General features: G+C 67.7%; 55 protein-coding genes and 1 pseudogene (1 of these 56 running past the window's edge). 30 read left to right on the top strand and 26 right to left on the bottom strand.

The features are described from left to right. Positions 1-622, top strand: the 3' portion of a protein-coding gene (locus JWQ81_RS16510) for an AMP-binding protein (protein WP_297542366.1). 923 nt of this gene lie to the left of the window's left edge; only the last 622 of its 1,545 coding nucleotides appear in the window; the start codon falls outside the window, past its left edge; its stop codon occupies positions 620-622. A 367-nt stretch (positions 623-989) separates the two neighbouring features. Here JWQ81_RS16510 and JWQ81_RS16505 read toward each other — a convergent pair whose 3' ends face one another. Then, complete coding sequence (locus tag JWQ81_RS16505) at positions 990-1,412, bottom strand: ArsI/CadI family heavy metal resistance metalloenzyme (protein ID WP_297542364.1); 423 nt, start codon at positions 1,410-1,412, stop codon at positions 990-992. Between the two features lie 85 nt (positions 1,413-1,497). Here JWQ81_RS16505 and JWQ81_RS16500 point away from each other — a divergent pair, with 85 nt between their 5' ends. The 6 genes from JWQ81_RS16500 to JWQ81_RS16475 are packed head-to-tail and all read left to right on the top strand — an operon-like array spanning position 1,498 to position 5,493. Next, positions 1,498-1,863 carry a metalloregulator ArsR/SmtB family transcription factor gene (locus JWQ81_RS16500; protein WP_297542362.1) on the top strand — a complete coding sequence of 122 codons (366 nt, stop codon included), beginning with the start codon at positions 1,498-1,500 and terminating at the stop codon, positions 1,861-1,863. Further along, positions 1,860-2,930, top strand: coding sequence for an ACR3 family arsenite efflux transporter (gene arsB / locus JWQ81_RS16495; RefSeq protein ID WP_297542360.1), 1,071 nt, complete (start codon positions 1,860-1,862; stop codon positions 2,928-2,930). The genes JWQ81_RS16500 and arsB overlap by 4 nt, the downstream gene beginning before the upstream one ends. 9 nt (positions 2,931-2,939) lie before the next feature. Then, positions 2,940-3,350, top strand: a complete 411-nt coding sequence (locus JWQ81_RS16490) for an arsenate reductase ArsC (RefSeq protein WP_297542358.1) — start codon at positions 2,940-2,942, stop codon at positions 3,348-3,350. 59 nt (positions 3,351-3,409) lie between these two features. Beyond that, positions 3,410-3,739, top strand: coding sequence for a metalloregulator ArsR/SmtB family transcription factor (locus tag JWQ81_RS16485; RefSeq protein ID WP_297542356.1), 330 nt, complete (start codon positions 3,410-3,412; stop codon positions 3,737-3,739). Further along, complete coding sequence (locus tag JWQ81_RS16480) at positions 3,736-4,977, top strand: GNAT family N-acetyltransferase (RefSeq protein WP_297542354.1); 1,242 nt, start codon at positions 3,736-3,738, stop codon at positions 4,975-4,977. The genes JWQ81_RS16485 and JWQ81_RS16480 overlap by 4 nt, the downstream gene beginning before the upstream one ends. Before the next feature lie 24 nt (positions 4,978-5,001). Beyond that, a complete protein-coding gene (locus JWQ81_RS16475) occupies positions 5,002-5,493 on the top strand; it encodes a universal stress protein (RefSeq protein WP_297542352.1) in 492 nt (163 codons plus the stop codon). A 16-nt stretch (positions 5,494-5,509) separates the two neighbouring features. Here the strand turns inward: JWQ81_RS16475 and JWQ81_RS16470 are convergent, their stop codons facing one another. After that, positions 5,510-6,274: an antibiotic biosynthesis monooxygenase gene (locus JWQ81_RS16470; RefSeq protein WP_297542349.1), complete on the bottom strand. Its 765-nt coding sequence runs from the start codon at positions 6,272-6,274 to the stop codon at positions 5,510-5,512. A 73-nt stretch (positions 6,275-6,347) separates the two neighbouring features. Between JWQ81_RS16470 and JWQ81_RS16465 the strand changes: the two genes are divergently transcribed. After that, positions 6,348-6,680 (top strand): helix-turn-helix domain-containing protein, encoded by a 333-nt coding sequence (locus JWQ81_RS16465; protein ID WP_297542348.1) that lies wholly within the window; start codon positions 6,348-6,350, stop codon positions 6,678-6,680. Between the two features lie 17 nt (positions 6,681-6,697). Here the strand turns inward: JWQ81_RS16465 and JWQ81_RS16460 are convergent, their stop codons facing one another. Beyond that, complete coding sequence (locus tag JWQ81_RS16460; protein ID WP_297542347.1) at positions 6,698-7,735, bottom strand: aldo/keto reductase; 1,038 nt, start codon at positions 7,733-7,735, stop codon at positions 6,698-6,700. A gap of 133 nt (positions 7,736-7,868) precedes the next feature. Between JWQ81_RS16460 and JWQ81_RS16455 the strand changes: the two genes are divergently transcribed. Next, the gene (locus tag JWQ81_RS16455; RefSeq protein ID WP_297542345.1) at positions 7,869-8,447 is read left to right on the top strand and encodes a TetR/AcrR family transcriptional regulator; all 579 of its coding nucleotides are present in this window, start codon (positions 7,869-7,871) and stop codon (positions 8,445-8,447) included. A gap of 84 nt (positions 8,448-8,531) precedes the next feature. On the opposite strand, the gene JWQ81_RS16450 is transcribed toward JWQ81_RS16455, so the two are convergent. Next, the gene (locus JWQ81_RS16450; protein ID WP_297542343.1) at positions 8,532-9,269 is read right to left on the bottom strand and encodes an SDR family oxidoreductase; all 738 of its coding nucleotides are present in this window, start codon (positions 9,267-9,269) and stop codon (positions 8,532-8,534) included. Between the two features lie 101 nt (positions 9,270-9,370). On the opposite strand from JWQ81_RS16450, the gene JWQ81_RS16445 reads away from it, so the two are divergent. The 5 genes from JWQ81_RS16445 (at position 9,371) to JWQ81_RS16425 (ending at position 16,439) form a co-directional block, all read left to right on the top strand. Next, positions 9,371-9,973, top strand: a complete 603-nt coding sequence (locus JWQ81_RS16445; RefSeq protein ID WP_297542340.1) for a TetR/AcrR family transcriptional regulator — start codon at positions 9,371-9,373, stop codon at positions 9,971-9,973. Positions 9,974-9,977: 4 nt separating this feature from the next. Beyond that, on the top strand, positions 9,978-10,682 hold the full coding sequence (locus tag JWQ81_RS16440) for an HAD family hydrolase (RefSeq protein ID WP_297542338.1): 705 nt from the start codon (positions 9,978-9,980) through the stop codon (positions 10,680-10,682). A gap of 276 nt (positions 10,683-10,958) precedes the next feature. Continuing rightward, entirely contained in the window at positions 10,959-12,212 is a 1,254-nt protein-coding gene (locus tag JWQ81_RS16435; protein ID WP_297542336.1) for a glycosyl hydrolase family 8, read from the top strand. Further along, complete coding sequence (locus tag JWQ81_RS16430; RefSeq protein WP_297542334.1) at positions 12,209-15,016, top strand: beta-mannosidase; 2,808 nt, start codon at positions 12,209-12,211, stop codon at positions 15,014-15,016. The genes JWQ81_RS16435 and JWQ81_RS16430 overlap by 4 nt, the downstream gene beginning before the upstream one ends. Positions 15,017-15,209: 193 nt before the next feature. Continuing rightward, positions 15,210-16,439, top strand: coding sequence for a glycoside hydrolase family 18 protein (locus JWQ81_RS16425; RefSeq protein WP_297542332.1), 1,230 nt, complete (start codon positions 15,210-15,212; stop codon positions 16,437-16,439). A 59-nt stretch (positions 16,440-16,498) separates the two neighbouring features. Here the strand turns inward: JWQ81_RS16425 and JWQ81_RS16420 are convergent, their stop codons facing one another. Together JWQ81_RS16420 and JWQ81_RS16415 are read right to left on the bottom strand one after the other, a co-directional pair. Beyond that, positions 16,499-17,215 (bottom strand): hypothetical protein, encoded by a 717-nt coding sequence (locus JWQ81_RS16420; RefSeq protein ID WP_297542330.1) that lies wholly within the window; start codon positions 17,213-17,215, stop codon positions 16,499-16,501. A 570-nt stretch (positions 17,216-17,785) separates the two neighbouring features. Next, positions 17,786-18,475 carry an IclR family transcriptional regulator gene (locus tag JWQ81_RS16415; RefSeq protein ID WP_297542328.1) on the bottom strand — a complete coding sequence of 230 codons (690 nt, stop codon included), beginning with the start codon at positions 18,473-18,475 and terminating at the stop codon, positions 17,786-17,788. Between the two features lie 91 nt (positions 18,476-18,566). Between JWQ81_RS16415 and hmgA the strand changes: the two genes are divergently transcribed. The 4 genes from hmgA to pip all read left to right on the top strand — a co-directional run bounded on the left by hmgA (position 18,567) and on the right by pip (position 22,515). Further along, on the top strand, positions 18,567-19,865 hold the full coding sequence (gene hmgA / locus JWQ81_RS16410) for a homogentisate 1,2-dioxygenase (protein ID WP_297542326.1): 1,299 nt from the start codon (positions 18,567-18,569) through the stop codon (positions 19,863-19,865). A gap of 49 nt (positions 19,866-19,914) precedes the next feature. Further along, on the top strand, positions 19,915-20,670 hold the full coding sequence (locus tag JWQ81_RS16405) for a polysaccharide lyase family 7 protein (protein WP_297542324.1): 756 nt from the start codon (positions 19,915-19,917) through the stop codon (positions 20,668-20,670). A 96-nt stretch (positions 20,671-20,766) separates the two neighbouring features. After that, a complete protein-coding gene (locus JWQ81_RS16400) occupies positions 20,767-21,495 on the top strand; it encodes a glycoside hydrolase family 75 protein (protein WP_297542322.1) in 729 nt (242 codons plus the stop codon). Between the two features lie 81 nt (positions 21,496-21,576). Continuing rightward, complete coding sequence (gene pip, locus JWQ81_RS16395) at positions 21,577-22,515, top strand: prolyl aminopeptidase (RefSeq protein WP_297542321.1); 939 nt, start codon at positions 21,577-21,579, stop codon at positions 22,513-22,515. Positions 22,516-22,542: 27 nt separating this feature from the next. Here the strand turns inward: pip and JWQ81_RS16390 are convergent, their stop codons facing one another. The 4 genes from JWQ81_RS16390 to JWQ81_RS16375 all read right to left on the bottom strand — a co-directional run bounded on the left by JWQ81_RS16390 (position 22,543) and on the right by JWQ81_RS16375 (position 26,123). Further along, entirely contained in the window at positions 22,543-23,145 is a 603-nt protein-coding gene (locus tag JWQ81_RS16390; protein WP_297542404.1) for a CGNR zinc finger domain-containing protein, read from the bottom strand. Between the two features lie 26 nt (positions 23,146-23,171). After that, entirely contained in the window at positions 23,172-24,230 is a 1,059-nt protein-coding gene (locus JWQ81_RS16385) for an LLM class flavin-dependent oxidoreductase (RefSeq protein ID WP_297542319.1), read from the bottom strand. Between the two features lie 100 nt (positions 24,231-24,330). Beyond that, positions 24,331-24,486 (bottom strand): hypothetical protein, encoded by a 156-nt coding sequence (locus JWQ81_RS16380; RefSeq protein WP_297542317.1) that lies wholly within the window; start codon positions 24,484-24,486, stop codon positions 24,331-24,333. A gap of 452 nt (positions 24,487-24,938) precedes the next feature. Continuing rightward, positions 24,939-26,123 (bottom strand): YncE family protein, encoded by a 1,185-nt coding sequence (locus JWQ81_RS16375; protein WP_297542315.1) that lies wholly within the window; start codon positions 26,121-26,123, stop codon positions 24,939-24,941. A 234-nt stretch (positions 26,124-26,357) separates the two neighbouring features. On the opposite strand from JWQ81_RS16375, the gene JWQ81_RS16370 reads away from it, so the two are divergent. Next, positions 26,358-27,206 carry a DUF4436 family protein gene (locus tag JWQ81_RS16370; protein WP_297542313.1) on the top strand — a complete coding sequence of 283 codons (849 nt, stop codon included), beginning with the start codon at positions 26,358-26,360 and terminating at the stop codon, positions 27,204-27,206. A 12-nt stretch (positions 27,207-27,218) separates the two neighbouring features. Here JWQ81_RS16370 and JWQ81_RS16365 read toward each other — a convergent pair whose 3' ends face one another. Next, entirely contained in the window at positions 27,219-27,731 is a 513-nt protein-coding gene (locus JWQ81_RS16365) for a CGNR zinc finger domain-containing protein (RefSeq protein WP_297542311.1), read from the bottom strand. A 137-nt stretch (positions 27,732-27,868) separates the two neighbouring features. Between JWQ81_RS16365 and JWQ81_RS16360 the strand changes: the two genes are divergently transcribed. The 3 genes from JWQ81_RS16360 (at position 27,869) to JWQ81_RS16355 (ending at position 29,324) form a co-directional block, all read left to right on the top strand. Then, on the top strand, positions 27,869-28,225 hold the full coding sequence (locus JWQ81_RS16360) for an SDR family oxidoreductase (protein WP_297542402.1): 357 nt from the start codon (positions 27,869-27,871) through the stop codon (positions 28,223-28,225). Between the two features lie 202 nt (positions 28,226-28,427). Beyond that, positions 28,428-28,670, top strand: coding sequence for a helix-turn-helix domain-containing protein (locus JWQ81_RS44955; protein WP_366942298.1), 243 nt, complete (start codon positions 28,428-28,430; stop codon positions 28,668-28,670). A 15-nt stretch (positions 28,671-28,685) separates the two neighbouring features. Further along, positions 28,686-29,324: a hypothetical protein gene (locus tag JWQ81_RS16355; protein ID WP_297542309.1), complete on the top strand. Its 639-nt coding sequence runs from the start codon at positions 28,686-28,688 to the stop codon at positions 29,322-29,324. A gap of 42 nt (positions 29,325-29,366) precedes the next feature. Here the strand turns inward: JWQ81_RS16355 and JWQ81_RS16350 are convergent, their stop codons facing one another. The 5 genes from JWQ81_RS16350 to JWQ81_RS16330 all read right to left on the bottom strand — a co-directional run bounded on the left by JWQ81_RS16350 (position 29,367) and on the right by JWQ81_RS16330 (position 33,826). Continuing rightward, positions 29,367-29,825, bottom strand: coding sequence for a hypothetical protein (locus JWQ81_RS16350; protein ID WP_297542308.1), 459 nt, complete (start codon positions 29,823-29,825; stop codon positions 29,367-29,369). Between the two features lie 904 nt (positions 29,826-30,729). Then, on the bottom strand, positions 30,730-31,923 hold the full coding sequence (locus JWQ81_RS16345; RefSeq protein ID WP_297542306.1) for a protein-L-isoaspartate(D-aspartate) O-methyltransferase: 1,194 nt from the start codon (positions 31,921-31,923) through the stop codon (positions 30,730-30,732). Positions 31,924-32,477: 554 nt separating this feature from the next. Next, complete coding sequence (locus tag JWQ81_RS16340; RefSeq protein ID WP_297542304.1) at positions 32,478-32,807, bottom strand: hypothetical protein; 330 nt, start codon at positions 32,805-32,807, stop codon at positions 32,478-32,480. Then, positions 32,800-33,396: a hypothetical protein gene (locus JWQ81_RS16335; RefSeq protein ID WP_297542302.1), complete on the bottom strand. Its 597-nt coding sequence runs from the start codon at positions 33,394-33,396 to the stop codon at positions 32,800-32,802. The genes JWQ81_RS16340 and JWQ81_RS16335 overlap by 8 nt, the downstream gene beginning before the upstream one ends. 82 nt (positions 33,397-33,478) lie before the next feature. Beyond that, positions 33,479-33,826: a hypothetical protein gene (locus JWQ81_RS16330; protein WP_297542300.1), complete on the bottom strand. Its 348-nt coding sequence runs from the start codon at positions 33,824-33,826 to the stop codon at positions 33,479-33,481. A 76-nt stretch (positions 33,827-33,902) separates the two neighbouring features. Here JWQ81_RS16330 and JWQ81_RS16325 point away from each other — a divergent pair, with 76 nt between their 5' ends. The 3 genes and pseudogenes from JWQ81_RS16325 to JWQ81_RS16315 form a co-directional block, all read left to right on the top strand. Beyond that, entirely contained in the window at positions 33,903-34,739 is an 837-nt protein-coding gene (locus JWQ81_RS16325) for a helix-turn-helix transcriptional regulator (RefSeq protein WP_297542298.1), read from the top strand. 12 nt (positions 34,740-34,751) lie between these two features. After that, complete coding sequence (locus JWQ81_RS16320; RefSeq protein ID WP_297542296.1) at positions 34,752-35,339, top strand: class IV adenylate cyclase; 588 nt, start codon at positions 34,752-34,754, stop codon at positions 35,337-35,339. Positions 35,340-35,433: 94 nt separating this feature from the next. Beyond that, positions 35,434-35,583: pseudogene (locus JWQ81_RS16315) on the top strand (HNH endonuclease); the annotation flags it as partial. A gap of 552 nt (positions 35,584-36,135) precedes the next feature. On the opposite strand, the gene JWQ81_RS16310 reads toward JWQ81_RS16315, so the two are convergent. The 7 genes from JWQ81_RS16310 to JWQ81_RS16280 form a co-directional block, all read right to left on the bottom strand. Beyond that, complete coding sequence (locus JWQ81_RS16310; RefSeq protein WP_297542294.1) at positions 36,136-38,247, bottom strand: 3-hydroxyacyl-CoA dehydrogenase NAD-binding domain-containing protein; 2,112 nt, start codon at positions 38,245-38,247, stop codon at positions 36,136-36,138. After that, positions 38,247-39,437, bottom strand: a complete 1,191-nt coding sequence (locus JWQ81_RS16305; RefSeq protein ID WP_297542400.1) for a thiolase family protein — start codon at positions 39,435-39,437, stop codon at positions 38,247-38,249. Before JWQ81_RS16305 ends, JWQ81_RS16310 begins: the two co-directional genes overlap by 1 nt. Positions 39,438-39,626: 189 nt before the next feature. Continuing rightward, positions 39,627-41,273, bottom strand: coding sequence for an allophanate hydrolase (atzF, locus tag JWQ81_RS16300; RefSeq protein WP_297542292.1), 1,647 nt, complete (start codon positions 41,271-41,273; stop codon positions 39,627-39,629). Continuing rightward, on the bottom strand, positions 41,270-44,827 hold the full coding sequence (gene uca, locus JWQ81_RS16295; protein WP_297542290.1) for an urea carboxylase: 3,558 nt from the start codon (positions 44,825-44,827) through the stop codon (positions 41,270-41,272). The genes atzF and uca overlap by 4 nt, the downstream gene beginning before the upstream one ends. Next, positions 44,824-45,450: an urea amidolyase associated protein UAAP2 gene (locus tag JWQ81_RS16290; protein WP_297542288.1), complete on the bottom strand. Its 627-nt coding sequence runs from the start codon at positions 45,448-45,450 to the stop codon at positions 44,824-44,826. The genes uca and JWQ81_RS16290 overlap by 4 nt, the downstream gene beginning before the upstream one ends. Then, on the bottom strand, positions 45,447-46,277 hold the full coding sequence (locus JWQ81_RS16285) for an urea amidolyase associated protein UAAP1 (protein ID WP_297542286.1): 831 nt from the start codon (positions 46,275-46,277) through the stop codon (positions 45,447-45,449). The genes JWQ81_RS16290 and JWQ81_RS16285 overlap by 4 nt, the downstream gene beginning before the upstream one ends. An 11-nt stretch (positions 46,278-46,288) precedes the next feature. Further along, a complete protein-coding gene (locus JWQ81_RS16280; RefSeq protein ID WP_297542284.1) occupies positions 46,289-47,791 on the bottom strand; it encodes an amino acid permease in 1,503 nt (500 codons plus the stop codon). Between the two features lie 169 nt (positions 47,792-47,960). Between JWQ81_RS16280 and JWQ81_RS16275 the strand changes: the two genes are divergently transcribed. Continuing rightward, positions 47,961-48,620: a TetR/AcrR family transcriptional regulator gene (locus JWQ81_RS16275; RefSeq protein ID WP_297542282.1), complete on the top strand. Its 660-nt coding sequence runs from the start codon at positions 47,961-47,963 to the stop codon at positions 48,618-48,620. A gap of 9 nt (positions 48,621-48,629) precedes the next feature. On the opposite strand, the gene JWQ81_RS16270 is transcribed toward JWQ81_RS16275, so the two are convergent. The 3 genes from JWQ81_RS16270 to JWQ81_RS16260 form a co-directional block, all read right to left on the bottom strand. Continuing rightward, positions 48,630-49,916, bottom strand: coding sequence for a ribonuclease D (locus tag JWQ81_RS16270; protein WP_297542280.1), 1,287 nt, complete (start codon positions 49,914-49,916; stop codon positions 48,630-48,632). 68 nt (positions 49,917-49,984) lie between these two features. Further along, the gene (locus JWQ81_RS16265) at positions 49,985-50,701 is read right to left on the bottom strand and encodes a response regulator transcription factor (RefSeq protein ID WP_297542278.1); all 717 of its coding nucleotides are present in this window, start codon (positions 50,699-50,701) and stop codon (positions 49,985-49,987) included. 677 nt (positions 50,702-51,378) lie between these two features. Beyond that, entirely contained in the window at positions 51,379-51,942 is a 564-nt protein-coding gene (locus JWQ81_RS16260; RefSeq protein WP_297542276.1) for a DUF3000 domain-containing protein, read from the bottom strand. Between the two features lie 89 nt (positions 51,943-52,031). Between JWQ81_RS16260 and hemE the strand changes: the two genes are divergently transcribed. Genes hemE through JWQ81_RS16240 form a run of 4 tightly spaced genes read left to right on the top strand, consistent with a single transcriptional unit; the run spans position 52,032 to position 56,660 of the window. Next, the gene (gene hemE / locus JWQ81_RS16255; RefSeq protein ID WP_297542274.1) at positions 52,032-53,111 is read left to right on the top strand and encodes a uroporphyrinogen decarboxylase; all 1,080 of its coding nucleotides are present in this window, start codon (positions 52,032-52,034) and stop codon (positions 53,109-53,111) included. Then, positions 53,108-54,550 carry a protoporphyrinogen oxidase gene (gene hemG / locus JWQ81_RS16250; protein WP_297542272.1) on the top strand — a complete coding sequence of 481 codons (1,443 nt, stop codon included), beginning with the start codon at positions 53,108-53,110 and terminating at the stop codon, positions 54,548-54,550. The genes hemE and hemG overlap by 4 nt, the downstream gene beginning before the upstream one ends. A 33-nt stretch (positions 54,551-54,583) precedes the next feature. Continuing rightward, a complete protein-coding gene (gene hemQ, locus JWQ81_RS16245; RefSeq protein ID WP_297542270.1) occupies positions 54,584-55,276 on the top strand; it encodes a hydrogen peroxide-dependent heme synthase in 693 nt (230 codons plus the stop codon). Between the two features lie 37 nt (positions 55,277-55,313). Further along, the gene (locus JWQ81_RS16240) at positions 55,314-56,660 is read left to right on the top strand and encodes a CoA transferase (protein WP_297542268.1); all 1,347 of its coding nucleotides are present in this window, start codon (positions 55,314-55,316) and stop codon (positions 56,658-56,660) included. The last annotated feature ends 117 nt before the right edge of the window (positions 56,661-56,777 follow it).

Here is a 56,777-nt window from a genome sequence, read left to right as displayed (position 1 = left end):
GCGGCTTGGGTGTCCGATCCGGCAGGGTTACGGGATGACCGAGGCGAGCCCCGGTACGCACCTGGTCCCGGACGACGAGTTCACCACCGCTCCGGCGGGTTCGGTCGGCAGGCTCGTCCCGTCCACGGAGGCCAGGCTGGTGGACCCGGAGACCGGTGCCGAATCGGCCGAGGGCGAACCCGGCGAGCTGTGGGTCCGCGGTCCCCAGGTGATGGCCGGTTATCTGGACAATCCGGGTGCGACAACCGAAACCATCGTCGACGGCGCTTGGTTGCGAACCGGGGACATCGTGCGGGTCGACGCCGACGGGATCTTCTGGATCGTCGACCGGCTCAAGGAGTTGATCAAGTACAAGGGCTACCAGGTCGCTCCGGCCGAGTTGGAATCTGTGCTCCTCACCCATCCCGAAGTACTCGATGTCGCGGTGGTCGGCATTCCGCACGCCGAGGGCGGGGAGGCGCCGAAGGCGTTCGTGGTGGCCGAGCGGCCGATCGACCCCGACCTGCTGATGGCCTGGCTCGCCGAGCGGGTCGCGCCATACAAGAAGGTGCGCAGTGTCGAGTTCGTGGCCGAGATCCCGAAGTCGCCGAGTGGGAAGATCCTGCGGCGGCTGCTTCGGTAGTATTGTCCAGCACAGGCGGCAAGGCCATCGCGACGCCGTCCTCCGCACTGGCGTTGTGACGTGTCGTGAAGGCCACCTTCACGGCGTAAGGCGTACTCAACTAGGCCTTCACGACGTCTCTGCCTTGTCGAAAGTGCAGTCAGGGGCAGCACCGCCAGAACGACGCGACTCTTGTCCAAAAGTGCCCTCGTTGCACACGCGCGCAACCCGCGCGCACAAGGATCGCAACTCGACGGCGAGTTGCGATGGTCATGGCCCACGGATACGACCGAAGAGCCACAAATGGTGTGTACTGAACGTCCCCCGAGTCGCTCCGTGCGTCGGGCCGCAACGCCACCTCAGGGAGCACTCATGTGGAACGTTCGGTTCAAGCGCAGCAGGCCGCGCCGGTGACTGGTGCGGAGCTGTCCTTGCCGAACGAGGCGGAGTCGTCCTTGACGGTGTAGACCTCCCATGGCTCCTGGCCCGGACCATGGACCCACACCTTGTCCTGCAGCGCATAGCAGCACGTTGTGCCGTTCTCCAAGAGTGTCTCCATGCCTTCGCCGGTCAGCCGCTTCGACGCGGCGTCGACCTGTTCGGTGGACTCGACCTCGACACCGAGGTGATCCATCACCGTCGCCTGGCCGGGTTCGCCTTCGAGCAGCACGAGCTTCAGCGCGGGCTCGGCGATGGCGAAGTTCGCGTAGCCGGGCCGCAGCTTGGCCGGTTCGGTGTTGAACAGCTTCGAGTAGAAGGCGATCGACCCTTCGAGGTCGCCGACGCGGAGAGCGAGCTGAACGCGGGACATCGCAGAACTCCCTTGGATAGATGTGTATCAAAGCAAGACCTGCGACCAGATTGCCCTCTGGATAGAAGCCTGTCAATATAGACGCATGTCGAAGCAACTGCCGCTGGTCGCGATGGACGCGTGCTGCTCTCCGCTGGCCCGCGAACCCTTGTCCGCGCCGCAGGCCGTGGAACTCGCCCGCGCCTTCAAGGCGATCTCCGACCCCGTCCGGCTTCGCCTGCTCTCGCTCATCGCGTCGCACGAGGGCGGCGAGGCCTGCGTGTGCGACCTGACCGACGCCTTCGACGTCACCGGACCGACCATCTCCCACCACCTCAAAGTGCTGCGCGAAGCCGGCCTCATCGACGGCGAACGCCGAGGCACCTGGGTCTACTACCGCGTCCACCCCGAAGTCCTCGCCCGACTGTCCGCCGTGCTGGTTCCGGGTGAATCCGGTGTGGTGACCGCGTGACCACTACGGACAACACTCCGGCCGACGGTGGTGTGGTCGCGAAGCCGTCCACTCTCGACCGGTTCCTGCCGGTGTGGATCGCCGCCGCCATGGTCGTCGGCCTGCTCGCCGGACGCGGCATCCCAGGACTCGGCACCGCGCTCAACGCGGTCTCGGTCGACGGGATCTCCCTGCCGATCGCCGTCGGCCTGCTGATCATGATGTACCCGGTGCTGGCGAAAGTCCGCTACGACCGGCTTGACCGCGTCACCGGCGACAAGAAACTCTTGTGGACCTCGTTGGCGCTGAACTGGGTCATCGGCCCGGCGCTGATGTTCGCGCTGGCGTGGCTGCTGCTGCCCGACCTGCCGGAGTACCGGACCGGGTTGATCATCGTCGGGCTGGCTCGCTGCATCGCGATGGTGATCATCTGGAACGACCTCGCCTGCGGGGACCGCGAGGCCGCCGCCGTGCTGGTTGCGCTGAACTCGGTGTTCCAGGTCGTCATGTTCGGCGTGTTCGGCTGGTTCTACCTCTCCGTCCTGCCCGGCTGGCTCGGCCTGGCGCGGACCGACCTGTCGGTGTCCGGCTGGCAGATCGCCAAAAGTGTCCTGATCTTCCTCGGAATCCCTTTGGTGGCAGGATTCCTGACCCGCCGGTTCGGGGAGAACGCCAACGGCCGCCAGTGGTACGAGACGAAGTTCCTCCCCAAGATCGGCCCCGCCGCGCTCTACGGGCTACTTTTCACCATCGTGATTCTCTTTGCCCTGCAAGGAGATCAGATCACCACCAGGCCGTGGGGCGTGGTGCGGATCGCGCTGCCGCTGCTGGCGTACTTCGCGATCATGTGGGCCGGGTCCTACGCTTTCGGCAAGACCATCGGCCTGTCCTACGAACGCACCACCACCCTCGCGTTCACCGCGGCGGGCAACAACTTCGAACTCGCGATCGCCGTCGCGATCGCGACCTTCGGCGCGACCAGCGGCCAAGCGCTCGCCGGGGTCGTCGGCCCGCTGATCGAAGTGCCGGTGCTGGTCGCGCTGGTGTATGTGTCCCTAGCGCTGCGGCGCCGCTTCGCTACCAACTAAGGAGACCGTGTGTCCACCACCCCCGAGGTGCTGTTCGTCTGCGTGCACAACGCCGGCCGCTCCCAGATGGCCGCCGCACTGCTGTACCACCACGCCAACGGGAGAGTTCTCGTCCGCTCCGCCGGATCCGCACCGGCCGACACCATCAACCCCGCCGTCGTCGCCGCGATGGCCGAACTGGGCCAGGATCTGTCTCAGGAGTTCCCCAAGCCGTTGACCACCGAGGCCGTGCAGGCCGCTGATGTGGTGATCACGATGGGCTGCGGTGACGCATGCCCGATCTTCCCCGGCAAGCGCTACCTCGACTGGCAGCTCGACGACCCGGCCGGGCAAGGGATCGACGCCGTCCGCCCCATCCGCGACGAGATCGACCGCCGAGTGCGTGCACTGCTCGCCGAACTGGTTCCCGTCAGTCGTTGAAGGGTTCCGGAAGGCCCATTCATTGTATATCGTCGATTGACGATGAAAGGAGTTCCGTTGTGCTCGATCGTCAACTCGCCGAAACCTATGCGGGGTGGTTCCGTGCGCTCGCGGACCCGACCCGGGTGCAGATCCTCAACCTGCTCGCCGAATCCGGTGACGCGATGTCCGTCGGCCAGGTCGTGGAACGGGTGGCGGTCGGGCAGTCGACGGTGTCGGCGCATCTGAAAGTACTGACCGAGGCCCGATTCGTTCTGGTCGAACCGCGCGGAACGGCGCGGTTGTATCGGATCAACCAGCGCTGCGTCGACTGCTTCCCGAGCGCCGCTGACGTCGTCATGGGCCGATCTGTCACCACCTTCGCCGCCACCGGGCAGGCGACGTCGTGACAGCGCCTGACCCCGCTGAGCAGGTTCGCCGGCGGTATGCCGCTGCCGCCCGCTCGTTGGCGGCCGGACGTGGATCCGGCCTGTCGAACAACCCCGATGACCACGCCCGGTTCGGACCGGCCCACTACGACACCGACGCCACAGAGCTGCCGGACGCCGTCGTCGGGGTGAGCCTGGGGTGCGGTAACCCCGTTGAGGTCGCCGACCTCGCCCCCGGCGAGACGGTGCTGGACCTCGGTTCCGGCGGTGGCCTGGACGTCCTGTTGTCGGCTCGACGAGTCGGCCCGTCCGGGCGAGCGATCGGGCTCGACATGACCGAGGAGATGGTCACTCTCGCTCGCGACCACGCCGCACAGGCCGGGGTCACCAACGTCGAGTTCCTGGCCGGGCGGATCGAGGACATCCCGCTGCCCGACGGATCGGTGGACGTGGTGATCTCCAACTGTGTCATCGCGTTGTCCGCCGACCAGGCTGCGGTATTCGGCGAGATCGCCCGCGTCCTGCGCCCGGGCGGGAGGATCGGGATCACCGACGTCCTCGCCGCCGACACCCTCACCGACACCGAGCGGGCCGACCGCGCTGGAAAGGTCGAATGCCTCGCCGGCGCGCTCACCCAGTCCGACTACCGGTGCCTGCTGACCGCCGCCGGGTTCACCGGGATCGAGGTCCGCCCAACCCGTCCGGCCGAAGACCACCTGTTCTCGGCGATCATCCGGGCCACCACGCCCGACGCTCGGGTGGTGGCGATGACCGCCGAGCACGGCGCGGCGGTGCTGGCGATCTACCAGGCCGGGCTCGACGGTGGCGACGCGAGCTTCGAGACCACCACCCCATCCTGGGAAACCTGGGATGCCGCCCATTCCGCGGAGCACCGGCTCGTTGCCCTCGACCCGGCAGGCCGGGTGTCGGGGTGGGTCGCGGTGTCGCCAGCGTCGTCGCGGTGTGTGTACGCCGGGGTCGTGGAACACAGCGTGTACGTCGACCCTGCCGCACGCGGACGCGGTGTCGGACTCGCGCTGCTGCAAGCGCTGATCGCGTCGACCGAAGCCGCCGGGATCTGGACCATCCAGAGCGGGATCTTCCCCGAGAACACCGCCAGTGCCGTTCTGCATGAGCGTGCCGGGTTCCGCCGGGTCGGTATCCGCGAACGCCTCGGCGCCCATCACGGCCGGTGGCGCGACGTCGTGATGATCGAACGCCGCAGCGGCCTTGCGGGAAACTCAGGACCGGCCGGGTGACGTCGTGCCGTCCATAATGGCGTGATGAGCCCTGTGCATCTGGTGGAGCATTACGGCCCCGAGTGGGAACCCGGCCCGTACGAGCGGGGGACCGACGGGCCGAGGGTGATCATGGCCGGCGTCGACCTCTCGCAGACAGCGCTGCGCGCCGCTGCCTACGCGGCGGGGCTCGCCCGCCGGCAGCGGTCGCGGTTGGTGTTGGTCCACGTGGTGGTGCCGTCGGCGTGGGCCGCAATGTCCGTCGCCGGCGTCGCGGACCTGCAGCAGCAGACCTTCGAGGAAGTGATCGAGCAGCTCCGCGTCGACCTGCTGGCCCGCGCCGCCCAGGTCGGCGTGCCGATCAGCTTCGTCGTCCGCCGCGGTGAAGCGTTTGCCGAGCTGCGGGACGCCGCCACGGAAGCGCATGCCGACATGGTCGTCGTCGGCGCGTCGGAGCAGGCCGGGCATCGCCTGGTGGGCTCGGTCGCGAACAAGCTGGTCCGCGCCGCGACCTGGCCGGTCGTCGTCGTGCCGTGAAGACCGGCCAGGCGCGTCAGCCTTGGTACGGCGGAGCGACACCCCAGCCCCACCGCGGCACCGGGGCCTGCTGGACGGGGTCCGCGCCGGGCTGGGAGTTGTGCACCGCGAGGCGCGTGCCCCATTCGAGGTAGCTCGCGAAGGCCGCCCGGAACTCAGGGTCCCCCGGGAGCCCGACCTCGTCGGCGGCGTCCATCATCAGCTCGACCCACCGCCTCCGTTGCGGTTCGGTGATCGCCTTCCCCCGGTGTTGTCCGACCATGTGGTGGTATCCGCCGTGCTCGTCGGTGTAGACCGCGGGACCGCCGAAGACCTCGGCGAGCCACAGGCCGACAAACTTGGCGTGGTCGGGATCCATGTGTTCGAACATCGGCGCGAGCAGGTCGTCGGCGCGGACCAGCCGGTAGAACGCGTCGCAGAGCCCCAAGAACGCTTCCGTGCCACCCGCCCACTCGTACAAGGTCGGCGGCGCACTGCCTCCGGACCCTGCCACCGCGGTGACGGCGTAGTGCTGCATCTCCTCGATGTCCTCGACGTACGGTTTGATCGCGGCGAAGAACTCGCCGAACACCGGGCCGCCGCGAAACCCGTGCAGATGCTCGTCGACCGAGGTCCAGGTGATGCGCAGGATGAACCGCTCGGGTTCTTCAACGCAGCGGCCCAGTTCGTAGTCCACGCATTGGGGCGCGGCGCGGAGTGCGGCGGCGGCGCGCTGGTACGCCGGTTCGAACTCGTCCAGCCGTTCCGATGGCAGGCGATACCTGATGTACTCGATGACCATGGGTACAGTTCAGCGCCCTGGGCTGGACGGATCAAGTACGCACCATTCGGTACGTGGGCGGGAGGAGACCGCGATGCCCCAGCGATACCACTGCCCGGTGGAACTCGCCGTCGACATCATCGGCGGCAAATGGCGGCCGGTGATCCTCGCCCACCTCAAGGACGGAGTGCACCGCTACGGCGAGTTGCGCCGCCGGATGCCGGGGGTCAGCGAAAAGATGTTGACCCAGCGTCTGCGTGAGCTCGAAGCTGCCGGGCTCGTCGACCGCGAGGACCACGAAACCGTGCCCCCGCACGTCGAATACCGGCTTACCGAGGAAGGCCGGAGCCTGGCCCCGGTGCTGCAGGCGCTCTACGACTGGGGCACCGCGCGGGCCGCCCGCACCGGGACGTCCGTCACCGGCTGACGTCCCGGTGCGGCCGGTCAGGATGTCGGAGGTTCGATGTTGAGCCGGGCCGAAAGGCGGGCCATCTCGGCGGAATCGGAGACGCCCTGGAGATCGTGGCGCGGGGTGTACGGGGTCTCGAGGGCGGCGACCTCGTCGTCGGTCAGGTCGAGGTCGAGCGAGGCCACCGCGTCGTCCAAATGGGACGGTTTGCTCGCGCCGACGAGCGGGGCGACGACGACGGGGTTGTGCCGTAGCCACGCCAGCGCGACCTGCGCCCGGCTGACGCCGCGGGCCTTGGCGATCGACGCCACCGCTTCGATGATGGCGCGGTCGCTCGTTTCCTGGGGGTAGAGCAGGTCGGCGAACGGGTCGTTGCCTGCCCGGTTCGTCGGCGCTTCGGGCTCACGGGCGAGGCGGCCGCGGGCCAGCGGGCTCCACGGGATCGTGCCGACGCCTTCGTCCGCGCACAGCGGCAGCATTTCCCGTTCCTCTTCACGGGCGAGCAGGTTGTAGTGATCCTGCATCGAGACGAACCGGGCCCAGCCGTGCTGCCGCTGCAGGTGCAGCGCCTTGCTGAACTCCCACGCGTGCATGGACGACGCGCCGAGGTAGCGGACCTTGCCGGCCTTCACGATGTCGTGCAAGGCCTCCAGGGTCTCCTCGATCGGGGTCACGGTGTCCATCCGGTGGATCTGGTACAGGTCGACGTAGTCCGTGCCGAGCCGGCGCAGGCTGTGGTCGATCTCGGTGAAGATCGCCTTGCGCGACAGGCCGGAACCGTTGGGGCCTGGGCGCATCGCGTGGCGGAGCTTCGTGGCGATGACGATGTCGTCGCGGTCGGCGAAGTCCTTCAGCGCGCGGCCGGTGATCTCCTCGCTGGAACCCTGGGAGTACATGTTGGCCGTGTCGAAGAAGTTGATGCCCGCTTCGACTGCCTGCTTGATCAGCGGGCGGCTGTTCTCCTCGTCGAGCGACCAGGCGGGGTGACCGCGGTCCGGCGCGCCGTAGGTCATGCAGCCCAACGCGATGGGCGAGACGTCGAGGCCGGTGTTGCCGAGTTTGAGGTAGCGCATCATGCTCTCCTGGTCAGGTGTACCGGTTGGCGGGCTGGCCTGGCCCGCGCTGTGGTTTACTGGAGCGGAGAACTCTCCGCTTGACTTCGACAGTATCGGAGAGTTCTCCGGTTGGCAACACGGCGGAGGAACCATGACCCAGCGGCAGCACGAAGCCCTGCGAGCGGACGCGCAACAGAACCGCGACCGCATTCTCGAGGTCGCGCACGACGCGCTCGCCGCTTCGAGTGACGCTTCGCTGAACTCGATCGCGAAGAAGGCCGGCGTCGGCCCGGGGACTCTGTACCGGCACTTCCCGAACCGTGAGGCGCTCGTGCTGGCGGTGTATCGCCACGACGTCCAGCGGCTCGCGGACTCCGCGCCCGTGCTGATCAAGGAACATCCGCCGCTCGACGCGCTGCGGCTGTGGTTCGGCCAGCTCGCGCACTACGGGCGGATCAAGCACGGCCTGGCGGACGTGCTGCACGCCGCCACCAGCGACGGTCTCGCCGGTGAGACCTACGGGCCGGTCACCGGCGCGATCACCCTGCTGCTGCGCGCTTGTGAGGAAGCCGGGGCCATCAGGCCGGGCTTCGACCCCGACGACGTCCTGCTCGTCGTGGGCTTCCTGTGGCGTATCGACGCGACCGACGACTGGGAGGCCCGCGCCGGCCGCTTGCTCGACCTCGTCATGGACGGCCTCCGCACCGGCGCCCCAGGCCCCCAGACCTGATACCAGCCATCGCAACTCGCCGTCGAGTTGCGGTGCTTAGCGTCCGCAACCATCGCAACTCGCGGTCGAGTTGCGAGGGGCGTGTCAGGCCTGGGCGGTGGGGCGGATGATGATCTCGCTGACGTCGATGTCGGCGGGCTGCTCGATCGCGAACGCGATGGTCCGGGCGACCGCGGACGCCGGCATCGCGAACGTGTCGCGGGCCTTCGCGAGCTGGGCTTTCATCGCCGGATTTGTTACCCCGTCCTCGAAACCCGTCCGGGTGTACCCCGGCGAAATGATCGTCACGCGCAGTTTGTCGCCGGCTTCCTGGCGCAGGCCCTCGGAAATGGTGCGCACGGCGAACTTCGTGGCGGCATAGACCGACTGGTTCGGCACGATACGGTGTCCCGCGGTCGAAGCCGTGTTGACGAAGTGCCCGAAACCCTGCTCACGGAAGACCGGAAGCGCGGCCGCGATCCCGTACAGCACGCCTTTGATGTTGACGTCGATCATGTCTTCCCAGTCTTCGACGCGCAGGTCGTCGAGCGGGGAAATCGGCATCACGCCGGCGTTGTTGACGAGGACGTCGAGTCGTCCGTAGCGCTCGCCGGCGACGCCGACAAGCTTGGCGACGTCTTCGCGTCGGGTGACGTCGGTGCGTACAAAGGATGCTTCGCCGCCCGCGTCCGCGATCCGTGCCGTTAAGGCTTCCAACTGATCCGAGCGCCGCGCGCCCAATACGACCTTCGCGCCGCGCTCGGCGAGCAGAAGCGCGGTCGCCTCGCCGATTCCGCTACTCGCGCCCGTGATCGCGACGACCTTGCCGGTGATTTCAGACATCGGTTCTTCCTCCGGTCCGGATGTAAGATACCTCTTACATTACACGAGTGTAAGAGGTGTCTTACACTGGCCGGGACCAGACCGTTCCGGAGAGGGGTTCCGTGGCTCAGCGCGACAGCTACCACCACGGCGGCCTGCGTTCGGCGCTCGTCGAGGCCGCCCTCGCGCTGATCGCCGAACGCGGGATCGGCGCGCTGTCGGTCGCCGAGGCCGCCCGGCGCACCGGGGTCAGCCCGGCGGCGCCCTACCGTCATTTCCCCACCCGTGAGGCGTTGCTGATGGCGACCGCCACCCGCGCGGCCGAACTTCTCGCCGTCGAGTTGCGCGACGCGCTCGCGGAAGAACCGACCGGGGACCCGGGTGAGGCGCTCGCCGTCACCGCCGCCGTCTACGTGCGGTTCGTCGCCCGCCATCACGCGGGGTTCGATCTCATCTTCGACGACCAGCTGCGACATCTCGACGATCCGGGCCTGGGCGCCGCGGGTCGTGCGGTGATGGACGTCTTGCTGCCCATCGCCCTGGACCTCGCCGGCGACGCCGAAGCCGCGCTGTCCTTGCTGGAGAAGCACGTTGCCGCGGCCCACGGTTACGCGGTCCTCCACCTCAGCGGGTTCCTGAACCGACGCGCTCCCGACGTTGACGACATCGCGGCCGGCGCGGCCGAAACCAGCCGCATCCTCGCTGCCGCCGCTGTGGCACGGTGACGGGATGACCGTCCGCCATGTCTTCCTCGACTTCTTCGGCACGCTTGTCGGCTACTCGCCGTCGCGAGCGCCGTCACGCTTCAGCCGCACGCAGCGTGCGATGGAAGGCCTCGGCTACGGCGGTCCCGAATCCGCTGCTTCGGCACTCTGGACGACTGCGTTCAATGAACTCGACTCCGCGACAGCGCAATCCATGCTCGAGTATTCGATGGACGTCGTCGCCACCCGCGTCTTGACGGAGGTTTTCGGTTACCCGCCGGACGTCGACGCGGTCGACGCGTGCGCCGGGGCGTACCTGGCCGACTGGGAGCAGGGCGTCGTCGTCATCCCCGGGATGGCAGCTGCGCTGGAAACGCTGAGCGGGCACTGCGTGCTGACGGTCGTGTCGAATACCCACAGTGCTGCCATGGTGCGCCGCCAGCTCGAGCGGATCGGTGCGACCGCGTCGGTCTCGAACCTCGTCACTTCCGTGGACGTCGGCTATCGCAAACCGCACCCAGCGATCTACGAGGAAGCGCTCCGCAAGGCAGGTGCGACTGTGGACGACGTTGTGTTCGTCGGCGACACGATCACGGCGGACTATCTAGCTCCGCGAGCGCTGGGAATGCGGTCCTATTTGATTTCGTCCTCGCCGGTCGACGGAGTGCCGGGGGAGAACTGCATCGATTCCGTACTCGCGCTGCCCGCAGTGCTGGGTCTGCCCGCCTGACGTCGCGCCCGAAATGACCATTGATGCCGTTTTCGGCGTTATGGCTGAATGGCATTCTGTCGCCATCACCCGGATGGCCCTTGCTTGTCGGTGAATTGTCAACCGACCGACTTGCCGCGCCAAGTCGGTGCACGGGTTTCCCTTGACAGCGGGACTGGCTGGGCGCCACCCTGAACGCCAGTTAGGAAGGAAACTTTCCTAACTACGTGGTACCCCCTCTCCTCGAGCAGTTGAAGCCGACGCCGCAGCTCACTGCTCCCGTCCTCAGGAGCACGAATGCGCACACGCAGAAGACTGCAGTTCGTGGCCACGGCCACGGCGGCATCCCTCCTCACGCTGTCGCTGGGCACCGCTGCCCAGGCCGCGACCACGGCCCATCCGTTCCCCGCGCACACGACCTACAAGGTCGGTGTGCTGCCGTCGGACCCGGCGGCCACCCGCGACTCCGCGGTGGAGAAGCAATACGACTCGTGGAAGGCCAACTACCTCGTCCACGGCTGCGCGTCCAACGAGTACTACGTCTCCACCAAGGGTGACGGGGACGCGAAGAACAACGGCCCGGTGTCGGAGGGGCAGGGCTACGGCATGAACATCGTGCCGCTGATGGCCGGCTACGACGCGAACGCGCAGACCGAATTCAACGGCCTGTGGCAGCTGGTCAAGGACCACAAGGACAGTGCGGGGCTGATGGCATGGCAACTCGATGGCAAGACCTGCAAGTACTACTCGGGGACCCCGGACAGTGCCACGGACGGCGACCTCGACATCGGGTACGGCCTGATCTTGGCGGACAAGCAGTGGGGTGGTTACACGGCCGACGCAAAGGCGTGGCTGGCGTCGTTCTACGCCCACGACGTCGCCTCCGACGGCCACCTCAAGTGTGAGGACGACAGCGGAGACACCGCCGACACCCGTCCGTCGGACAACATGCTCGACCACCTCCGCGCCTTTGCGGCGTACGACACCGCGCACGACTGGAACAAGGTCATCGCCAAGCAGGAGGCCCTGTTCACCTCATTGACCAAGAGCTACTCGGCGAGCGCCGGCCTGCTCCCGGACTTCGTGGTCAACGCCAACACGACCAGCCCGAAGCCCTCGCCCGCGAACTACATGGAGAACCAGCCGGACAACATCGTCGGGTACAACTCCATCCGGGTGCCGTGGCACATGGGGACTGACGCACTGCTGTATGGCAGCACCACCGCCGCAACCTCGCTCGGCATCGCGACCAAAGAATCCACCTGCCTCAAGACGTTCTCCAAGGGCGTCCCGGCGAACGTCTGGCCGCATATGAACCTCAACTGCACCGGACGCTCCACCGACGGTGACGGCAACACCGACACCCAGGCCGAGGAGGCCGGCGACCCGGTCGGTCCTGCCGCGATGGCCGCGGGTGACCAGGCGTGGACCGACGCGATCTGGACCGAGCTGAGCAAGAACCCGTTCGGCGACGGCTACTACGGAGAGTCGATCAAGATGCTCGTCTACATCGTTATGGCCGGCGACTACTGGAACCCGGTGACGGCATGAGAAAACTCAACAGATTCGTCGTCGCGGGCCTGGGTTTCGCGCTGATGTCCGGTATCGCGGTGACGGCCCCCGATGCAGGTGCGGCGGCCCCAGCCGCGAGCACCGCCGGTCTGACCACGCTCGGCACCGCCGGCTGGTCGGTTCTGACCAGCTCGACAGCCACCCAGGGCGGCGCGGCCATTTCCAAGCCGGGCTTCACCACCGCGTCCTGGCTGCCGGTCAAGCCGGACGCCGGGGGCGGCCCAGGTACTGAGATCACCGCCCTGCTGCAGAACAACAAGTGCCCCAACGTCTTCTTCGCAGACAGCATGAAGACGTGCTTCGGGACGCAGAACCAGACCGGCCCGGTCACCGCGGCGCAGTTCACCGCGCCCTGGTGGTATCGCACGGACTTCAGCGCCGCCCTGACCTCAGGACAGACGGCGTCGGTGGTGGTCAACGGTGTAGTCGGCAAGGCGGACGTCTGGGTCGACGGCCACGAGGTGGCCACCAGTTCCACGGTCACCGGGGCGTACACCAAGTTCACCTTCGACGTCAGCAAGCTGCTGGTGTCCGGGACGAACTCGCTCGCGCTGGAGGTCTACCCGAACGACCCGTCGAAGATGCTGACGGTGTCCGATATGGACTGGAACCAGTTGCCACCGGACAACAACACGGGGATCCAGTTCCCCGTCCAGCTGCTCGTGTCCAACGCGCTCTCGGTGGACAACGCGCACGTCAACCAGAGCACCGCGGCCGATCTGAGCAAGTCGGACCTGACGGTCAAGGCCGACGTCACCAACCCGGGCGCGAGCAGTCAGACGAGCACGGTGTCCGCGACGGTGACCCCGCCTTCGGGTGGCGCGCCGATCACGGTGCAGCAGAGCGTGACGGTGGCCGGCCACACCACGAAAACCGTGACGTTCGCGCCGAGCGCGTTCGGCGGCCTGAGCATCACGAAGCCGCAGATCTGGTGGCCGTACCAGATGGGCGCGCAGCCGCTGTACACTTTGGACACCACCGTCTCCGGTGGCAACAGCACGCATGAGACGTTCGGCATCCGCACGGTGACTTCCAGTCTCATCGGGAAGTCCACGATCGCGCCGGACGGTGTCCGGCAGTACTCGGTCAACGGTGTGCCGTTCGTGGTCCGGGGCGGCGGATATGCCCCTGACCTGTTTCTGCGCTACGACCCCGCGGACGTCGCCCGCCAGATCGCGCTGCTGAAGAACATGGGACTGAACGTCATCCGGCTGGAAGGCCACTTTTTCCCGGACGACTTCTTTCAGCAGATGGATGCGGCCGGCATGCTGATCGACTCCGGCTTCCAGTGCTGCTCCGCCTGGGAACCGTCGGGGACGCCGAATTCCACAACACTGGGCTTGATGCAGCTGTCCGCCCAGATCACCGGGCAGAACGAACGCAACCACCCCAGTGTGTTCACCTTGAGTTGGAGTGACAACGCGCCCGGCGCCGCGCAGGAGACGGCTCAGCTCAACGGGTTCAAGGCGGCGGACTTCCAGGTGCCGCTGGTGTCTTCGGCGGAGTACAAGAGCAGCCCGCAGCTGGGGGCGGCCGGAGAGAAGGAAGGCCCGTACGACTGGGTCCCGCCGAACTACTGGTACGACACCTCGCACTTCGACAGCGGTGATGACAGCCGGACGAACGCGGGTGGCTCGTGGGGCCTCGACAGCGAGGAGAGTGCCGGTGACACCGTGCCGACACTGGACTCGATCAACCGGTTCCTGTCCACTTCGGACCGGACCAACCTGTGGAAGACTCCGGACTACAACCAGTACCACGCGAACTACGAAACCGGGCACGGCGACTACAAGTTCGGCACGCTGTACAATTTCGACACGGCGCTGACGAACCGCTACGGCACGTGGACGGACCTGCCGAGCTACGTCCAGGAAGCCCAGGTGCAGAACTACGAGAACACCCGGGCCCAGTTCGAGGCCTTTGTGGACCACTCGACGAACAAGTCGGCTCCCGCGACCGGCACGATCTACTGGCAGGCCAACAAGGGCTGGCCTACCCTGCTGTGGGATCTGTACAACTACGACGGCGACCAGGCGGGTAGCTTCTTCGGCGCGAAGAAGGCCAACGACACGCTGCACGCGCTGTACGCCACTGACAACAACACGGTGACGCTGGACAACCTGGGCGGCACAACCCAGTCCGGAGTGTCCGTCGAAGCGAAGGTCTACGACACCGCGGGCAAAGTGCTCGACGACCAGACCGCGAGCGGCCTCAGCCTGGCCAAGCAGCAGGTCCGCAACTCGGTACTGACCCCGAAGGTACCGACCAGCACCCCGGGCAACGTGTATTTCGTGGAGCTGCAGGTCAAGCAGAACGGCACAGTCGTGGACCGCAACGTCTACTGGCAGCCCACCAAACAGGACGCGGTGAACTGGTCCTCGACGCTGGGCGGCTCGGGGGCGACCATGACCCAGTACGCCGACCTGTCCGGGCTGAAGTCGCTCGCACCGGCCAAGGTCTCGGCCACCGCGACGACTACGTCGCAGGCGGGGCCGGCCGGCGCGGACCGGGTGGCGAAGGTGACGATCACCAACACCTCCACCACCCCGACCGTCGGGTTCTTCCTTCGGGCCGACGTCCGGAGGGGGACCGCGAGCGGCGCTGAACAGGCGGGTGACAACCAGGTCACTTCGACGCTCTGGGACGACAACGACATCACGTTGTGGCCCGGCGAGTCGCAGACCTTGACCGTCAGCTACTCGTCCGCGGACTTGAACGGCGCGACGCCGGTGGTCAGTGTGTCTGGCTGGAACGTCGGAAAGATCGACGTCGTCGCCGGGTAATCTCAGTGCTGTTGGTGAAGGCCATCCCTGCTTGCAAAGAGGGGTGGCCTTCACCGCATTCTCAGCCGGACAACGAGATGTGCCCGAACGGCCATCGAGGTCTGCCCTGGCGGCAAGTCGACGCTGTCTATATTGGTCTGGACCTGTTAGCATCCGTCGGTTCTCTCTTCTCGTTGGTACCGAAGGGAAAGTCGTGCTTCGTCTGAGAAAGCGCTTGCCTGTGGTGATCGCCGCGATGGCCTTGTCCGTCGCGTCGTTCGCCGCCCAGCCGGCGGTCGCCGCCCCGTCCCAGCCCCAGGCCAAAGCCCAGTCCAAGGTGATGGCCTACTTCGCCGACTGGGACGTCTACGCGCGCAATTACCACGTCAAGGACATCGAGACCTCGGGGTCGGCGGACAAGCTGACCCACATCAACTTCGCCTTCGGCAACGTGGCCGGCGGGCAGTGCACCGCGGGTGACCCGTGGGCCGACAGCGACCAGCCCTACGACGCCGCGGGTAGTGTCAGCGGCGTGGCGGACAGCACCGCTCCGGGTGCGTTGCACGGCAGTTTCAACCAGTTGCTGGAACTGAAGAAGCTGCACCCCGGGCTGAAGGTCATTTGGTCGTTCGGCGGCTGGACCTGGTCGGCCGGTTTCACCGAGGCGGCCAAGAACCCGGCCGCGTTTGCGGATTCCTGCTACAACCTGGTGAACAACCCACGATGGGCCGGGCTGTTCGACGGCATCGACATCGACTGGGAGTACCCCAACGCCTGCGGTCTGGTCTGCGACACGAGCGGACCCAAGGCCTTCACGAGTGTGGTGTCGGCACTGCGCGCGAAGTTCGGCGGCAAGAAGCTCATCACCGCCGCGATCACCGCGGACGGCACCCCGGGCGGCAAGATCGCCGCGACCGACTACGCGTCGGCGAGCAAGTACCTCGACTGGTACAACGTCATGACCTATGACTACTTCGTCGCCGGCGCCAGCCCGGCCGGGCCGACCGCCCCGCATTCGCCGGTGCGTTCGTACGCCGGTATCCCGACGGCGGGCTTCTACGCCGACGCCGCGATCCAGCGGCTGCGAGCGTCCGGCGTCCCGTCGTCGAAGATGTTGCTGGGGCTGGGTTTCTACGGCCGCGGTTGGGACGGTGTCACCCAGAAGCAACCCGGTGGCAGCGCGACCGGGCCGGCTCCGGGTACCTACGAAGCCGGAGTTGAGGACTACAAGGTCCTTAAGACCACGTGTCCGTCGAACGGCTTGATCGCCGGCACGGCATACGCGAAGTGCGGTTCGCAGTGGTGGAGCTACGACACTCCGGCCACGGCAGCGTCGAAGGCCGGCTACGCGAAGTCGCGGGGCCTCGGCGGAGTGTTCGCGTGGGAGCTCTCCGGCGATACCGCGAACGCAGAACTGCTCAAGGCGATCGCGCCGCACTGCTGACGTTCCGTGAAAGCCACCTTCACGGTTCAACCGGCCGTGAAGGTGGCCTTCACGGCCGGTCAGCGCGGGATGACGATTCCGTGGTCCCTGATCTGGTCCCAGGTGGTGATCGGCAGTTCGGTGGCCGTGAGGACGTCGTCCACCGTGATGAACGAGTTCCCGTACTGCGTTCGTGCCTCGATGATCATCGCGACGGAAGGCTCATCGAGGTCGCAGATCCGGGCTATCGCGGAAGCCGGGGCGGAGTTGAGGTCGACCAGGCCGCCGTCGTCGAACGTGCCCCCCAGATCCGGGCGGCCGATGTGCAGTTCGTGGGCCATCAGCGGGTCTTTGCCCGCGAGGTCGCGGGCCCCCTGGCGGCGGGCGCGAGCGGCTAGAACCTGTGCGACAGAAGGATCTTGGACCAAGGGTGCCTTCGTCACGCGCGTGACACCGGTCGAGGCGACCAGCGACCGCCGCAGGTGCCACTGCTGTATCGATCCGCCGATGATCATCGCGATGATCAGCAGTCCTCCGAGCGCGCCTGTGGCGCTGTCCGTGTTCGGCTCCGTACCGGCGGTGGGGAGCAGCACGAAGATGGTCACGGTGAGCGCGAGGTAGAGGGCCGCCCACCAGAGGATGGCGCGCCGGGACATTCGAATGGCCGCGTGGAGGAAGGGGATCCACGCCATTGTTCCGGCCGTGAGGATGGTGACGGGGAGGTACCACCAGCCGGCGAAACGCTCGGTGGTGGTTGAACCCGTCGGGGCGATGAGCGGGGTACCAGGGGCTTCCATCGCGGCCTGCCTTCCGTGTGAACGGTAGGTCGCCCCTACCCGGTAGATCGTTACGGAGTGGGAGCAGCGGCCGTCGGGTTCGGGGTGGCGCCATCGGCAGGCCAAGGTCGCGGCGGTTCGAAACGGCGACACTGGGGCGCGCACGGAATGGATTTGCGGAACTGGATCCGGCGGTTTCGGTGGTGGCTGTGCGGCGTGTCCGCGGTGGTCGTACTCGCCATTGTCGCGGTTTTAGTGTGGTGGCCGTCTTCGGCGGCGAAAAACGACTTGCCGCCGAGTCGCGCGAAAGTGTTCGTCGATTTCGATGTCTGTTTGCTGACCGGCCCGGAAGGGCTCGCGGCCGTTGGGGTGCCACCGGTGTGGGCCGGGATGCAGGAGGCATCGGCGGCGACGGAGGTGAAGGTGTCCTACCTCGCCTCGGCAGGCCCGGCCACAGTCGGCAACGTCATGCCCTACGCGATGTCTCTGCTGGAGCGTAAATGTCGAGCGATCGTGGCGGTCGGCGAACCGCAGGTTGCCGTTACGGGTCAATTGGCACCTGGATACCCCGATGCCCGTTTTAGGCTCAGTTCAGCCGGGAAACCCGGCCCGGATGGCCGCTGCCGCGCGGAGGACCAGGGGAGCGGTGGCCGTTTCGTCGAGGGGCCCGAGCGCGACGACGCCGACCGACGCCACCGCGACGCCGTCGCCCCCGGTCACGGGCGCGGCCAGGCCCCAAGCGCCGCTTTGGAGTTCTCCCGCGCTGGCGGCGAAACCGCGGCCGCGGCCGACGGTCACTTCGGGGCGTTCCTCCGGCTGCTCCGGGCGGCCGAGCAAGATGGCCAGCCCCGCGGCGCCGACGGCCGACGGGTGCCGGAAACCAACCTGGTAGGCGACGTGCACCCCGGCGTTGGCCGGCTCGGTGACGGCGATGCTGACGACGTCGTCACCGTCGGGGATCGTCAGGTGGGCTGTGGCGCCGGTCGCTTCGGCGAGGTCGCGGAGGTGGGGCTGCGCCACCGAGCGGAGGTCCGAGCGCAGTGACATCGACAGCTCGACGACCCCGAGCCCGAGCCGATAGCGCCCGTCCTGGTCCTGGGCCACCAGCGCATGCCGGGCGAGCGTGCCGAGCAGGCGGTAGGCGACCGTGCGATGCACGCCGACCTCCCGGGCGATCTCGGTGACCCCCAGGCCGCGCGGGTGGGCGGCGACGGCCTTCAGCACGCGAATCCCGTTGTCCAGCGTCTTCGCTCCGGCCGCGGAGGTGCTTTCGGTCATCATTTGCCCCCATCCCTGGACTTCTCGGCTCGACGTTCCTACAGTGAGGTGCACTAACTGCACTGGTAGTGCGATTATAGCACCCGGAGGGGAAATGCCCGAGTATCAGTCCGGTTTCGGCAACGGCTTCGAGACGGAGGCCCTGTCCGGGGCGCTGCCGATCGGGCGGAACTCACCGCAGAAAGTCGCGTACGGCCTGTATGCCGAGCAGCTCAGCGGGTCGCCGTTCACGGCGCCGCGGGCGAGCAACGAACGGTCGTGGCTGTACCGGATCCGGCCGTCCGTGCTGCACACCGGACGGTTCACCAAGGTCGATTCGGGGCTGTGGCGGAGCGCGCCGGACACCGCGTTCCACGCGCCGATCGGGCCGATGCGGTGGAGCCCGGTGCCGCTCCCGGAGACCCCGCAGTCGCTGATCGGCGGCCTGCACACGATCACCACGGCCGGTGATGTGGCCACCCAGAACGGGATGGCGTCGCACCTTTACCTGATCACGAAGTCGATGGAGGACGAGTACCTCTACAACGCCGACGGCGAGATGTTGTTCGTGCCGCAGCAGGGGAACGTGCGGTTCTGGACGGAGTTCGGGATCATCGACGCCGAGCCCGGCGAAATCGTGGTGATCCCGCGCGGGGTGAAGATGCGGGTGGAGCTGCTCGACGGGCCGGCGCGGGGGTACGTCTGCGAGAACTACGGCGGTTCGTTCACGCTGCCCGAGCGCGGTCCGATCGGCGCGAACTGCCTGGCCAACCCGCGTGACTTCCTGACCCCGGTGGCCGCGTACGAGGACCGCGACGACGTCGAGTCCACTTTGTACGTCAAATGGGGTGGCGAGCTGTGGCGGACGGAGCTGCGGCATTCACCGCTGGACGTCGTCGCGTGGCATGGGAACTACGCGCCCTACAAGTACGACCTGCGCCGGTTTTCCCCGGTGGGGCCGCTGCTGTTCGACCACGCCGACCCGTCGATCTATACGGCGTTGACCTCGCCGTCGGAAACCCCGGGCACGGCGAACGTGGACTTCGTGCTGTTCCCCGACCGCTGGGCCGTCGCCGAGAACACGTTCCGTCCGCCGTGGTACCACCTGAACATCATGTCGGAGTTCATGGGTTTGATTTACGGTGTGTACGACGCGAAGCCGCAGGGTTTTGTCCCCGGTGGGTTCAGTCTGCACAATTCGATGACCCCGCACGGCCCCGACACCGAGGCGTTCGCCCAGGCGAGCACGGTCGAGCTGAAGCCGACGAAACTCGAGGGCACGATGGCGTTCATGTTCGAGACGCGCTATCCCCAGCGCGTCACGGAATATGCGGCGCACCTGGGTGAATTGCAGCAGAACTATGCCGATTGCTGGTCCGGTCTCGAGAAAAGGTTCACGCCGGATCACCCATGAGGAGGAGGGGGTGGGGACCACTCCCTGGAATTCCGGTTACCTTCCTGTTATGAACCCCATGCACGGACTCCTGGTCCCGATCCTTCTCGCCAGTGCCTGCGCGCTCGCCGCTCCGGCGTCCGCCACCGCCGCCCCGACCTGCGGTCATCCGGCGGACGTCCTGGCGCTGTCGAACTGGAAGGAAACCCTCCCGACCGGGTCGAAGGGCAATCCCACCGAGATCGAACAGCCGAAACTGGCGAGCTACTCGGCGGACCCGTGGTTCACCACCGACGCTGCCTGCGACGCCGTTCAGTTCCGGGCGGCGGTCAACGGGGTCACCACCAGTGGCAGCGGGTACCCGCGGTCGGAGCTGCGCGAGATGACCGGCGGCGGTTCCGACGAGGCGAGCTGGTCGACCACCTCGGGCACCAGCACCATGACGGTCGACGAGGCGGTCACACACCTCCCCGAGGTGAAGCCCCAGGTGGTCGCCGGGCAGATCCACGACGCGAACGACGACGTCACGGTCTTCCGGCTCGAGGGCAGCAAGCTCTACGTCACCAAAGGCAATGACACCCACTACGCCCTCGTCACCGACAAGTACCAGCTGGGCACGCGATTCCAGGCAAAGTTCGTTGCCGGTGGGGGCCAGATCAAGGCGTACTACAACGGAACCCAGGTCGCGTCCATCTCCACGAAGTCCTCTGGGGACTACTTCAAGGCCGGCGCCTACACCCAGGCGAACTGCGACAAATCCTCGCCGTGCGCTGCGAGCAACTACGGCGAAGTGCTGATCTACGGACTCACCGTCAGCCACCAGTGACGACGGGGACCGGTCCCCACGGACCGGCCTAACGTCAGGGCGCACCGGCTCGCTAACTGTCCGTGACCGGTGTCCGGCTGAAGAATGGAGAGATCTGTGGGGAAGCGAAAGACATGGCTCGCGATCAGTGGGCTGGTGGCCAGCGTTCTCGGCTCGCTGCTCGTGTTGTCGGGGCCGACTCCGGCGGCGATGGCCGACTCCGCCGTGGCGGCGAACTCGGCGGTGACGGCCCCGGTGACGGCGCCGACGGCCGGCCAACTCTTGGCCAAGGCCAAGGGTTGCGCCACGAAGCTCACCAAGAAGCCGCTGCAGACCGACGAGGACACCGCCCGCAACGTCGACGTGTGCGGCCTCAAAGGCGCGGTGTACTTCAACGCCGATATGGACGTCGACTGCGACGGCCAGACCACCGATCAGTGCAATAAGGACACTGATTGCTGCTATCAGGACGATACGACGTTCCACCAGTCCGACGGGAAAGCGCTGAACGCCGCGAAGCTGCCCTATATCGTCCTTCCCCGGGACAGCGGCAATTGGGATTGGCACCAGCAGGGTATCGACGGCGGTTCGGTGGTGGCGGTGATCTATCAGGGCAAGGTCACTTACGCGGTATTCGGTGACACCGATTCGCCGAACAAGGCCGGTGAGGCTTCGTACGCCACCGCGCAGAGCCTTGGTATCGACCCGGATCCGCGGTCCGGGGGCGTCGACAGCGGGGTCACCTACATCGTGTTCTCCAACGCCAAGGCGAACCCGATCGAGAACCACGATTCCGCGGTTTCGGTCGGCGAGCAGGCCGCGCGGCAGTTCATCGCCGCCAACTGACCCGGACGCGTTCGGGCCGGGGATCCTTGTCGCTCACGCGGCCCGAGCGCGTGACCGGCTGTTCGGCGCTACTGTGCGGTCATGACGGATTTTGTGAACGCCAGCGGTCACCTGGACGTCGGCGATGGCCACCGCCTGTACTGGGAGGATTGGGGCAACCCGGCGGGTGTGCCGGTGATCTTCCTGCACGGCGGCCCGGGTGCGAGCTTCCATGACGGCCACAAGGCCGTGTTCGATCCCGGCGTCCACCGCGTCCTGTTCTTCGACCAGCGCGGTAGCGGGAAAAGCACGCCTTTCGCCACCACCGAAGCCAACACGACCGGCAAGCTCGTCGAGGACATCGAGACCCTGCGCACCCTGGTCGGGTTCGAGTCCGCCCATGTGGCCGGCGGCTCGTGGGGGTCCGCTTTGGCGCTGATCTATGCGATCCGCCATCCCGAGCGGGTCAGGAGCCTGCTGATCTGGAGCGTGTACCTCATCCGGCAGTTCGAGAACGACTGGGTCAACGAAGGCTATCCGCGTTACCATTTCCCGGCCGAATGGGAGCGGTTCATTTCTTTCGTGCCCGAAGCGCAGCGAGTCGACGGAACGTCCATCATGGCGTTCTACGCGGACAGGATGCGTTCCGCGGACAAGTCGGAAGCCACCGCGTATGCGCTGGAATGGACACTCTGGGAGTCGACGCTCCTCTCGATCGACTACGACCCGTCGACACTGGAAGCCGGAATTCGCGAAGACCCGGCGACGCTGTCCGTCGCGTTACTGGAGACCCACTATTTTTCCCAGGGGTGTTTCGTCCCACCGAACTACATTCTCGACAACCTCGGCAAGATCGCCGAAATCCCGTGCCACGTCGTCCAGGGCCGGTTCGACATGTGCACGCCCGCGATCAGCGCGTTCGACCTGCGGCAGAGCTATGGCGAACGGCTCAGCCTGCGCTGGGTCAACTCTGGCCACCTGAGGTCGGACCCCGAAATGCTGGCGGCCCTGCAGGAAACCGCCACCAAGGAACTCTGCTGAGCTCCTGAGCGTGAGGGGCCCTCGCCTTCACGCCCTGGAGGTGGAGAGTGGCGGGTTTCCCCGTTGGCAGGCTCGGTAGGCGGCTGCCTTCATCTTGTTGTCGCAGGTCTTCATGGCACACCATTCCCGGCGGAACCCGTGGGAGCGGTCGAGGTAGACCTGGGTGCATTCCGGGCGTCCGCACTCCTTGAGCAGTTCCTTGTCTGGCCCGCTGAGGATGTCGATGGCGGCCCTGGCGACCGACGACAGCGCCTGCTCCGAGGTGCCGTCGAGGCGAAGTCCCGCGGGGGTGAGCTGCGGGACGACCGGGGCCGCGCGCGCCGCGCGGTTCAGGACTGCGAACGCGCTTTCGTCGTAGTCGTCCTTCGTCAGCCGCGCGGCGACGAGCGAGTAGATCGCTTCCCGCAGCTCGATCGCCTTCGGGAGATCGGACAGTTGGCTGTTCGTACTGCCCTTGACGACTCCGGATACGCGGAACCACGCGTCGAGACTCGATGGCGCGTCGAGCATCTCCGTGGGCGCGAGGTTGCGCCGGGCACGCAACGTTCCCACGTAGTCGAGAGCGGAGTTTTCGCACGGGAAGGCGTGTTCCTTGCAACCAGCCTGACAGGTGACGAATTGTGGTGCAATGTCGGTAACGGAGTAAGCATCGACCGTTAGGGCTTCTCCGCCGCGAGCAGTTCCCGGACCAGGGGCGCGACCCGGGTCCCGTAGAGCTCGATGTTGCGCAGCAGGGACTCCTGGGTCAGCTGCCCGAGCCCGTACTTGAGGTCGAAGCGGGTCGCGCCGAGCGTCCGTATGGTCGCCACGATCTTGTGGGCGACAGTTTCCGGCGCGCCGACATACCAGGCGCCGTGTTCGACCTCGTGATCGAAGGTGGCGCGCGTCGGCGGTGGGAAACCGCGGATGCGCCCGACCCGGGTCAGCACTTCGAGATAGTGCGGGAACAGTTCCTCGCGCGCCGCCTCGTCGGTGTCGGCAATGTGTCCCGGCGAATGCACGCCGATCGGCCGCGGTGGCATCTCCAACCGATCCAGCGCCTGGCGGAACAGTTCGGCGAGCGGGCGGAACCGCTGCGCCGGCCCGCCGATGATGGCGAGCATCAGGGACATGCCGTACCTGGCCGTCCGCAGGACCGACTCGGGGCTGCCACCCACGCCGATCCACGTGGGCAGCCCTCCCGCGGTGTGTGGCACGACGTCCTGGCCGTCCAGGTCCGGCCGCATCCGGCCCGACCAGGTGACCGGCTTTTCCTCGAGCAGCCGGGCGAACAGGTCGACCTTCTCGTCGAACAGCTCCTCGTAGTCGGCGAGGTCGAAGCCGAACAGCGGGAACGACTCGGTGCTGGAACCGCGGCCCAGGATCACCTCGGCCCGGCCGCGGGACAGCGCGTCGAGGGTCGAATAACGCTGGAACACCCGGACCGGGTCGTCGGAGCTGAGGACGGTGACCGCGGAGCCCAGGTGGATGCGGGTTGTCCTGGCGGCGATCGCAGCCAGGACAACATCCGGCGCGGACAATGGCATATCCGCGGTGTGGTGTTCACCGATGCCGAAGTAGTCCAGGCCGACACGGTCGGCGAGGACGGCCTGCTCCACCAGGCCGCGGATGGTCTCCGCGTGGCTGACCGGGTTGCCGTGGGTGTCGGCGTGGACGTCACCGAAGGTGTTCAAGCCCAGCCGTACGGCGTCTGTATTGTCGGGTAGTTCTTTCATACGACCATGGTGGCCCCGATAACCGCGGTCGAACCTCCCCTGTCATGGGTACCCAGCGGGATCCGTCACTCATCAAGCAGGTGTCGTATACGTAACGTGGTCAGTTCGGTGATCGCCGGTCCAGGTGGAGATGGCCGTGTTTGCCGATCCAGCCTCTGGTCACACTGCCGTCGCGATACGCGATGGTGATGAACCAGCCGCGTTCGGCGATGGGGGAGCGGGCGACCTCGAGGCTGACCGGGAGTTGGCTGCGCACGCTCAGGGTGGACGACGCCGCTCGGGGTCTTATCGGCCACCAGTGCATAAGTCCCCCTCAGGACTTGGCGAGAAGACGTAGCGCTTCTCCGTTTCGCCAATTATCGAACTCCGCCGTGCTGGGCGTGTCAAGGTGTTGCCGCCGCGGGAAAAGTGAAATCTGCGGGTACATGCCGTGAAGGATTCAGGAGAGTGCCTCGCGCTGTGGCGGACAGGCGGACGTCGACGCCGTGAGCAGGCGTTATGCGTGCTGGGACGCCGACGTGACCGCCCGGCCGGATGCGCCCGCCGATGGCGAATAAATCTCGTCTTCGAATTCGTTATCCGGCGTGTTTGTCTTTTTCAGTGAAAGGCGGAACCGTGCGCGGTAAATCACGCGCCCGGTGCCTTCGCTGTGCGTTTCGGATCGGGTTCGTCGTTGGTCCGGCTGAACCTGCTCGGAAGACCTGAGTGTCAGTGGAGGGAGCCGACGACGGACGGGTCCAGCTTGGCGACGCGTTCGCGTTGCGGGAACGCGCCGACGGGTACGCGCGCGACTTCCTTTGCCGTGGCGTAGTCGACGACCGAGACTTCGTTGCGCTGGCTCAGGGAGACGTAGCAGTACTGGCCGTTGGAGCTCGTCTGGCCCCAGTAGGGCAGGCTGCCTACCGGGTAGGTGACGGTGCCCTGGGTGGCCAGGCTGCTCGTCGACACGATCGCGGTGTAGTCGTCGATCGTCCCGACATCGCAGAGCCTGCCGGCGTCGCGGGAGAGGGCGAGGCCGTGATGGGCGGAGTTCTTCGGGTAGTCGTCCGGTTTGAGGCTCGCGCCCTGAGTGGAGAACGGCATCTGCACGGTGTTGACGATCGCGTCGGTGTTGAGGTCGTACTTCACGAACCCGTTGAGGTAGGAGAGATCGGCGTAGAAGGTGTGTCCGTCGGGCGCGATCGTGCTGGGCCGGATCCCGTGCGGGAACTGCCAGGTGCGGACCACCTGGAGGGTGGTGGCGTCGACCTCGGTCAGCTGGAAGGTGCCCTTTGCCCATTCCATCCACTGCGGTAGTGAGACGGTGCCGATACTGGAGTTGTAGATGTACTTCCCGTCGGCGGAGTAGTCGTTCTGGTGGGGGTAGGTGCCGGTGGTGAACGATCCGACGACGTGGCCGGTCGCGGTGTCGAACACCTGCGCCTCGTTGGCGGTGGTCGCCGAAACGACATACCGCGTGCCGTCGGGGGACAGCGCCGCGTGGTCGGCGTGGAAGCCGTCCAGCCGGGTGTGCCAGAGCTGCGCGCCGGTGGCGAGGTCGAAGGCCGACACGTCGTCCAGGTTTCCGCGTGACACATAGAGCTTTCGGCCATCGGGGGAGAGAGTGGCGTCGTCGACGAACCGGTCGCCGCCCTCGATCCCCTTGACGACCTCGTAGCCGGCGCGCTGGATGGGGTCCATCTCGGCGAGCCGGGTCTGCAGGTCGGGTACGACGTTGAAGGCGCCGAGACCGGCGAAACCGTGTTCGTCGATGAAGCTGACTGTCCCGGCTTGGCTGTTGCCGACGACCAATACGTCGCGGAGGTCGGCGGCGGAGGCTGTGGCTGTGGTGGCGGGCAGCGTGGCCATCAGCAGCAGTGTGGCGGCGAGGCAGCTGGTCCTGGCGTTTCGCATCGCGACTCCCCGTGGTCGGTCCGGCGACTGGACGCGAACAATATTCATGTATGACGGGAGCGTCCGGTACCGCTGACCGGGGGTCGCCCGGTTACCCAGCGTTCCGGTCGCTGCGGGACGCCGGTTCAAGTCATGACAACGCCTCCTCCTTTCGGGCCCGTCGCGGCGGCACGATCGGGTGGAGAGCCGTGTCGTTCCGGGCCGCGGTGGGTGGTCGCGCCTATCTTTGGCGCGGTGTCCACGCCGAGATCCCCGCGCCGCATTTGGCTCTACTTCGCCGTGCCGATCGGGGTCGCAGTAGCGGTGACGATCGGGGCGCTCGGGTTCTTTGCCGAGTTCAGCAGTCGCAACGTCGAGTACACGATCGGTGCGGACGTCCCGGCCACGGGTGCGGTGTCGGTCGAGGTGACAGTGCAGCGGATCGACGCGGCCACCCGCGAGATGGTGCTGCAGGTACTCGTGGTCCCCAACGGTTCCTTCGCCGACCAGGGACAACCTGAGGTACCGGCTCAGGAGCTCGTACTCGACACGTCGTCGCTGACCAGCGCTCCGCTGACCTTCCGCGCCCACGAACGGATCACCGCCAGGGAGCTTCGCATCCCGATGGACGGCGTGGTGTCGTTCTTCCCCTTCGACAGGTACAACGCCGACCTCTACGTCGGCGTCGACGCGGCCGGAGCGCCGGCGCCGGTGCGGCTGTTCGTCACCGACCACGACCCGGGTTTCGTCACCCAACCGATCTCGCAGCAGACAGGCGAGGGGTTCGTGGGATCACAACTGCACGTGACACGTTCGCGCAGTACCTACATTCTGGCGTGGTTCCAGGGCATCGTCATGTGGCTGCTGGGGCTCTCGGTGCTCGCCGGCGCGCTGTACATCGTGCGCCACCGGCTGGGCCTGGTGTGGCCGGCGCTGGGGTGGATGGCGGCGACGTTGTTCGCACTGGTGGGGTTCCGCAACGCCGCCCCCGGGCTGCCGCCGATCGGTTCGCTGATCGACTACTGCGCGTTCTTCTGGGCGGAGGCGATCATCACGCTGTCGCTGGTCCTCGTGCTGGTCAAGGGCGTGCGGCAGAAAGCCTGACGGCCCAGCAGTTCAGTCGGCCGCCTGGCTGCGTTCGTAGTGCCGGCGGGCTTTCAGCCGGTTGCCGCAGACCTTCATCGAGCACCAGCGCGCGGTGTTGGGGCGGCTGTGATCGAGCAGGAACAGGCGGCACTCGTCGTTGGCGCACGGGCGCAGCCGTCCGGGCATCTGTTCCTGGGCACGGCCCCATGCCAGCAGCGCGCGGGTGGCGAGATGGCGGTCGTCCTCGACGTCCAGGCGCCAACTCAGCCCGGCTTCGGTGACGTCGGGAAGCAGCCGGACGCCACGCAGTGACGCTGTCAACGCGGCGGCCGGCTCGGTGCCGCGCACGACCGCTTGAAGGCGGTCGCGGACCCGGCGCAGATTCGCGGCCTCGGCCGGTGAGCCGGTGCCGCCGCGGGGGCGGGTCCAGCTCGCGGCATCGCCGTCGGCGAGCAGGTCCGTGAACCCGCCTTCAGCGACCGGTGTGCTGTTGAGCAGGTCTAGCAGCACGCGCTCGTCGTCGGGGTTCGTCGTCTGCACCATACGTCTGAGTCTAACCGGAAAACACAGTTTGACAAGTTAGGAACCAGGGGTGCGTACTGCGGTGACCTAACGGTCAGGGCGTCGCTGGACACCAAGGTCATCGGCCGCTGATGCCGGCCAAGCACCTGGGCTAGCGGATCAACGCCGGCGGCTCGCTCGCGCTGTTCTCCGGCGTCGCCGCCTTCAAGATCGCCGTCGGCAGCATGGCCGTGGCTCTCGCCAACGGCGCCGCCGACACCCTGACCCGGTCGCTCGCCGTCGAACTCGCACCCGTGCGGGTCAACGCCATTTCCCCGGACGTGATCGACACCGGCGCCTGGGACGCGCTTGGCGAACAGGGCAAGGTCGACCTCTTCGCCGACCACAGCGAGCGCCACCCTGCTCGGCGGATCGGCACCGCCGCCAACGTCGCCGAGACGGTGCTGTTCGCGATGAGCAACTCGTTCCTGACCGGTGTAACTCTGGCTGTCGATGGCGGGGAAGCGCTTACGTGAGGTGGCTGGTCCTTTTACTGCGGCAAGGACCGGGGCGGGTTGGGGTTCGTGGGGCGGATCTCGAGGCCCGTTTCGCGAGTAGCCGAAAGGGAAATTTCTTGCGGTGAACGCACGGATAACGCCGTTCGCAGTTCACCAATCACGTTAAGCAACAGGCCTCGCGGGCTTGGTGCATCTGTGACTGACCGTGCTGCTCGCGCTGATGGTCGTGGCGCTGGAGTACCGCAGCCGCGTGGCCGGGCGCGGCCAGGGACGCGCGCCGATCACGGCCACGGCCGCACACTTGGGCCTGACAACAGACCGCGTCGCCGACCGGCTCGGGTGCTCGGCGCGCTCGGTCCGGCGAATGATCCACGATGGATCGCTCCCGGCCCGGCGCGTGGGTCCACTGTGGATAGTCGACGAGGCCGACGTTCGGAACTACGCCGCCCGTCGCCCAGCCTGAACGAGAGAGAAGACCATGGCTGAATTCGCAAGCAACAACGCCAACGTAGGCGCGGCCAACACGCCCGAGCGCGTCGCGGCCGCACGTCTCCGCACCACGGCCGAACAGCAGTGCGCCGCGACGCGTGCTCGCACCGACCTGTCCGACCTGGGTAAGGCTGCCGATATCGCCGCCACGCATCTGGGTGTCAAGGCAAAACTCACCGACCTTGCACAGTCCGAACAGGACCGCCGAGCAGCCGATAGGAACGCCGCCGAAACCGCACTGTTCGGCCTGCCGCGCAGTCCACTGTCCGGTGCCGACGCTGTCAGCCAACGCGACGCCGCTGACAGGGCCGCCGCGCTCGCCACACCGGACAGTGCGGCGGCACTGCTCGACCGTGCACAGCGCGGCAACGACCAGCACCTAGCGTCCGCCGTCGCGCAGCGTGCCGCGCAAGACGGATGGCGCGGCGTCCTCGCGCAGTACGTCGGCGACAATCAGGGCAAGCAAGACGCGCTCGACGTGATCAGCGAGCACAAGGCCACAGTCGGCACCACGGCGGACAAGTTGACCCGGGACATGATCTTCCGGGGCGGCACGCCGCCGGAGGTCAAGGGCATGTCGCCGCAGAAGGTGAAGGCGCTCGCCGACCAGTCCGGGTTGATCGAATAGCGCTCGAAATCACGGTTCCCTGAGATTGTTGCAGCGGGTACGTTAACCGTTGAGAACTACCCACGTGTGCGCAGTCGCCGACGACACGGGTTGCCCGCCGTGAGTGCCGACCTCCACCGAATACTTTGCTGGCCCATCCGGGACGGCGACGATGGAGAATCCCCACTTGCATTCCTTGCCGAGCGGGTTGGAGACGAACACGCCTGGCTCAAGGTAGCCACCGGTGAGTCGGTGACCAGCATCGTCAAACACCGTAACAGGAGTGGTGTCGCTGATGTCGGCGTCGAGACCGTCGACACGGCAGTGTGCGCCGTCAGCGAGAGTGCTGTTTTCGACAGCAACAAGGAAGACGCCATTCATCGTGAACCCTGGCACGGAGGGCGCTTCCGTTGGCGCGGGGGCCGCCGCTGACGCGGCCCCCGCCGTTGGGGCGAGACTGGGGTTGCGGCGACCCAGGTAGATGCCGACGCCGACGCCGGTCGCGGCGATGACAACGCCCACGGTGATACCGATAAAAATCCGTCGCATCTGTTTCTCCTCGGTTAATGCGACAGTCGCGGCTGCTATCCGAGGTGTTACGCGCAGCCCGGCAGGTTCCGACCGGGCCCGACGCCTCGTTGCCGAACCGCTCTGGCTGGCCGCTCGACGTGCTCGACGTCGCGACGTCGGCAACCGGAGCGCCAGAAACTCGGAAAAATAGGAATGTACCCCCTAAGGTCCCCTTGCCCATGATCAACACCACCCGGATATTCGGGTACTCGGCGTCTGTGCGAAATGAAAACCATTTGCAAGTGTAAACCGTCAGGATCGGTGTCGCCGGGCCGCTCACGGGCGTCCACGAGGCCGTTTTCGACCCGGTTTCGGACCGGCCAAGGGGCCTTTTCGCCAGGTCAGGCAAGCTATTCGCACCTCGCGCTGATCCGGTGACATGTGCCGTCGACGCGGAGATAACGACCGGCAGGACCGCGCAAAAATGTGCCGAAATCCCGGCCGTTGTGCCGCTTTCGGGGCTGGATAGCGGCCGTGACGACTGGCGGGTACATGGTCGTTGACCAAGGCGCTAACTGTGTCGTGGCTGGCGCGTGGCCACTCTCGTACGGGTTGAACCTGGACGACGTAACAGATTTCCTTCAGGAGTACGCGCAGCAGTCAACCTAGGGGATGAACAACCCCCGGCGGGGCACGAGGGGCAACACCTGACAGTCAGGCGTCTACGTCTCTTGTGGAACTTGCTATATCCGTCGCCCCCGGCGGGGCGGTTCAGGGTCAATGCCGCTACCGGTCGCTGTGTGGACGGGTCGAGTATCTCGATCGCGAAGTTCCCGGGCTCCGCGAGAACCCTACATAGCAACGGCATACCATCGGGTGATGTGAACGTGACGGTGTGTTCGTCGAGCATGGTGCGTCACTCTTCCCTTACATCGCAACGGTTATCGAGGTTCATGGGCAGTGTGACCGATTGCCTGTCTGGCGCGACCGTCCACACCCACGACTCAAGCGGCGGCTCGCCTCGACTCTGCCACCACCGGTACGCCGTCTCAGCTTCATTCCACAGTCTGCGCGGTCCCTGTTGACGAACGACGTAGGCGGCATCTTCGCGCGCCACGCTCGCCCACGACGCTGTCAAGGGGTCGCGCAGCCACGCGACGCCGGGGCGTTCCGGCGTTTTCTCCCACACGTCGTAGCGGCATCCCGGCAGCGCGACCGCCAACGGCCAACAGTGGTCCAAGTCGAGCAGCGGTTTCCATGGTGACAGGGTTGTTCCGGTCACGTCGGCCGTCGTGTCGTCCCATGCGGCGTCCATTCCCGCCGACGACGTCACCCGGTCCGCGCGTAGTTCCATGAACCCGACCCGCATCGTCACGGCGTGCCCGGTAGCCGTTCCGTCGTCGCCGACGACGAACCGCACGAGCGGGCCGGACGCGAGATCCGCCCGCATCGGTGCCAGGACGATTCCCCCGGCCTGGGTGTCGCGTACCCAGCCGTACGGCAGTCGGCCCACGTGGACCCCGGCCGTGGCAATTACCCGGTCCCACGACTGCCCGGCGTCGGGCCGGTCTGTGGCCCCGTCGCCGACCTCCACTGACACGTTGCCGTACCCGTCGCCGTCGCCGGATGCGAGGTTGGCGCGGGCGAGGCCGGCGAGCACGGCGTCAACCTCGATGGTCGAGACAAACCCTTCCTTGCCAACCATTGCAGCCAACAGTGCCGCGTTGAACCCAGTGCCCGTACCGATCTCGCGGATTCGTTGACCCGGCTGGACGTCCAGTTCAGCGAGCATCCCCACCACGACGGACGGCATGGACGCCGAGCACGTAGGACGACTCCCGACCGCTGGCCACTCGGTGCGCCCGTCGTCCCACTGGGTCACGATGACCCGGTCGGAGTACACGTTGCCCATCCACCGATCGGCCTCGACTACGCGGTCAAGGGCCACGTACGGGCCGCCGTCGTCCTCTTGAACCCACATCCGGGCCGGGATGAACCGTTCCCTCGGGGTGATTTCGAGCGCGGACCGGCACGCGGCCGGGAGAGTCCCGGCCGCGTCCAGTTCGTCGATCAGCGCGTGCACACGCCCACCGGGGGTACTACTGGTCACTTGCTGTCCTCGTACTTGTCCGGGTCGATCTCGCCGTCCTTCTTGCCAGTCGACTTGTCGTCCTCGACGGAATGCTTGTCGGCCATCGTCGGTCTCCCTGTCTGGTCGGACCATGTAACCGCACACTGCCTGTGCACGGAACCCTGGTCACCCACCTCCGAGCGACCCGGTAGAGACAGGGACCCCGGCCACTACATGACCGGGGTCCCCTTCACCCCGCACTCGCGGCTACCTACCGGCTGATGTCGTAAGCCGTGAGCAGCCGCGCCGACTCCCTGCAAAAGGGTCGGTACTGGGCACAGGGCGGCGTAAGAGGTTTCCACCTGTGTCCTTACGCCACCCCGTGTTTCTCGATACCGGCCACCCGCGTCGGGGGAGGACGAGCAACCGGAGCATTGGTGGCACACCCAACTTTCGTGGCGAGTGGAATCACGGTGGGGGCGTCCGTGCGTCGACGACGACGGTCCGCAGGTGCCGGGCGTCTGGCAGGTCAAGACGCCCCCTCCGTGACGTTCAGGGGCCGCGCTGATCGCGCATGTGGTGTTCCGGGACGTTCAACATCTCGGCGTCACTTGAGACTGGCGCTCGACCTCGCGGAATTCGAGCAATGACGCGATGGCCTCATCAATTTCACGTTCGGACGGCTTATGCGTCGGGTTGAAAACCAGCGTGAGGCTTTTTGAGGCTATGACGCGAAACTCACACGGCACACCGCTTTCCTCGCACGCAGCCTGGACGGTTTCCCGCCACACGTCGGGGCTGGTCTTGTTGCCGAGTTCGGACCATTCATGCAGGAAGATCGACGCATAACCCTGCTCGATCTTATCGGCCGTTTCGCGGGCCGTCGCCGTCATGAACGGGTTAGTCGTGTTGTCGTCAGACATGCGCATGAATCCTGTTTTTCGAGGTTGCCCGGCGTTGCGGCGGAATGATCAGGCCGTCAGGAATGATGTAGCCGTGAACCCGGGGCGTCGGCGACGGTCGGGGGTAGAGCGTCGGACGGGGCGGCCGGGGCGAGTCGACAGCGGCGACCTGAACGGCCGGTATGACCTCTGTGGGATGCGCGGCGGCCCGGCGCATCTCGCGCTCCACCTTGGCCTGCTCGGCGGCAGCATGCTCCTCGACCTGTTCCCGCACCACCCGAGCGTGGATCTCGGCAACGGTCTGACATGCGGCACTGTCGATGCGGGGTGACTCCCGACATGCCACCGTGGACAGACGTTCGGCGACGCGCACTAGATGTCTCGCCATCTGTTGGTATAGAGCGAAAATGTGGTGCGTGTGCACACCGGCGTCGGCGCGCTTGTCCCACTCGCGAAGCCATATCGACACCCACAGATCTGCGTCACTCAAGAGAGCGGCCGCGAGCGAGCCACGCCGCGCCCGACTCCGCGCAGCAACGACCGCATTGTGTAGCTCGACAAGATCTTGCACGGCCGCGTCGTTGTGGTCACGGGAGCCCAGCAGGATCACGGGCGGACACGCCAACGCGCGGGCCGCGCGAGCAACCGCTACTGCTCGCCGGTGTCGACGCCGCCGGAGGACACGGTTCATGTCACGGCCTCCACAACGTCGGCGCGGTCGCCTTCACCAGACGAGGTGCGCCGGGTGCGTCCGGCGCGGGGAGGGACACCAAGCCGTCGACGACGTCGGCCAACGTGCCCTCGCGCCGCCAGACCACGCCGCCGACGTCGTCACACCGCAACCCGGCGGCGTCGGTGGTGTAGCGCACCCGGAGGGCGTCCGCGCTGCCCGAGCCCGGCCACGTCCGCACGCCCCGCACCTCGATCAGCTCGCCGTCCGCGTCGCACTCCGGCAGGAACGTCCAGCGGCCCGTGTCGCGTAGGTCGACCAGGCGGCGCAGCTCGGGGAACGCGGCCAGTGCGGCGGCTTCACTGATCATGGTTTGAGCATCGATCCTCCAGGCCGCCGACCCCATACCACCTTGGGTATCTCACCGTGAGATGTAACCTGTTTGCGTGACTACTACTAACGGACCTCTGACCCTGCCGGTTTGGGCATGGCAGCGTCCCGAAGTGCGGGTGGCTCTGAAAGGGCGAGACATAGCGTCCCTACTGAAAGCTGCCCAGCAGTACAGCGGAGCGTCACAGAGCCGCGTCGCAGTGGCAATCGGACTGGGCCAAGGCCGCGTGTCGGAGATCATCCGCGGCAACCGCACAGTAACCGCCCTTGACCTGTTCGAGCGCATCGCTGACGGGCTGGACATGCCCGACGACGCACGAATGCTGCTCGGCCTGGCACCCCAACACCCGGCAGGCTTGGACCACCTGAGCGCATCCGGCCGGGCCGAAATCCTGGCCGTCTACCCCTCGCAGTCAACCGCACGAGCCGAGATCGAACGACGTGCCGGGATCGCCACAAAGATCGAGGTACTTGCCGTTCGGGGTCTCGGCATCATCGGCATGAACGATTCACTACTCCGGTCCCGCCTACAGCTTCAGTCCGTCGCCGTGCGCGTCCTGCTGCTCGACCCCGACGGCGAGGCCGCGCACCGCCGGGCCGCCGAAATCGGCGAGACCTACGGCAGCTTCAGCGCCGGGATTCGCCTGTCCATCGAACGGCTCGCCGACCTCGCCGGAGACGGTGGCAACATCGAAGCGCATGTCTACGACATCTTGCCGACGTGGCGCGTGATCGGGCTCGACGCAACCCTGTTCATCAGCGCATTCGGCGAAAGCCACGAAGGTCACACGTCACCAATGTACAAACTCACCGGCTCGCCGCATGGCGCACTGCACCGTGGGTTCCATAGATTTACAGACGAGTTGCGGCGTACCGCGCGCCGCGTCGTCTGAACGGGAGCCACCGTGCCGGTAGAGGCCGAACTGACAGCCACCGTCCGTGATCCAGAACAGGTGCGCGCCCGGCTCGCCGACCGGGCAGCCGTCGAACGCAGTACCTACGCCGATACCTACTATGACTGGCCGGACCACAGTTTGGACGCCGCCGGATTCGAGCTTCGAGCACGAACTATCACTACCGATGAGGACGCACGTGTAGTGCTCACGTACAAACAGCCGCCGGTCGACGCTGACTCACGTTCCAAGCCGGAGCATGAAACCGAAGTCGCTGACGCCACCGTGCTTCATGAAGTGTTTACCGGGCTGGGTCTCGCTGAGCTGATCTCATTCAAAAAGTATTGCGAGAACTACCGGTTCAGCGAACAGGGACGCGATCTCCTCGCCACCGTGGTCGAGATTCCGGAGCTGGACGGACAGGTCTTCATCGAACTTGAGACGATGGCCGAACCCGACGACGTCGCCGACGCGCTCGGCGTTGTGCGTGCCGTTCTCGACGGCCTAGGGGTCACTGACCAGGACGCGGTCACCGAGTCTTACACGGACATGGTCGCCGCTCATCGATCGGACGCGGACCGACCAGGCTCATCGACGTAGAGCCGTCTCGCCACGAGGCCAGCTTCTCCACCTGACGATCGGGGACCGATGTTTCCGCAGGTCAGGGACATGGATCCCCTCGTAAGGTACCTGCAACTTGACCCTCCTCTGTGAACGCCGCCATCGGTTGGTTCATTGTGGTGGTTGGGAAGTGCGCATGGGTGGTGACGGGAGACCGGACTTCTTCGCGCCCGCTCATCTAGATCCGCTTCGAAGACCGAGGCGTAACACCGTTCACGTGTAACAGAATATCTCGTACCAGGGCTCGTGAGTGCCGCGACCGGATCATCCGGCCGCGACACTGACGAGCCCTGACTGCATTCCCGGACACACCAGCCTCAAGTGATCACATCGTTCCTTGCTTCAGTAGTCGGGAGCGCACGCACGACAGTGATGGTGTTCCCCGCGCGACCGCCAGTCCCAGGAGAAGCGTTGGTGCCTACCAGGATCTCGACCGGACGCGGCCAACGTCGAACGGGCGTCGCAAGTTTACGAAGCCGTCGCCCGGATGCCTACCACTGCGAGCGCCTCGACCTCCTCACCCAGCCCTCTTTATTGCTTGGGCTCCGGGCATGGGTTTGGGAACCTAACGTGCAATGCCGCCACCATCCCTTTCGTGCAACTGCCACGCCGGGACGCTGCTCAGCAATGCGCGACGGGCCCTCGTTCCAGGTCGACGCTCCCACCCGTCCTTGCTTCCCTACGCCGCCACATTCACACACCAGGCGGCCCCTCGGGGCCACACCAGTGGCGTTCAACACCACTGGTGTGGCCCCGAGGGAACGACGACCCTGGCTTACGCCGTGGGGACGCTGGCGACACCGGGGGATAGGAACGGCTTGCCGTTGACCTTCTCCGAGACACCGGAGCGGTCGAGGTACGGCGTGATGCCGCCGAGCCAGAATGGCCAGCCGGCGCCGAGGATCAGGCACAGGTCGATGTCCTGCGCCTGCGCCACGACGCCTTCGTCGAGCATGAGCCGCACCTCGTCGGCGATCGCGGCGAGCGCGCGGTCACGAACCTGCTCCTCGGTGGACGGCGAGTCGCCCTGCTTCCACAGCTCGGCCACCTCCGGGTCGACCGACGCGTTGCCGGCCGAGTCCCACTGCCACACCGCGGACTTGCCCGCCTTGACGAAGGCACGCAGGTTCTCGCTGACGGTGAAGCGGTCCGGGAACGCGCCGTGCAGCGTGTCGCCGACGTGCAGCGCGATGGCCGGGCCGACGAGCTGCATCAGCATCAGCGGGGTCATCGGCAGCCCGAGCGGGTTCAACGCCTTGTCCGCGATGTCGAACGGCGTGCCCTCGTCGACCGCGACGAGCACCTCGCCGAGGAAGCGCAGCAGCAGCCGGTTCACCACGAACGCCGTCGCGTCCTTGACCAGCACGCTGGACTTCTTCAGCTGCTTGCCCAGCGCGAACGCAGTCGCGAGCGTGGCGTCGTCGGTCTTTTCGGCGCGGACGATCTCCAGCAGGGGCATCACGGCCACCGGGTTGAAGAAGTGGAAGCCGACAACGCGCTCCGGGTGTTCCAGCTTCGACGCCATCGCGGTGATCGACAGTGAAGACGTGTTCGTGGCGAGGATCGTGTCCGGCCGCACGTACTTTTCGAGGTCGCCGAAGACCTCCTGCTTGACACCCAGCTCCTCGAACACGGCCTCGATCACGAAGTCGGCGTCGCCGAACTCTGTCTTGTCGAGTGTGCCGGAGACCAGCGCCTTCAGCCGGTTCGCCTCGTCCGGCGAGATCCGCTTCTTGCCGAGCAACTTATCGACTTCGGTGTGCACATAGGACACTCCTTTGTCGACACGGGCCTGGTCGACGTCGGTCAGCACGACCGGCACCTTCAGCCGCCGGACGAACAGCAGCGCCATCTGGCTGGCCATCAGCCCGGCGCCGACGATGCCCACCTTGCCGACCTTGCGGGCCAGCGACTTGTCCGGCGCGCCGGCCGGGCGGCGGGCGCGTTTGTTGACCAGGTTGAACGAATAGAGCCCGGCCCGCAGGGTGTCGGACATGAGGATCTCGGCCAGCGCGTCGGTCTCCGCCGCGTAACCGCGGTCGAGATCGTTCGCACGGGCCAGCTCCAGCAGCTCGACGGCCTTGGTCGCACCGGGCGACGCGCCGTGCGTTCGTCCGTCCACAATAGCCTTCGCGCGGGCGATGGCGGCGTCCCAGCCGGCCCCGCGGTCGATCTCGCGACGCGGGGGCGTGACCTCGCCGCGGACAACCTTCGACAACCACAGCAGCGACTGCTCGAGGTAGTCGGCGGAGTCGAAGACCTGGTCGACGATGCCCAGCTCGGCGGCCTGCTTCACGCGCAGCATCTTGTTCTGGCTCAGCGCGTTCTCGATGATCACCGTGACGGCGGCGTCCGGCCCGATCAGGTTCGGCAGCAGCTGCGTGCCACCCCAGCCGGGGAACAGGCCCAGGAAGACCTCGGGGAACGCGATGGCGGCGGTGTTCGACGACAGCGTCCGGTAGTGGCACGACAGCGCCAGCTCCAGGCCGCCGCCCATGACCGCGCCGTTGACGAACCCGAACGTCGGGATCTTCGACTCGGTGAGCCGTCGGAACACGTCGTGCCCGGTCTGCGCGATCTGCCGCGCGAGCCCAGGGTCTGAGACCTCTTCGACCCCGGACAGATCCGCGCCGACGGCGAAGATGAACGGCTTGCCGATGACCGCGATGGCGGCGGGCTCGGCGGCGAACGCGACGTCCAGTGCGGCGTCGAGGCTCAGCAGCCCCTGCGGGCCGAACGTCGACGGGCGCGTGTGATCGAGCCCGTTGTCCAGGGTGATGAGCGCGACCTGCTTGTCGAGCCCGGGTACCTTGACCAGCCGGGTGACGGCCTTCGTGATGACCTCGTCGGGGAACGCGGCCTTGGCCTCCTCAGCGGAAATCGTCATCACTTGCCTCCGTCGAAAGCCGGGTTCTCCCAGATCACGGTGCCACCCATGCCGAGGCCGATGCACATCGTGTTCATGCCGTACCGCACCTCGGGATGCTCGGCGAAGTTCCGCGAAAGCTGCGTCATCAGCCGGACTCCGGACGCGGCCAGCGGGTGACCGCAAGCGATTGCGCCGCCCCACGGGTTCACGCGCTCGTCGAGCTCGTCGATGCCGAAGTGGTCGAGGAACGCGAGCACCTGCACCGCGAACGCCTCGTTGATCTCGAACAGGCCGATGTCCGAAATGGACAGCCCGGTGCGCTTGAGCAGCTTCTCCGTCGCCGGGATCGGGCCGACGCCCATGACCTCGGGCTCGACGCCCATGAAGGAGTAGCCGACCAGCCGCATGCCGACCGGCATCCCCAGCTCGAGCGCGGTCTCCTCGTCGGCGAGGATCGCCGCGGTCGCGCCGTCGTTGAGCCCGGCGGCGTTCCCCGCGGTGATGCGGCCGTGCGGGCGGAACGGGGTGCGCAGCGTGGCGAGCTGCTCGACGGTGGTGCCCGGGCGGGGCGGCTCGTCCTCGGTCGCGAGGCCCCAGCCGAGCTCGGCGGAGCGGGTGGCGACGGGGACCAGCTCGGGGCCGATCTTCCCGGCCTTCACCGCGTCGGCGTAGCGCTCCTGGCTGCGCGCGCCGTAGGCGTCGGTGCGTTGCCTGGTGATGGCCGGGAACCGGTCGTGCAGGTTCTCCGCGGTCTGGCCCATGACCAGTGCGGACGGGTCGACCAGCTTGTCGGCGATGATCCGCGGGTTCGGGTCGACGCCCTCGCCCATCGGGTGATGGCCCATGTGCTCGACACCGCCCGCGATGACGACGTCGTAGGCGCCGAAGCCGATCCCGGACGCGGTGGAGGTCACCGCGGTCATCGCGCCGGCGCACATGCGGTCGATGGCGAAGCCGGGCACGGACTTCGGCAGTCCGGCCAGCAGCGCGGCCGTCCGGCCGATGGTCAGGCCCTGGTCGCCGATCTGCGTGGTGGCGGCGATGGCCACCTCGTCGACGCGCTCGGGCGGGAGCTCCGGGTGCCGCCTCAGCAGCTCACGGATGGTGTTGATGACCAGGTCATCGGCCCGGGTCCCGGCGAAGATGCCCTTGTCTCCTGCCTTGCCGAACGGGGTGCGGACCCCTTCGACGAAGGCCACGGTGCGCACCGCGCGCGCGGATGGCGCGAGCGGCGTTGCTGGTGCGGCCACGAATGCTCCTGAAGTAGACGGAAATCCTCCTTCGCACGATAGCCCTTGTTACCCATGGGTAACCACCTCTGTGCTCCGGTCGAGTGGGGTACAGCACACTGTCAGGTGCCCGCACCGGCACCTTGACCACTTCTGGGCTCGGGAGCGTCAGCCGCCACGCAGGTGGGTGAGCCAGCCTCCGGACGCCGTGATGTCCTCGGCCCCGGCCAGCGCCGACGGCTCGCACAGGAAGCCCGCGACCTCGCCGATGCCGGCGAGCCGCACCTTCCCGATCGTCAGTGGCGCCGGCACGCTCGCCACGAACTCCCCGAATCCGGCCACCGGCAGCTCCCACACCTCGGCGGCGATGGCGCGCCCGTCGGCCGCTACGCGTACGAGCCCCGGCTTGGGGGGCTTGGTGTCGAGTGCATGCAGCCGGTACTCGGGCTCGGTCGTCGTCGCGACGACGAACCGGCCGCCCCGAGAGGTCAGTTCGTGGTTGAGCGGCTGCCCGCGCAGGTGGGCGCCGACCACGGCCAGCTCGACCCGCTTCTCGGCACTGCGCGCGATCTCGACGAGCAGCGAGTCGTCGAAGGCCCGGCCGACGAGCATCACGCCGAACGGCAGGCCGTCGACGTCCCCGGCGGGGACGGCGAGAGCGGACAAATCGAGCAGGTTGGCGAAGTTGGTGAAGCGGCCGAGCGCCGAGTTGGTCCTGATCGGGTCCGCGGCGACCTCGGCGAGCGTGGGATGTCCGGTCGTGGTCGGCAGCAGCAGGGCATCCACTGTGGACAGTTCGTCGTCAGCCGCCCGCTTCAGGTGCTCCAATGTCTCCAGGTCCGCGAAGACGCGGTGTGCCGGTATGTCCCGCGCGGCCTCGATGATCACCCGCACCGTCGGGTCGACGTCGTGGGGATGTGCTTCGACGAACTTGCCGACGGCGGTGTAGCGCTCAGCGACGAACGCACCCTCGTAGAGCATCCTCGCGGCCGCGAGGAACGGCGCGAGGTCGATCGGGACCACTCGCGCGCCTGGGAAGCCGCGTACCGCTTGGGCGAACGCCTCGATCCAACCTTCCCGCAGTGGTCCTAACTGCTCGAAGTCCGGTACGCCCACTCGGAACGGCCGCGTCCGGACCGCGACCCGGTCATGCGGGATGTCCCGGCTCGCGGGGTCCTCGGCGTCCGGGCCGGCCAGGCACGCCAGAGCCTGTGCGGCTTCGTCGACGGTCCTGGCGAAGATGGTCACGCAGTCGAGGCTCCGGCACGCCGGGACGACACCGCGTGCGGGAAGCAGACCTCTGGTCGGCTTCAGCCCGACGATCCCGTTCAGCGCCGCCGGTATCCGGCCGGAGCCGGCGGTGTCCGTGCCGAGCGCGAGGTCGACGATGCCCAGCGCGACGGCGACGGCGGAGCCCGAGCTGGACCCGCCGGAGATGAACGCGGGATCGATCGCGTTGCGCACGGCGCCGTGCGGGCTACGGGTGCCGACCAGGCCGGTGGCGAACTGGTCGAGATTGGTGGTGCCCAGGATCAGCGCCCCCGCGTCCCGCAACCGGGCCACCACCGGAGCGTCGTCGGCCGGAAGGTACGCGTACGCGGGGCAGCCCGCTGTCGTCGGCAGCCCGGCGACGTCGATGTTGCCCTTGATCGCGATGAGTTTTCCGTACAGCGGCAGCGGTTCACCTGCTCTGTGCCGCGCCTCCAGCGCCGCGGCGTCCGCGAGCACCGCGGACTCCGGACGCAGGTCGATCCAGATCTCCGGCCGGTCCACCGCTTCGATCCGCCGGTACGCGGCCATGACTCGGGTCTTCATGCCAGCACGACCAGCGGGGTACCGGGGGCGACCTGGTCTCCGGGGGAGACCAGTATCTCCGCGACAGTTCCGTTTGCCGGGGCAGGAATCCGCGCCTCGGTCTTCATGGCTTCGAGCACGACGAGTGACTGTTGCTCGCTCACCTCTTCCCCCTGCCGAACGTCGACGCGCCAGACTGCGGCGGCGAACGGAGCTTCCACCACATGACCTCCCGGTGGGGCTTCGATCCGGGTCGAAGGTGCCTTCGCGGGTTCGGGCTCCGGGCGAGGGTCGAATTCCCCCGCAGCGGCCCATGCCTGCCGCTCCGAGTCGAAGGCGCCGGACTGCCTTTCCCGGAAGGCCGCGATGTCGGTGGCGTTGGCGGCGAGGAATTCTTCGTAGTCCGCGAGTGCGAACTCGCCTTCCTCGATCTCGAGGTGGAGCTCTCCGGCCGCCGTCTCCGCGCGTAGCTCCAGCAACTCCTCAGCGGACACCGGGTACCACGAGATCCGGTCGAAGAACCGCAGGAGCCACGGTGCCCCCGGCTCGAACGAACCTCTTTGGTGCCAACCACTCCAGACCTGCGTGGTGCGGCCGACGAACTGGTATCCGCCGGGGCCTTCCATACCGTAGACACACAGGTACGAGCCGCCGATGCCGACCGAGTTCTCCGCCGTCCAGGTGCGTGCCGGGTTGTACTTCGTGGTGACCAGCCGGTGCCGCGGATCCAGCGGGGTGGCCACCGGCGCGCCGAGGTAGACGTCACCGAGCCCGAGGACGAGGTACTCGGCGTCGAACACCGTGCGGTAGACGTCCTCTACAGCGGACAGTCCGTTGACGCGCCGGATGAACTCGATGTTCCACGGGCACCACGGCGCGTCGTCGCGGACCCCGGTCATGTACCGCTCGATCGCTTCGCGAGTGGCTGGATCGTCCCACGACAGCGGCAGCCGCACGGTCCGGCTCGGTACCACGAGGTCTCGGGTGTCCGGGAGGTCCCGTTCGAGCTCCTTGACCAGCGCGAGCACTTTCGGCAATGGCAGCGCGTCGGGGTCGACGTGTACCTGGAGTGAGCGGATTCCCGGTGTGAGATCGATGATCCCGGTCAGCTCCTCCGCGGCCAGCCGGGTGGCGAGGGCGTGGACGCGCATCCGCAGCGCGAGGTCCAGGGTCATCGGGCCGTACTCGATCAGCAGGTTGTCATCCCCGCTGCGCCGGTAGGTCACCGGCGGGTTTCCGTCCTCGGTGGACAGTCTGCCGAGGACACCGCCGTCGTCGATCGGTTCGCGGCTGGGGGTGAGCGGCGCACCGGGCCGGGTGCGAAGCTCGCCGGCGTGATCCGGGGTGATCGGGACGAACCGGACGGTGTTGCCTGGCCGGAGCTGGCCCAGCTTCCAGCGTTCGCCGGTGGCGACGGTCGCGGGGCAGACGAACCCGCCGAGGCTCGGACCGTCCGGGCCGAGCAGGATCGGCAGGTCGCCGGTGTAGTCGACGGCTCCGATCGCGTAAGGCGTGTCATGGATGTTCGACGGGTGCAGCCCAGCCTCACCGCCGTCGGCGCGGGCCCAGGTCGGACGCGGGCCGACCAGCCGGACGCCGGTGCGGGCGGAGTTGAAATGTATCTGCCAGACGGTGGCGTAGAACGTCTCGATGTCATCGCGGGTGAAGAACTCGGGCGCCGCGTGTGGTCCCTCCAGCGCGCCGATTTCCCATTCGGTGGGGAACTCCGGCCGATTCGGTACCACGCCGGCGACGTCGTCGACGCTGTCGGCCGGTGGCGGCCCGGGATACAGCACGTCGCCAGCCATGAGCGGCCTGCCACCGTGCCCGCCGAACTTGCCCAGCGTGAACGTCGACGCGCTGCCGAGGAACTCCGGGACGTCGATGCCGCCACGGACGAGCACGTACGAGCGAAGGCCCGATTCGGACACGCCGACGTCCACTGTCCCGCCGGCCGGCACGAGGATGGGCGTCCACTGTGGATACTCGACTCCGTCGACGATCGTTCGAGCCGGTGCTCCGGTGACACACACCTCGGTCTCCCGGGTGAACCTGAGTTTCACACCGTCCACTGTGCACTCCAGGCCGGCCGCGCCCTCGGGATTGCCGAGCGCGGTGTTGCCGAGGCGGAACGAGCGGTCATCCATCGGGCCGTTCGGGGGGACGCCCACCTGCCAGTACCCGATGCGGCCAGGCCAGTCCTGCACGGTCGTCATGGTTCCGCCGCGCAGGACTTCTATCCGTGGTTCGGTGTCTTCGATCCCGTCGAGGGTCGACGTGTCGTGGGTCGCGGCGTGCAGATGTCCGTCGACGACCGCTGCCCGGAGTTGACCGAGATTCGTGCGCACACCGTCCACTCGGCTGGCCCCGAGCGCCGCCTCGAGCGCGGCAAGTGCGCCTGCTCGGTCAGGACCGGTGCAGATCACCTTGGCCAGCAACGGGTCGTAGTGGGTGGTGATGGTTGCCCCGGCCTCGATCCACGTGTCGACCCTGGCGTTCTCGGGGAACGTGACGCCGGTGAGCAGGCCTGCGCTCGGGCGATGTCCGGCGCTCGGATCCTCCGCGTACACCCGCGCCTCGAAGGCGTGTCCCCAAGGCTGAGGCTGTGTTTCGATCATGTCGTGATCTCCGCCGGCGAGCCGCAGCATCCAGGCCACCAGGTCGATGCCGTACACCGCTTCGGTGACCGGGTGCTCCACCTGAAGCCGGGTGTTGACCTCGAGGAACGCGGCCTCCTCGCGCACCGGGTCGTAGACGAACTCGACGGTCCCGGCCGAGCGGTAGCGCACCGATTCACACAGTGCCACCGCCGAGGTGACGAGCTGCTCGCGAACGGCGTCCGGCAGGGCCGGTGCGGGGCACTCCTCGATTACCTTCTGGTTCCGGCGTTGCAGACTGCAGTCGCGGGTGCCGAGTGCGAGGACTTGGCCCTCGCCGTCGCCGAAGACCTGGACTTCGACGTGCCGGGCGTGCTGGACAAGTCGTTCGAGGAACACGCCCGAAGTCTCGAAACTCTTGGCAGCGAGGCTGTGCACCGGTTCCCAGGCGGCCTTCAGCTCGCTCGGCGACGCGCAGGCGCGCATGCCGATTCCGCCGCCCCCACCGGTCGCTTTGAGCATCACCGGATAGCCGATCCCCTGTGCCGCGGCCAGAGCGTCGTCCAGGTTCGCGAGCAGACCGGTGCCCGTGAGCAGCGGCACCCCGGCGTCAACGGCTTTCGCTCGAGCGGTGTGCTTACTGCCGAACACTTCCAACTGATCGGGCGTGGGGCCGACGAAGACGATCCCGGCGGCTTCGGCGGCGCGTGCGAAAGTCGCGTTTTCGGCCAGGAAACCGTAGCCCGGGTGGATGGCGTCGGCGCCGGTGTCGAGTGCGGCCTGGATGATCACGTCTCCACGCAGATAGCTTTCGCGTGCCGGAGCGGGCCCGAGGTGGACGGCTTCGTCGGCCAGCCGGACATGGGCGGCGGTCCGGTCGGCGTCGGAATACACCGCCACGGTGGCGATCCCGAGCTCCCGCGCGGTGCGGAGGATCCGGACGGCGATTTCGCCGCGATTGGCCACCAGTAGCTTCACGCGAGCCTCCCGCGCACGATCATCCGGACCGCTGTCGGCGTGAAACCATTGCAGGGGTTGTTGATCTGCGGGCAGTTCGACACCAGCACGAGCACCTCGGTCTCCGACCTCAGCCGGATCTCCATTCCCGGAGCCGAGATGCCGTCGACGATGCCGAGCGTGCCGTCGGCCTCCACCGGGACATTCATATACCAGTTGATGTTGCCGACGAGGTCGCGTTTGCCGAGGCCCCATTTCGCGCCTTCGGAGAGGAAGTTCTCCACGCAGGCATGCTGATACCGCGTGTGCTGGCCGTAGCGCAGGCTGTTCGACTCCTTGCTGCAGGCGCCGCCGATCGTGTCGTGCCGCCCGCAGGTGTCCGCCACCACGGTCATCAGGGGAGCGCCTTCGCCGGTGCGCAGGACACTGCCGGTGGTGAGGAAGATGTTGCGCTGCGCGGCGATCGTGGCCGCGGCGCTGTAGCGTTTCGCCGTGTCAGCGGCGTCGTAGACGAGGAAGTCGACGGCCTGGTTGCCGCCGAGGTCGATGATGGACAGGGTCTCGCCCGGGCCGATCAAGGTGGAGAACGCCGCTCTGGCGGGGACTTCGACGTCGAGCAGGGTCGCTTCGGTCGACGTCGTCATACGATACCCCTTGCGGTCAGGTAGTCGGCGGTGTTTTCGAACGCCCGCCGGGCCTCGGGGGTGTGCGTCCACTGTGGATCCTCGGGACCGGTCGGCCGCCCGCGCCAGGCGAGCACCCGCAGCGGGCCTACGGTGTACTCGGGCCGGGGATCCAGCGGGTGCGCGACGTTGGCGAGCAGCACGATGAGCGGCAGCTCCGCCCGGAGCACCACGGACGTTCCCGCGCCTGCCGAACCGGTGAAGCCGAGACCGCCTTCGGTGTCCACTCGAACTCCTTGGAAGAACGACAAGCTCGGTGGGAGATCGCGTGGCCCGAGCCCGTTTTTCGCCGCGGCGAGGGTGAACTGGGCGGTGCCGGCAGGCGAAGGGCCCTGCGGCGAGCTGTCGCCGTACTTCCCGGTGTTTCCCACCGTGGTGGAGGTCCCGCACAGGGCGTCGTGGTGTCCGCTGCTGTCCGAGACCAGGGTGGCCAGGACTCTGGCCTGGTCGGAGAGCAGTGCCATCGACTCGCTTAGGTAGGCGTTCCACTGGACCTTGACCGTGTCCGCCACGTTCAGCCGTTCCCACGGCGCATCCGCGTTGAACAGCAGGAGGTGCGCGCAGGCGTCACCGCCGAGGTCGGTCAGCTCGAGGTGGCTGCCCCTGGCCAGGACCTTGTGCGTGTAGCCGCCGCCGGCGACCGTCTCGGCCCAGATCAGGTCGTCGTGGCCGACCCCCGCGGGTGGTGCCGGCCATCCCCGCGCGGGGATGGTGGGCATCGTCTCCACCACGGTCCCGTCCTGCGCCCGGGCATGGTCGCGGGCGCCGTAAGTGGTCGCGGTCGTCATCGGAGCTCCTTTCACGCGACGGATTCGAGGACGGGGGCGGGCGAGGTCCGGCGCAGGCGGAACCAGCACACCCAGCCGATGACCAGCGCGGCGAGGACGAATTCCACCGGGAAGAGCAGGGCCCAGGCCGAGCCGGTGCCTGCCACGTCGTAGACCTCGGGCCGAGGCCACGCGATGTTGACCGTCATCGCCACCCCGTACGCGACCGCCGCGAGGTTCACGGGCAGCGCCCAGCGGCCGAGGGAGAACAGCCCCGCCTGGGCCGGGAATCCGCCGCGCAGCCGTTTGACCAGCAGCGGCACCGTCACCATCAGGTACGCCAGGTAGACCACGACGACAGAGGTCGCGGTGATCGTGCTGAACACCGTCGGATTGCCGAGGTTGAGCAGCAGCAGCCCGATGGCCAGCGCACCCGACAGCACGGCCGGCGCCAAGGGGGTGTTCGTCTTGCGGCTCACCCGGGACAGGGCTGCCGAGCCGGGCAGGGCGCCGTCGCGAGCCATCGAGTAGATGAGCCGGATCGTGCCGGTCTGGATGGTCAGCGTGCACACGACCACCGCGATCGCGACGTCGGCCAGGAACACCGGGCCCAGCGTGTCGCCGAAGACCGCGGTGATCACGTACGGCAGCCCGCGGCCGGCGAGCTGCCCGTCGGTCAGGCTGGGCGCGGCCATCAGCGCGGTGAGGATGACGACGAGCCCGCCGATCCCGGAGACCAGCAGCGCTCGCAGCACGGCACGAGGTGCGGTCCGGCGGGCGTTCTTGGTCTCTTCGGCGACCGACGCGGCGGTGTCGAAGCCGAACAGGACGTACGCGGCCATCAGTGCCGAAGCCAGCACACCGCCGAGCCCCGCCTCGCTCGCGCCGCCGCTTACCGGGACGTCGTGCAGAACGACCTGAGGCCCGCGCACGGCGAACAACCCGAGCCCGCAGATCAGGACGGTGACCCCGATCAGTTCGGCCGCGACGCCGATGTCGTTGACGCGTGCCACCAACCGCACCCCGGCAGCGTTGACGGCGGTCGTGAAGACGATGAGCAGCGTGCCGAGGAGGACGGCGTTCGTCGCGCCCGTCGGCGACGTCACCGACGAGTCGCCGCCGACGAGCTGGAAGCCTGTCCACACCGACGGCAGCACGATCTGCAGGGCGATCGCGGCCGCCGCGAGCGCGACGACGCAGCCGAGCAGCATCATCCAGCCCGCGAACCAGCCGGCGAAGCCCTTGGCGAGTTGCTTGGCCCACTGGTAGACGGACCCGGCTAGCGGATAGCGCGCGGCCAGCTCGGCGAAGTTGAGCGCGACGAGCAGCTGGCCGACGAGGACGACCGGCCAGCTCCAGAAGAACAGCGGCCCGCCGAAGGTGTAACCGAAGCCGAACAGCTGGAACACCGTGGTCAGGATCGAGACGAACGAGAAGCCGGCGGCGAAGGCGGAGAACCCGCCGAGGGTACGCCGGAGCTCCTGGCGATAGCCGAATTCCGCGAGTTCTTCGGTGCTGACTGGGGGTGGGGACATACCGGGCTCCCGTCTCTGCCGATCAGGTATTTCGATCGATCGACAGAAATTAAGCCCCGGCGGCGAAGCCTCGATCACTGTTCCGTTAACGTGCCGTAAAAGGGAGCGCGGTGAGGCGTTCCAGCCGGTCATCCGCAGGTAACGTGCCGGGCCTGGCAGGATCGCCGGTATGAGCGGCAAATCGACCGGGGTGGGCAGGCCCAGGGCCAGCGGCGCGGCGGCCAGTCGGCAGGACTCGCGGCAGGCCGTGCTGGAGGCCGCGGCCGAGCTGTTCACCGGGGCCGGCTACGCGGCTACCACGACCCGCGCCATCGCTGAACGCGCCGGTCTGCGCCAGGCGTCGCTCTACTACCACTTCCCGTCCAAAGAGGACATCCTCGCCGTACTGCTGGAGCAGACCGTCCGTCCGTCGCTGGCGTTGGCCGGGCGGCTGGTCGACGATCTCGCACCTGTCGACGTCCGGCTGTGGGCACTGAGCTACGCGGATATCCGCCTGCTGGCCGGCGCGCCGCACAACCTTGGGGCGCTCTACCTGCTGCCGGAGGTCGCGTCCCCGCACCTCGCCCGGTTCCGGTCCGAACGCGCCGAGCTGAAGTCCGCCTACCGCCGGCTGATCGCCGCCGCCGGCCAGGACGCCGGCGCGGACATCCGGACCGACCTGGTGTTCGGGCTCGTCGAGAGCATCGCGGTGATCCGGCGGGACGATCCCGCACTCGACGTCGAAGCTCATGCCATCGAAGGCGCGGACGGCGTCCTACGGCTCACCGGCCTCGGTCCACCCGATGGCCCGCTCCGGACCGCGGGTCTGAGGCTGCTCGAAGGTTCGTGAACTGTTCGCTTACTGTGGCTGCCCTTCGGGCTCGTGTTCGGCCTCGGGCTTGGGGGCTTCGGCGTGGAGGGCTTCGCTGAGGGCGGCCGCCGCCAGCTCGACCTGCCATGGCCGCGCGTGGCCGGCGTGCAGAGCCTCGGCGACGCCGTCGACGCTGAGGTCGGCCGGGGGCTTCCAGCAGGTGCGGCGCACGAGGTCGGGTAGCAGCAGGTTCTCGACTGGCAGACGGTGCTCGGCGGCTATCGCCGTCAACGCCGTCCTCGACGCGGACAGCCGGGCGGCGGCGTCCGGGTCCTTGTCGGCCCAACGGTTGGGCGGCGGAGGCCCGTCGCTGACCTGACCGGGTGTGGGCAGCTCGCTCGACGGAAGCGCGCGGGCCGCCTGCAGGTGGCGGAACCAGTTCGCGGTGTACCGGCGTTGGACGCGGCCGCTGAACACCGGCAGCGCCTGCAGCTCGGCGACGGTTTTGGGATCGACAGTGACCGCGTTGATGATCGCGGTGTCGGGCAGGATGCGGCTGGGCGCCCTGTCCCGTTTGCGGGCGAGTTCGTCCCGCGCCTGCCACAGCGCGCGGACCGCCGCGAGACTGCGCGGATTGCGGATCTTGTGCACCCCGGACGTCCGGCGCCAGGGCTCCGCGCGCGGAGCCGGCGGGGGAGCGGTGCGGACGGCTTCGAACTCCTGCATTGCCCAGCCGAGTTTGCCCTGTTCGTCCAGCTCGACCTCGAGCTTTTCGCGGAGCTGGATGAGCAGCTCGACGTCCAGCGCCGCGTAGTTGAGCCAGTCGACCGGCAGCGGCCGTTTCGACCAGTCCGCCGCGCTGTGGCCCTTTTCCAGCCGGATGCCCAGCAGCTTCTCGACCAGGGTGCCCAACGCCACGCGGTCGTACCCGGCGAGCCGTCCGGCCAGTTCGGTGTCGAACAGGCTGATCGGGTGCAGGCCGAGTTCGGCGAGGCACGGCAGGTCCTGGGACGCCGCGTGCAGCACCCACTGGGTGTCGTTGATGACGCGCGCGAGCGGTTCGAGCTCGCCCGCGAGCGGGATGGGGTCGATCAGAAAGCTTCCAGCGCCTTCGCGTCGCAACTGGACCAAATACGCCTTTGGCCAGTAGCGGTAGCCGGAAGCCCGTTCGGTGTCGACCGCGATCGCTCCGGTGCCGGCCGCGATCGCCGCACAGGCGTCCGCCAGCGCCGCAGGATCGGCCACCACCGGTGGCGTGCCTTCGACCGGCTCCTGCAACAGGATGGATTCAGCCTGCTCGGGTGCTTCGTCGGGGCCCTGATCTGCGCTTTCCACAACCGTTGACCTTACGGGACGGGCGTACCGCGCCTGGTCCGCCCGTCCCAGAAGGTGATTCGTCTCCGTCAGCGGATTACGCCTGCGCGCATCGCCAACGCGACCATCTGTGCCCTGTCCCCGGTGCCGAGCTTCCGGCCGATGCGGGACAAGTGTGACTTGACCGTGAGAGCGGAGAGGCTGAGCTCCTCGCCGATCTCCTTGTTGGACTGGCCGTCGGCGACGAGCTGCAGCACCTCCACCTCGCGAGCTGAAAGCTCACGCGGGGTGTTGTCGGTGCCGGCAACACGAGTGCCGGTGGCCAGGACCGGAGCCACGCTCGGGTCCGCGTACACGCCGCCCTCGAGCACCCTGCGGACGCCATCGGTGACAACCACCGGGGACGCCGACTTGAGCAGGTATGCCTGAGCACCGGCCTGGAACGCCGACCTGACCGCGTACGGGTCGTCGGATGAAGCAAGAACGACAACACGAGGCCAGCCCTGGCTACGAAGTTCCGTGACCAGTTCTATGCCGCTGCCATCGGGCAGACCGAGATCGAGGATTGCCAGGTCACAGGGTCCTGTGGCCTGTGCCCTTGCCCTCGCCTCGGCCACCGTGGCGGCCTCGTGGACTGTGCCCGCACCCATCTGTGCGAGTCTTGCTGCGATTGCCTCCCTCAACAGCGGGTGGTCATCGACCACTAACACGGAAAACAGCTCTTCCCGTGGATGCGGAACCATGCTCGCCGGCAAAGCACCGGCTGGCGTGGATCGGACGGCCTGAGATAAGCCGACGGTAGCCACGTCACTACCTCCCTGGAGTCGGTCGTGCCCCCCGACCGGCACCGGGACCTTCGGCCATTTAGCCGCGCCAGCTTTAGACCGAAAGTGGTGTCGTCGGAGGCACTGTATCTCCCTCGGAGGGTCTGCGGGGGGATCGAATGGGTATCTATCCGGATGAAGTCGTCACTTTCTGCGGTCGCCGTCACACGATTGGGCTAGCGAATGGGCGGTTGCTAACGGATCATGCGCATAACACGATGAAACCCAGTTACCGGTGACGTTCTGCTCGTGCAGATGGCTCCCGCAACCGCGCGAGCGACCTTTTCACCGGCTGTGCTATCGAGTCCGCCCAGGCGTAAAAAGGCCCTCTCCCCGGCGTCGGCTCGTCCCGCTCTCCGGCACGCGGTGTCTGTCGCGACGAAGCCCCGAACCGCCCAAAACGCCCCGAGTGGCCGTGTCCGGCGCCGGATGGCGACCAAGATCAAGTTGCCGTCCGTGACGACCGGTGCTTCACGATAGTGAACGCCCCCGCCGGCGAGAAGGCCCGTCCCCCGGCTGCCTCCATTCGGCCCCATCGCGGCCGTCGTGCGGGGGCGCGTGCGGGGGTCACACCGACACCACCAGCCCCACGGACGCGGGCCTCTGATCCGGTCCGCGTGCCCCGGCCGCCCCAGTCCCTGCTGCCCTAAGACTGGCCGCTACGAGCCTTGCCGCTGGCCGAAGAACGTCACGCCGACCGGCGGCAGGCCGACGACGCTGGCCATCACCTGGCAGAAGGCGTCGCCGTGCGGCCGGAGGTCGGCGTCGGTGGGCGTCCAGGACGCCCGCAGTTCGAGGTCGTCGGTGGTCGTCGGGCCCGAGATGTCGCCGAAGCGGGCCGACGACGTTTCCGTGACCGTCCCGCCGAGTGCCGTCCAGGTCGCGCCGGACGTCTCGAGCGCATCGGTCAGCCACGACCAGCCCACGGTCGGCAGGAACGGGTCGGTCGCGAGTTCGGTGTCCAGTTCGGCGCGCACGTACAGCACCATGCGCAGGAGCCCGTCCCAGCCTTCCTGGCCGTCCGGGTCGTGCAGCAGCACCAGCCTGCCCGACGCCAGCACGTCGGCCGGGCCCGTCATCTCGCAGCTGATCGCGTACGACCAGGGTGCGAGTCGCTTCGGCGCGCGCATCTCTTCGAGTGCGACTTCCGGCCTCGGCCGCACGGATCGCAGCGTCGCCACGGCTTCGCGGAACAGCTCGGGCGCTTGCGTCATGGCGGTCACGTTCCCGACTGTAAGGCGGCGCGGGCTCCAGATCGGGGCAGACGCGCCGAGGGACCCGCGTCCAGGGTCGCATGGCACCATGGGACCTGATGTCAAACACAGCTCCGGCGCGCGCTCTGGGCGCCCGCCGCACCCTGCCGGACGCCCCGTTCCTCGTCGCCGCCCGAGGCGGCCGACCGGCCAGGTTGCCGGTGTGGTTCATGCGGCAGGCCGGTCGCTCGCTGCCCGAGTACCGCAAGCTGCGCGAGGGCGTCGCGATGCTCGACTCCTGCTTCGACCCGGAGATGCTCGCCGAGATCACAATCCAGCCCGTGCGCAGGCACGATGTCGACGCGGCCATCTTGTTCAGCGACATCGTGGTGCCGCTGAAGGCGGCCGGGATCGGCGTCGAAATCGTCCCCGGCACCGGGCCGGTGGTGGAGCACCCGATCCGCACCAAGGCCGCCGTCGACGCCATGCCGACGCTCGAGCCGGAGCAGGTTTCGCGGGTGGCCGACGGCATCCGCCTGCTGGTGTCGTCGCTCGGCGAGACCCCGTTGATCGGTTTCGCGGGCGCGCCCTTCACGTTGGCGTCCTATCTCATCGAAGGCGGCCCGAGCCGCGACCACGCGAAGACCAAGGCGCTCATGCACTCGGAGCCCGAGGTCTGGCACGCGCTGGCGGGCAAGCTTGCCGACATCGCGCTCACCTTCCTGCGGGCCCAGCTCGACGCCGGGGTCGACGCCGTCCAGCTGTTCGACTCCTGGGCCGGTGCGCTGTCCGTCCGCGACTACCGTGAGTTCGTGCTGCCGCATTCGGCGAAGGTCTTCGCCGGGGTCGCCGAGTACGACGTCCCGAAGATCCACTTCGGGGTCGGCACCGGCGAGCTGCTGACGTCGATGCGTGACGCCGGGGCCGACATCGTCGGCATCGACTGGCGCATCCCGCTCGACGAGGCCGTGCGCCGCCTGGCCGTCCCCGGCGCGCCCGTACCCGTGGTCCAGGGCAACCTCGACCCGGCGCTGCTGCACGCGTCGTGGCCGGTGCTCGAAGCCGAGGTGCGCCGCATCGTGGAGGAAGGCCGCTCGGCCGGCGGGCACATCTTCAACCTCGGCCACGGCGTCTTGCCCGGCGTCGACCCGGATGTGCTGACCAGGGTCGTCGGGCTCGTCCACTCACTCGAACCATGACACTCGGCAGTCGCATCGCGGTCGTCGGCGGCGGGCTGTCCGGGCTGGTCGCCGCATACCGGCTGCGTCGTGAGCTCGGGACGTCCGTCGAGATCACCGTGTTCGAGTCGGCCTCGGCGCTGGGCGGCAAGCTCCGCACGATCGACCTGGCCGGACGCCGTTATGACGTCGGTGCCGAGGCGTTCCTCGCGCGCAGGCCCGAGATGACGGCGTTGGTGCGTGAGATCGGGCTCGGCGACCTGCTCGTTCACCCGACCGGCGCCCGAGCGAAGGTCCACGCGGGCGGATCCGTGCTCGGCCTGCCGAGCGGCACTGTCATGGGCGTCCCGGCCTCGGCCGACGCCGTTGCGGGCGTGCTGTCCGAACACGGCCGTCGCGCTGTCGCTGCGGAATCGACCTTGCCGCCGCCGGTGCTGCCGCAGCATGAAGACGTCGCTCTCGGCGCTCTGCTGCGGGAGCGGTTCGGGGACGAGCTCGTCGACAGGCTCGTCGACCCGCTGCTTGGTGGCGTGTACGCGGGCGGCGCCGACGGGCTCGGCCTGCGCGCTGTGATGCCCGCGCTGGCCGCCAAGGTCGACGCCGGAGCGATCTCGCTGACGGAGGCCGCTTCGCAGTTGATGCCCGCTTCGCCGAGCACCGCACCAGTCTTCGGCACCCTTGTCGGCGGCCTCGGCACGCTCGTCGACAAGCTGGCGGAGCTGGCGAATGCGGACGTCCGGCTCGGGACCACGGTTCGCACCTTGTCCCGCAACACGTCCCACACTGCCAGTGGTTGGCATCTCGAGTTCGGTGCCGCCGCTCATGCGCACGCGCCGGCCGACAGCCCGTTCGACGTCGACGCCGTGGTGCTCGCCGTTCCGGCTCCCGCCGCGCGTCGTCTGCTGGACGGCGTCGCTCCCGAAGCCGCAGCCGCCTACGGCGAGGTGGAACTCGCGTCGATGGCCGTTGTCGCGCTGGCGCTGCCGCCGGGGACGAAACTGCCCGAGGACTCGGGCGTGCTGATCGGAGTCGGCGAGCGGTATGCCGGTGGGACGCCCTTCGCGGCCAAGGCGTTCACCTTCTCTTCGCGCAAGTGGGCACACCTGGGCACCGAGGACCCGGACGCCCCGGTGGTGCTGCGCGGCTCGGTCGGCCGGTTCGGCGACATCGCGACGCTGCAGGCCTCCGATGAGGAGCTGATCGGCGTCGTGCGGGCGGACCTGGCCGAACTCACCGGCATCACGACGGACCCGCTGGACGCCGTCGTCACGCGCTGGGGCGGGGGACTGCCGCAGTACGGCTGGGGACACCTCGACCGCGTCGACCGGATCGAGCGGGCCGTCGCCGAGCTGCCGGGCCTCGCCGTCGCGGGCGCGACCCTGCATGGTGTCGGGCTCCCGGCGTGCGTCGCCACGGCCGACGCGGCGGCGATGCGCATCACGTCATGGCTGGCGCGGTAGCAGGCCGAAAACCGCGAGTGCCAAGATGGACCTATGGCGCGGCTGAACTACAACGAACTCAACGACAAGATCGTCTACACCGCGTGGTCGGTGTTCAAGGCCGAGCAGGGGAAGCTCCCTGACGACCGCGGCCCGGCGGCGAGCGAGACGACGGCATACCTCGACGCGCTCGCGGACAAGGGCGTCGTGGTGCGCGGGGTGTACGACGTCGCGGGCCTGCGCGCGGACGCCGACTACCTCGTCTGGTGGCACGCCGAGGAGATCGAGCAGATCCAGGCCGCGTACACCGGTTTCCGGCGCACTCCGCTCGGCAAGGCGTCGAGCCCGGTCTGGAGCCAGGTCGCCGTGCACCGGCCGGCCGAGTTCAACAAGAGCCACGTCCCCGCGTTCATCGCCGGGGAAGAAGCGCACAAGTACGTCTGCGTGTACCCGTTCGTCCGGTCCTACGAGTGGTACCTCCTGCCCGACGACGAGCGCCGCAAGATGCTCGCAGACCACGGCATGGAGGCCAGGGACTACCCGGACGTCCGCGCCAACACGGTCCCGGCGTTCGCGCTCGGCGACTACGAGTGGATCCTGGCGTTCGAGGCGGACGAATTGCACCGCATCGTCGACCTCATGCGGCACCTGCGGTCCACCGAGGCGCGCCGGCACGTGCGCGAAGAGGTCCCGTTCTACACCGGCACGAAGGTCGACCCCACCGACCTGATCACCAACCTGCCGTGACCTTGCCCGCCCGGGCGTCCGAGACCGAGGTGGTCTGATGAATTCCGAACTGACCGGGCTGTGGAAGAACCTGACGGGCGACGCGCTCGAGCCGGACGCCGTCGAGCTCACCGGCGACGAATCCGTCTTGCCCGGGCCGTTCCGCGTCGCTGCCGCGGCGTCCACCGCTGTCGCGGCAACGACGCTGGCCGCCGCCGAACTGCTGCGGCTGCGCGGGATCGAACCCGGTCAAGTCGTGGTGGACACGCGGCACGCGGCCGCGGCGTTCCAGAGCGAGCGGCACCTGCTGGTCGACGGCGAGTCCCCGGGCGCCGGGTGGGCACCGCTTTCGGGTGACTACCGGGCCAGGGACGGCTGGGTCCGCCTGCACTGCAACTACCCGGACCACGTGTCGGCGGTGTGCTGGGCCCTCGGGGCCCCGGCCACCAAGGACGCCATCGCGGCGGTCGTCGCAGGGAAGACCGCGCAAGAGGTCCAGGAAGCCGTCATCTGGTCGGGCGGCGCTGCCGCGCTGATGCGTAGCGCGGACGAGTGGCGCGCGCATCCGCAGGGCCAGGCCGTCGCCGCGTCGCCGCTGGTCGACCTCGAACAGGCCGGGGACGCGCCCCAGCGGGCGCTGTGGGATTCGGACCGGGCCGCGGGCGGCCTGCGGATCCTCGACCTGACCCACGTCATCGCCGGCCCCGTCGCCGGACGGACGTTGGCCGCGCACGGCGCCAACGTCCTGCACGTCGGCGCCGCTCACCTGCCGACAGTGCGTCCGCTGGTGATCGACACCGGACTGGGCAAACGCTCGACGCACATCAACCTGACCATCGACGGCGGCCGCAACCGCTTGCGCAAGCTGGTCAGCCGCGCCGACGTGCTCATCCAGTCGTTCCGGCCGGGCGCTCTGGCGAAGCAGGGGTTCAGCCTCGACGAGCTGTTCGAGCTGCGCCCCGGCCTGGTCGTGGTCGACATTTCCGCGTACGGGCCGTCCGGTCCCTGGGCGGGTCGGCGCGGGTTCGACAGCCTCGTGCAGATGGCGAGCGGTATCGCCGCCGAGGAAGGGCTTGACGAACCTCGGCCGCTTCCGGCACAGGCGCTGGACCACGCCACCGGTTGGCTCGCTGCCGCAGCTGTCATGACGGCTGTGCGACGTCAGGTCGCCGAAGGTGGCAGCTGGCACGCGAAGCTGTCGCTCGCGGCGACCGGGAACTGGCTGGATTCCTTGGGTCGAAAGGATTCTGCTGGTGAGCTGCCGGACATCAGCGATCTGCTCGACCAAACCGAGAGCCAGTTCGGCAGGCTGACCCACGTGCGGGCACCGGGTGTCCTGCCCGGCGCGAGTCCGATGTGGACGGACGGCACGCACCTACCGGGCAGCGACGCGCCTGTGTGGTAACTCAACGGCCTCCGGGTGAAGCCAAGGCCTCGGGCTTGAGCCTGCGATGCAGCAGCGCCGTGGCGAGTGCCTGGTCGGGGTAAGTTGCGAGGCCGTTGTTCGCGACCGTAAGGGCCG

The sequence above is a fragment of the Amycolatopsis sp. genome, from assembly GCF_025464955.1.
In the GTDB taxonomy this organism is placed as follows: Bacteria; Actinomycetota; Actinomycetes; order Mycobacteriales; family Pseudonocardiaceae; genus Amycolatopsis.
The sequence above is the reverse complement of the archived record's forward strand: the minus strand, read 5'-3'. Positions and strand labels throughout refer to the sequence as shown.

Bases quoted from the DNA above. Each gene is read 5' to 3' on its own strand.
- JWQ81_RS16505 (WP_297542364.1), bottom strand. From the start codon at position 1,412: ATGTCCCGCGTTCAGCTCGCTCTCCGCGTCGGCGACCTCGAAGGGTCG.
- JWQ81_RS16500 (WP_297542362.1), top strand. From the start codon at position 1,498: ATGTCGAAGCAACTGCCGCTGGTCGCGATGGACGCGTGCTGCTCTCCG.
- JWQ81_RS16475 (WP_297542352.1), top strand. From the start codon at position 5,002: ATGAGCCCTGTGCATCTGGTGGAGCATTACGGCCCCGAGTGGGAACCC.
- JWQ81_RS16470 (WP_297542349.1), bottom strand. From the start codon at position 6,274: ATGGTCATCGAGTACATCAGGTATCGCCTGCCATCGGAACGGCTGGAC.
- JWQ81_RS16465 (WP_297542348.1), top strand. From the start codon at position 6,348: ATGCCCCAGCGATACCACTGCCCGGTGGAACTCGCCGTCGACATCATC.
- JWQ81_RS16460 (WP_297542347.1), bottom strand. From the start codon at position 7,735: ATGCGCTACCTCAAACTCGGCAACACCGGCCTCGACGTCTCGCCCATC.
- JWQ81_RS16455 (WP_297542345.1), top strand. From the start codon at position 7,869: ATGACCCAGCGGCAGCACGAAGCCCTGCGAGCGGACGCGCAACAGAAC.
- JWQ81_RS16450 (WP_297542343.1), bottom strand. From the start codon at position 9,269: ATGTCTGAAATCACCGGCAAGGTCGTCGCGATCACGGGCGCGAGTAGC.
- JWQ81_RS16440 (WP_297542338.1), top strand. From the start codon at position 9,978: ATGACCGTCCGCCATGTCTTCCTCGACTTCTTCGGCACGCTTGTCGGC.
- JWQ81_RS16435 (WP_297542336.1), top strand. From the start codon at position 10,959: ATGCGCACACGCAGAAGACTGCAGTTCGTGGCCACGGCCACGGCGGCA.
- JWQ81_RS16430 (WP_297542334.1), top strand. From the start codon at position 12,209: ATGAGAAAACTCAACAGATTCGTCGTCGCGGGCCTGGGTTTCGCGCTG.
- JWQ81_RS16420 (WP_297542330.1), bottom strand. From the start codon at position 17,215: ATGGAAGCCCCTGGTACCCCGCTCATCGCCCCGACGGGTTCAACCACC.
- JWQ81_RS16415 (WP_297542328.1), bottom strand. From the start codon at position 18,475: ATGATGACCGAAAGCACCTCCGCGGCCGGAGCGAAGACGCTGGACAAC.
- hmgA (WP_297542326.1), top strand. From the start codon at position 18,567: ATGCCCGAGTATCAGTCCGGTTTCGGCAACGGCTTCGAGACGGAGGCC.
- JWQ81_RS16405 (WP_297542324.1), top strand. From the start codon at position 19,915: ATGAACCCCATGCACGGACTCCTGGTCCCGATCCTTCTCGCCAGTGCC.
- pip (WP_297542321.1), top strand. From the start codon at position 21,577: ATGACGGATTTTGTGAACGCCAGCGGTCACCTGGACGTCGGCGATGGC.
- JWQ81_RS16385 (WP_297542319.1), bottom strand. From the start codon at position 24,230: ATGAAAGAACTACCCGACAATACAGACGCCGTACGGCTGGGCTTGAAC.
- JWQ81_RS16375 (WP_297542315.1), bottom strand. From the start codon at position 26,123: ATGCGAAACGCCAGGACCAGCTGCCTCGCCGCCACACTGCTGCTGATG.
- JWQ81_RS16365 (WP_297542311.1), bottom strand. From the start codon at position 27,731: ATGGTGCAGACGACGAACCCCGACGACGAGCGCGTGCTGCTAGACCTG.
- JWQ81_RS44955 (WP_366942298.1), top strand. From the start codon at position 28,428: ATGGTCGTGGCGCTGGAGTACCGCAGCCGCGTGGCCGGGCGCGGCCAG.
- JWQ81_RS16355 (WP_297542309.1), top strand. From the start codon at position 28,686: ATGGCTGAATTCGCAAGCAACAACGCCAACGTAGGCGCGGCCAACACG.
- JWQ81_RS16340 (WP_297542304.1), bottom strand. From the start codon at position 32,807: ATGTCTGACGACAACACGACTAACCCGTTCATGACGGCGACGGCCCGC.
- JWQ81_RS16330 (WP_297542300.1), bottom strand. From the start codon at position 33,826: ATGATCAGTGAAGCCGCCGCACTGGCCGCGTTCCCCGAGCTGCGCCGC.
- JWQ81_RS16310 (WP_297542294.1), bottom strand. From the start codon at position 38,247: ATGACGATTTCCGCTGAGGAGGCCAAGGCCGCGTTCCCCGACGAGGTC.
- atzF (WP_297542292.1), bottom strand. From the start codon at position 41,273: ATGAAGACCCGAGTCATGGCCGCGTACCGGCGGATCGAAGCGGTGGAC.
- JWQ81_RS16290 (WP_297542288.1), bottom strand. From the start codon at position 45,450: ATGACGACGTCGACCGAAGCGACCCTGCTCGACGTCGAAGTCCCCGCC.
- JWQ81_RS16285 (WP_297542286.1), bottom strand. From the start codon at position 46,277: ATGACGACCGCGACCACTTACGGCGCCCGCGACCATGCCCGGGCGCAG.
- JWQ81_RS16280 (WP_297542284.1), bottom strand. From the start codon at position 47,791: ATGTCCCCACCCCCAGTCAGCACCGAAGAACTCGCGGAATTCGGCTAT.
- JWQ81_RS16275 (WP_297542282.1), top strand. From the start codon at position 47,961: ATGAGCGGCAAATCGACCGGGGTGGGCAGGCCCAGGGCCAGCGGCGCG.
- hemE (WP_297542274.1), top strand. From the start codon at position 52,032: ATGTCAAACACAGCTCCGGCGCGCGCTCTGGGCGCCCGCCGCACCCTG.
- hemG (WP_297542272.1), top strand. From the start codon at position 53,108: ATGACACTCGGCAGTCGCATCGCGGTCGTCGGCGGCGGGCTGTCCGGG.
- hemQ (WP_297542270.1), top strand. From the start codon at position 54,584: ATGGCGCGGCTGAACTACAACGAACTCAACGACAAGATCGTCTACACC.
- JWQ81_RS16240 (WP_297542268.1), top strand. From the start codon at position 55,314: ATGAATTCCGAACTGACCGGGCTGTGGAAGAACCTGACGGGCGACGCG.